Below are 57,386 nucleotides of genomic sequence, written 5' to 3'. Positions count from 1 at the left end.
TGACGCGCTGCGTGAGGTGGCCCGCCGGCTGCCGCTGGATCGCCTGCTGATCGAGACCGACAGCCCCTTTCTGGCCCCGGTGCCTTATCGCGGGCGGGCCAACGAGCCACAGTGGGTGGTGGAGGTCGCCGAGTGTATCGCCGAGGTGCGCGGCATCAGTGTCGACGAGGTGGCGATGCAGACCCGGGCCAACTTCTATCGGCTGTTCCCGGGCTGCCATCAGGAAGATGCGCAGCACACCAACCCCTTTGTGTGAGGCGCGAGCGCGTTCGTCCAGGGTTTGTCCGAAAAGTCAGCGAGCGCAGGTAGTTTTCGTACAAAGCCTATCCACTCGTCACTCTCATCAGGAGCCGCCCCATGCGCCTGGATACGCTATTCCATCAGCTCGACGCCCGCGGCGTGCCGCCCCTCGACCAGTGGGACCCGGCGTTCTGCGGTGAGATGGATCTGCTGATCACCGCCGGTGGCGAGTGGATTCACGAGGGGGCGCCGATTCGCCGCCCTGAGCTGGTACGCCTGCTGAGCAGCGTGCTGCGGCGCGAGAGCGACGGCGACTACTATCTGGTCACCCCGGCCGAGAAGCTGCGTATTCGGGTCGAGGATCGCCCGCTGCTGGCGATCGATGCCGACGCGGATGCCGATGGCTGGTTTATCGCTCTGCAGTGGGGTGAGCGGCTGCGTCTGGGGATGGTACATCGCCTGCAGCTGGCGCCCGACCCCCAGGGCGAGTGGCGGCCGGCGCTGCCGGTGCGCCACGGCCTCGAGGCGCGGCTGCATCGCAATCTCTACTACCGGCTGATCGAGAGCGCCGAATGGCGCGGAGCCGAGCTAGGGCTCGACAGCGACGGGGTGTGGCAGCCCCTGGGCCGGCTGGCGGAGGACGAGGCATGAGCGAGGCCACGCACGCCGACGCCGCGCTCAACCGTGGCGCGGCGCTGACCGCCGAACAGCGGGCGGTGGTCGGCCACGTCAGCGGCCACGCCCGGGTGGCGGCGGTGGCCGGCGCCGGCAAGACCACCACCCTGGTGCAGCGGGTACTGCATCTACTCGCCAGCGGTGAGTCACCACGGCGCCTGCTGGTGCTGATGTTCAACCGCGCGGCGCGCGACGACTTCCGTGACAAACTGGCGCGGCAGGCGCCGGCGGGGGTGGCGCTGCCCGAGGTGAGAACCTTTCACTCGATTGGTCATCGCCTGACCCAGAGTCTGACCCGCTGGGGCTTTCTGCCGCCGCGGCAGCTATTGCAGGCCGACTGGCAGCATGAGCGGCTGCTGCGCCAGGCGGTGGCCCAGAGCCTCGCCCAGGCCGACGCCGAAACCCAGGAGGGGGCGCTGGAGGCCGAGCGGGTAGAGGCCTTCGCCCAGTTCTGCGATCTGGTCAAGGCCGAGATGGCCGAGCCCGCGGCGCTGTTCGAGCGCCTCGACTACACCCCGGGCGAACGTCACTTCATCGAGGCCTTCGCCATCGCCGAGTCGCTGCTCGAGGCGGCCGGCAGCATCACCTATGCCGATCTGCTCTACCGCCCGCTGCGCTGTCTCGAAGCCGAGCCCGAGGCGCGGCGGCGGGTTCAGGGCTATCTCAATCACGTCATCGTCGACGAGTACCAGGACATCAACGAGTCGCAGCTGCGACTGTTGAAGCTGCTGGCCGGGGAGCAGGCGCAGGTGATGGCGGTGGGCGACGCCAACCAGTGCATCTACGAGTGGCGTGGGGCCCGCGCCGACGCCATGCTGGCGCGCTTCGATGGTCTGTTCGGGGCCGCCAGCGACTATCCGCTCTCCTACACCTTCCGCCACGGCCACGCCCTGGCGCTGGCGGCCAACCATGCGATCCGCGGCAACGCCCAGGGCAGCGATCAGCTGTGTCTGGCCGCGCCGGGCAATCCGCAGACACGGCTCGGCAGCGGCGTGGGTGCTGCGGCGCTGCTCGACGAACTGGGCCGCTGGCAGGCGGCCGGCCGTCGCCACGACGAGGCCTGCGTGCTGGTGCGCAGCTGGTCGCTGTCGGTCTCGGTACAGCTGCAGCTGCTGCGCGCGGGCATTCCGTTCCGGCTGGCTCAGGAGTCGCGCTTCGTCTTCCGCCTGCCGCTGGTCCAGGCGCTGGCCGGCTATCTGCAGCTGGCGCGGGAGCCACACCGCCTCCAGGATCCGGGGCATCTGGGGCTGCTGTTCTCGCAGCCCACGACCTTCGTCGCCCAGGAGCGCGTGCGGCGGCTATGCGAGGCGCTCGCCGCGACCCAGCAGTGGCCGCGGCGGGAGGATCCGCTACTGGCAGGGCTCAAGCCCGGCCAGCGGCGCCACCTCAAACGCCGATGGCAGCTGCTGTGCGAGCTGCCGCGGCTGGGCAACTGGCCGCCGGCGAAGCTGCTGGCCCATGTGATCGAGGCGATCGACGCCGAGAAGGTGCTGCGGCGCTCGGCCTCGCGGCGGGAAAAGGCGGACGACGACGTGCGCCTGCTCGACGTGCTGATCGAACAGGCCGGCGAGCTGGCCAACGACCCCGATGCCTTCATCGAGCTGCTGCGCAATCCGGTGGAGAATCGCCCCGATGGCGTGCTGATCAGTACCGTGCATGGGGCCAAGGGGCTGGAGTGGCCGCTGGTCATGCTCTGGGGCCTCAACGAAGAGGATTTCCCCCATTTCAGCCGTGACAATCCGCTCTCGCCCCAACGCCTGGAGGAGGAGCGTCGGCTCTACTATGTCGCGATGACCCGGGCCCGTGAGCGGCTGCTGCTGCTGCACGATGGCGGCGAACATCGCCCCAGCCGGTTTCTCGCCGAGAGCGCAGTGGCGGAGTGCGAGCGCGTCGGTCAGGCGCTGGCCAGCCAGAGTGAGGCGAGTGTCAGTGTCAGCGAGCCGGCGCTGGTTGCGCGCTATCTCGAGCGTGTCGGCTGCCAGCTGACGCTGACGCCTGTGCCCGAGATGGCCACTGTCGCGCCGGCAGCGGGCTGGCAGGTCGGCGAGCGGCTCCACCACGCCAACTTCGGCGCCGGCGAGGTAGTCGTGGTCGAGGGTGACCCCGCCGATCCGGTGATCGAGGTGCGCTTCGAGGGCGCCGGGCGGCGCCGGCTGATCGCCTCGCGGGCCCCCTTGGCGCGGATCGCCTGAGTCGACTCGACAGCGAGTGCGGCACGGCGCAGCATGGGGTGACTCCCATGCCTGAGGCGTTGCGCCATGTCGGTACTGATCACTCCCGAAGCACTCGAAGCCCAGCTGCAGACCTCCCAGCCGCCACTGCTGCTCGATTGCCGTGCCTTTCGTCAGGACAGCGCCGAGGCTGCCGTGACCCTGCCAGATAGCCGCCGCTTCGATCTCGAACGCGACATGTCGGCAGCATCCGGCGCCGGCGGCCGCCATCCATTGCCGTCACAGGCGGACTTCACGGCGACGCTTTTGCGTCTCGGCGTGACGCCTGGGCGAGCCGTGGTGGTGTTCGACGATCAGGGTGGCCGGCTGGCAGCGGCGCGGGGCTGGTGGATGCTGGCGTGTTGGGCGGGGCACCCGGATGTGCGCGTGCTCGATGGCGGCATTCAGGCGTGGCAGGCGGCGGCGGGGGAGACGGTACCCCTGGCGCCGAACGAGGTATCGCGTGAGGCGGCGGCCGGTGCCACGGCCTGGCGGCCCGACTACCACGACACGGCCTGGATCGGGCTGGAACGGCTGGCGGCTGAGGGCGGTCAGTTGATCGACGCTCGGGCTGCCTCGCGCTTCCGCGGCGAGGAGGAGCCCCTCGACCCGGTGGCCGGTCATATCCCCGGCGCCCTGTGTCACCCCTGCGCCGACAATCTTGCCGCCGATGGCCGCTTCCAGTCACCGGCAGCGCTGGCCGCGACCCTGCCCCAGGGAGAGCGGCTGACCGCCTACTGCGGCTCCGGGGTGACCGCGTGCCACAACATCCTCGCCTATGCGGTGGCCGGCCTGGCGCTGCCGCGGCTCTATGTCGGCTCCTGGAGCGAGTGGATCGAGGATGGCGGACGGCCCGTGGCCACCGGCCCCGCCTAGGCAGGGCCGGCAACGCAGTGCGCTGGTCGGCGTTTCCGATCGAGCCTGGCGACTCCCGCTGCGGGCCTGGCCCGGCCCGCATCACATATTGGGGTAGTTGGGGCCGCCGCCGCCCTCCGGTGCCACCCAGGTGATGTTCTGTGCCGGGTCCTTGATGTCGCAGGTCTTGCAGTGGATGCAGTTCTGGAAGTTGATCTGGAACCGCGGGCCGTCGCTCTCCTCGACCACCTCGTAGACGCCGACCGGGCAGTAGCGCTGTGCCGGCTCGGCGTATTCGGGCAGATTCTTGTCGATGGGAATGCTGGGGTCCGTCAGGCGCAGATGGCAGGGCTGATCCTCGTCGTGATTGGTGTTGGAGAGGAACACCGAGGAGGGCTTGTCGAAGGAGAGCTTGCCATCCGGCTTGGGGTAGTCGATGCGAGTGGCCTCGGTGGCGGGGGTGAGGCGGTAGTCCGGCGTGGTGTCGTGCAGCGTGGGCAGCTTGCCGCCCCCGAGCAGTTGATCGACGAAGTAGTAGGCACCGCCCCCGAGGGTACCGTAGCGATGGACCGCCGGGCCGAAACTCCGGCTGGCCTGCAGCTCCTGCCACGCCCAGCTCGACTCCCACGCCTGGGTGAAGGCGGTGAGTTCGCGGCCGCCGGCATCATCCTCGGCGAGGGCCTCGAACACGCTCTCGGCGGCGACCAGACCGGACTTCATCGCCGTGTGGATGCCCTTGATCTTGGCGAAGTTAAGCGTGCCGGCGTCACAGCCGAGCAGCAGCGCCCCGGGCATGGTCATCTTGGGCAGGCAGTTGGCACCGCCCTTGGCGATCGCCCGCGCGCCGTAGGCGACCCGCTTGCCGCCCTCCAGGTAGCGCTTGAGCTGCGGGTGGTGCTTGAGACGCTGGAACTCGTCGAACGGCGACAGATAGGGGTTGCGATAGCTCAGGTCGACGATCAGCCCCACCATTACCTGGTTGTCGTCGCCATGGTAGAGGAACCAGCCGCCGTGGCCGTCGCCGCCGGCCGCCTTGTCGGTGAGCGGCCACCCGGAGCCGTGCACCACCAGGCCCGGCTCGTGCTGCTCGGCGGGCACGTCCCACAGCTCCTTGAAGCCGATGGCATAGTGCTGCGGGTCGCGGCCGGCGGCGAGATCGAAGCGCTCGATCAGGCGCTTGCCGATATGACCGCGTGCGCCTTCGCAGAACAGCGTGTACTTGGCGCGCAGTTCCATGCCCGGCATGTAGTTGGCGGTCTCGCTGCCGTCAGCGGCCACGCCCATGTCACCGGTGATGATGCCGCGCACGATGCCATCGTCGTCGACCAGCGCCTCCTGGGCGGCGAAACCGGGGAAGATCTCCACCCCCAGGGCCTCCGCCTGCTCACCCAGCCAGCGGCACAGGTTGCCGGCGCTGATGATGTAGTTCTGGGTATCATGACCCACGTTGTGCAGGCTCTTGGGCACCAGCGCGCCGGGCAGCTTCTGCGCCTTTTCCGCGTCCTTGAGCAGATAGAGATCGTCACGCGTGACCGCGGTCTTCAGCGGTGCGCCGCGTTCGGCCCAGTCGGGGAAGAGCTCGGCCAGGGCGCGCGGCTCGAGCACGGCACCGGAAAGGATGTGGGCGCCGACCTCGGAGCCTTTCTCGACCACGCACACGGAAAGTTCGCGCTCCGCTGCCTGGGCCTGCTGCATCAGTCGGCACGCCGCCGCCAGTCCGCTCGGACCCGCACCGACGATGACGACATCGAAATCCATGGATTCGCGTTCCAAACCGGTTCCTCCTTGCTAGCGCTACGGTATTGTCGGCCCGGCCTTTGCCCCGGCCGCGACCTGTTATAGGGGGGCTGCCCGCGCGCCTCGATGTTATGACGTCGCGCGCTTTGCTTATGCCAAGGCGCGGCTTCGGGCCGCGCTCGATAATGGGCTATCATCGCACTTTTCCGCCGTCGTTGTCCCTGATCCGGCCCCGCCGCCGCGGGATGGGACCACTGGCGGATTGACCCCGGCCACGTTTGACGCGAGTCTGTTGCGCGTCAATCGGTTCGGCGGAAGTATCGCGCGTTCGCGTGATGGTGAGGTTTTGTCTGTAGCCCTGTCAGTGCGCGCTTCCGCCCTCTTGCCGATCTTTTCTTCAGCCTGCGAGGACATCCATGAAAGTACTCGTCGCGGTCAAACGCGTCATCGACTACAACGTCAAGATCCGCGTCAAACCGGATCACTCCGATGTCGATCTGACCAACGTCAAGATGGCCATGAACCCGTTCTGCGAGATCGCCGTCGAAGAGGCGGTGCGACTCAAGGAGCAGGGCGTGGCGAGCGAGATCGTCGCGGTCACCGTCGGTCCCAAGGCCGCGCAGGAGCAGCTGCGCACGGCGCTGGCGCTGGGTGCCGATCGCGCCATTCACGTCGAGACCGAGGCGCGGGTCGAGTCGCTGGCCGTGGCCAAGCTGCTCAAGGCGGTGGTCGACGAGGAGCAGCCGGATCTGGTGATCCTGGGCAAGCAGGCGATCGACACCGACAACAACCAGACCGGCCAGATGCTGGCGGCACTCTCCGGCATGCCCCAGGCCACCTTCGCCTCTGCGGTCACTCTCGACAACGGCGAACTCCACGTCACCCGCGAGATCGACGGCGGCCTGCAGACGGTGGCGCTGACGCTGCCGGCAGTGGTCACCACCGATCTGCGTCTCAACGAGCCGCGCTACGCCAAGCTGCCCGACATCATGAAGGCCAAGAAGAAACCGCTCGAGAGCAAGACGCCGGAAGCGCTGGGCGTCAGCGTCGAGAGTGGGCTCAAGCTGCTCGGGGTCGAGACCCCGGCCGAGCGCAAGGGTGGTGTGAAGGTCGGCTCGGTGGATGAGCTGGTGGAGAAACTCAAGACCGAAGCGAAAGTGCTTTGAAGGGAGCGGCAGGCATGAGCATTCTGATTCTCGCCGAACAGCATGATGGCGAACTGGCGGCGGGCACGGCGCATGTGGTCGCCGCGGCACGGGCGATCGGTGGCGATATCGACGTGCTGGTGGCCGGCGAAGGGGTCGACGCCGTGGCCCAGGCCGCTGCCGGCCTCGACGGTGTGAGCCGGGTGCGGGTGGCCGACGACGCGGTCTATGCGCATCAGCTGGCAGAGCCGCTGGCGGCGCTGCTGGTGGCACTGGCGGATGACTACACCCATGTGCTGGCGGCCTCCAGTACCACCGGCAAGAACGTGCTGCCGCGTCTGGCGGCGCTGCGCGACGTGGCCCAGATCTCCGACATCCTCGAGGTCGTCAGCGACGACACCTTCAAGCGGCCGATCTATGCCGGCAACGCCATTGCTACGGTGCAGTCGAGCGATCCGCTCAAGGTGATCACGGTTCGTACCACCGCGTTCGACGCCGTGGCGGACGGCGGCAGTGCCGCCATCGAACCCGTCGCCGCCGACGTGAGCAATGCCAGCAGCCGGTTCATCGGTGAAGAGCTGGCCCAGAGCGATCGCCCTGAGCTGGGCAGCGCCAAGATCGTCATCTCCGGCGGCCGCGGCATGGGCAGCGGCGACAACTTCAAGCTGCTCGAAGGGATCGCCGACAAGTTGGGCGCTGCCATCGGTGCCTCCCGGGCGGCGGTCGACGCCGGTTTCGTGCCCAACGACATGCAGGTGGGGCAGACCGGCAAGATCGTCGCGCCGGAGCTCTACATCGCGGTGGGTATCAGCGGTGCGATCCAGCACCTGGCCGGGATGAAGGACTCCAAGGTGATCGTGGCGATCAACAAGGACGAAGATGCGCCGATCTTCCAGGTCGCCGACTATGGTCTGGTCGGCGATCTGTTCGAGATCCTGCCGGCGCTGGAGCAGAAGCTGTAACCCGCGCCTCGTCTCGATCCGAGCCGGCGCCCCAGGGCGCCGGCTTTTTCATGCGCGTGATGTGGTCAGCGTAGATGGCCGAAGTGCGCCGCTGCCGAGTGGCATGCGAGGTCGGACGCCAGGGAAGACCATCAGTGGGATGACTTGGCATCCTCCGGCAGCAGTTCTCTTGCCATCTCCATGGCTTGTTCACGTGAAGCCGCGAGCAGTAGCGGGTAGCCCCAGAACTTGGGAAAAACGGCGGCAAACGGCTTGAAGCCAAGGCGTTTTGCCGAGCTGGGTTCGATCAGAATCATGGCCAGTACCAGCCTGCGTAATTCGGCCTTGTGCTGTTTCATCCAGAGCGCAGTGCGTTTCTTCTCTTCCGGGGAGTGTTCGTGCTCTTCCGTCGGTGCGCTATCGCTCAATAGTACGAAGGGTTTGCCGCGCTGCAGATTGGCCTCGAATTCGGCGAAGTCCTCCTGGTGATCATGTCCGGGCTCCTGCGTAAAACGCATCCAGACCAGGGGGAAGTCAGAACTATCCATCGACATGGCTGGCTCCTTGGCTTTTGAGGCCGCGCCAGGTATTCGCAATGGCGAACACGCCTGGCAAGGTAATGAAGAAAACGGCTGAGAAGGCGATGTACCAACCGTCGCGCAATCCGTCGGCGATCCCGCCGAAGGTATTCAGTACGACCATCGCGGTGCCTAGGATCAGCGCCGCCCACTGCGCCCTGCGGGTTCCGATCAGCGCGAGCAGCACCGTGACGATCCAAGACCCATAGAACGCGCAAAACACCCACAGGACGTCTGGCTCGAAGGTGATCGCCGGAGTCGCTCCCTCTGCTCTTACCCAGTCGTTGACGTAGAAGAACAGCTGAAAGGTGACAAAGAGCACGGCACCTACGGCAGTGGTCAGCCAGAACAGGGCCATCTTGTTCGGGTTGTTCGTGGCCAGCGCTTGTGGCCGGCTCAAAGGGGAGTGAAGGGACATGAGGTCTCTCTCGATAATCGATGGTTGGCTATCCGCGGATAGCCGCGGCTGAAACGTTCGCCAGTCGGTAGATCAGTAGCGGTAGTCCAGCGTCACCATCACATTGCGTGGCGCGCCATATCCCACGGTGTCGAAATCGCCTTTCTGTAGCGCGTACTTCTTGTCGAATACGTTATTGACGTTGACGGCCACGTCGGTGTGCTGGGTGATGGCGTAACGCCCCATCAGTGATACCAGTGCGTAGGAGCCCTGTTCCCCGCCCAATGAGCTGGTGCCGGTGTTGGCCGCCTGGTAGAAGCGGCTTTGCCACTTGACGCCGCCGCCGAGCGTCAACGGGTGCCACGCGCCGGGCAGCTGGTAGGTGGTGAAAAGCTGGGCCGTGGTCCGCGGGAGCTGCGAATTCAAACGCTCGCCATTGCCATCCTGTGCGGTGAAGTGGGCAATACCCGCGTAGAGGTTCCAGCCAGGCCTCAGTTCGCCCTGGAGATCCAGCTCGATCCCGCGGGATTTCGTCCCATCGGCGCCGGTATAGGCCTGGCTGCCGCCTGGCGTGTAGGTACCGGCGACCTGCTGTGCCGCGTTGTCCAGCTTGGTCTCGAACAGGGCCACCGACGCATTCAGGCGCCCCTCGAGGTAAGCACCTTTGAGGCCGATTTCTGTGGTTTTCCCCTTGGACGGCGTGAGTACGTTGCCGTTGCTGTCCCGATAGTCGGTTTGCGGATTGAATAGGCGCGTGTAGCTCAGGTAGGTCGAATAGGTCTCGTCGATGTCGTAGACCAGGCCGGCATAGGGGGTGAATTCAGCGTTTTTTTCGTAGTGCAACGACATACCGTTGACGCTGTCGTCGATGTCGTAGTGGCTGAATCGACCGCCGATGATGAGTGTCAGGGGATCGGCCAGCGACAACCGGGCAGCGCTATAGACACCGCTCTGCTTGATGCGGGTGTGTTTCGGTATCGCAGCCATGGCATCGAAGTCAGGGCGGGGGAAGGCGGGGCTCAGGGTATAGACATTGACCGGTGCGGTGCCGGCATAGAAGGGCGCAATGTCCTTACCGCTGGACGTGCGGCGGGAACTCGTCGCTCCGATCACCAGTTCGTGCTGGCGGCCCAACAGGTCGAAGGGGCCGTTTGCCATGACGTCTAAGGTGTTTTGACGGCTGTGTCCTTCGGATGCCAGCGCAGCCGGATAGGCGCCGTTGGGAAAGGTGCCCAGTCCCGTGGTGCGATCGGGGCGGCCGATCAGGCCGAGCAGTTCGGCATCCTGTTCTGTACGGTACTGGTTGGCGATGGCACGGAGGTTCCAACCGTTGTCGAAGCGATGCTCGATCTCGGCAAACGCCGTCTTGTGGGTGTTGTCCCAGTGGCTCCACTCCTGCGCGTAGTTCTTGCCGCGAGAGTACGCTGCCTGCGTACCGTCGCTGAACCATAGCGGTAGACCGCCCCAGGTGGAGCCTTTCGGCGTGATGTCCTGGTAGGCATAACCCAGACTCAGCGTCGTCTCTTCGTTCAGGTCCGCCTCGATGATGCCGTAGAAGCCTTGCCTCTTCGGCTTGTAACCGTCGAGGTAGGCGTGCCCGTCCTGATATGTCCCCACCACGCGGGCGCGAACACGGCCGTCCTCGGTCAACGGCGTCGAGATGTCGGCCATGCCGCGATGGGTATCCCAGCTGCCCGCCCCGAGCGAGGCAGATGCCGAGAAGTCACGGGTCGGTCGTTTGCGCACCAGGTTGATGGCGGCGGAGGGGTTGCCGGTGCCGGTCAGCAGGCCGGAGCCGCCCCGCACGACCTCGACACGATCATAGAACGCGGTATCGATAGAGCCGATGCCGCTGCCGTTGACGATACCACCGACCTCGGTGGGGATACCGTCGTACTGCACGTTGTTGATCAGGAAGCCACGGGAATAGAAACTCGAGCGTTCGCTGTCGGACTGGTAAGACTCGATGCCCGTGGTGTTCTCCAGCACCTCCTGCACTGAATTCAACTGCTGATCATCCATGCGCTGGCGCGTGATCACCGTCACCGCCTGGGGCGTTTGCCGCAGGGAGAGCGGCAGGTGCGTCGCCGCCGCTGTCTCGCCGGTGGTGTAGGCGCCGGTGCCCTCGGTGGTCGCCATATCCCTGCGGCCCTGGATGGTGATGTCCGGCAAGCTCATCTCCGCTCGAGACGTTTTTCCCGACTTGGGTGGGGGCTGCCCTGATTCGGCAGCGAGGGCGCCCTGCGCGCTGATGAGGGCTGCGGCAGCCACCGCCGAGCCCAGCGCGGTGCGGGGCATGCGCCAGGTGGCGCTCTTGTACGGCCCTGCCTGATGAGGATGAGCGGCGGGCTCTGGGTGCCTATCGGTTGGCCAGCGGGAGGGGGCAGCAGGTGTGAACGAAGGCATCAATAAGTCTCATTTGCATTTGGGTGCCGTATTTAACAATGGAGTCAGAGCGGAGTCATGGCGAAACCCGGCCAGATTGTTATTCAGTCAGGCCAAATGTAATGAGCGTTAACAGAATGGCCGTCATGAAAAATAGTCTGGCTGATTTTCGTCATTCCGTATCGGGGGGCGTGGCGTCAGGGAGCACGATGCCGGGCGTGGAGGCCCTTGCCGCGCCGCTCAGGCGATCCGAGAGGTAGCGTGCCGGCGGCTTGCCCACCGCCTTGCGGAACATGGTGACGAAGCCGCTGGCGTTTTCATATCCCAGCTCCATCGCCACACGTTGCACGCTTTCCCCGCGGGTCAAACGTTGAAGCGCGAGAATGACATGCAGCTGCCGACGCCAGCGCCCGAAACTCATGCCAATGTCGTGCAGCAGAAGACGGCTCATGCTGCGTTCGCTCATGCCGATTCGCGTCGCCCAATCGGCCTTGGCGGTTTTGTTCGTGGGGTCGGCCAGCAGCATTCCCGTGAGGCGGCGCAATCGAGGGTCACGAGGCATGGGTAGATGCAGGTCTTCCACCGGTGCCGCCACCAGCTCATCGAGCAGGGCGGCAATCAGCCGCTCTTCCCGCCCCCCCGGTGGGTAAAGCGCGGGAAAACCGGCCGCCCTGAGTAGCAGCTCGCGCAGTAGTGGCGATACCGAAATCGTGCAGCAGGTCGTCGGCAGGTCCGGGGTCGCGCCAGGCTCGACGAACAGGCAGTAGCACTCCGTTTCACCTGCCCCGCGTGCCGAATGGGGCAGGTCTCCGGGTATCCAGATGGCGCACTGCGGCGGCACGATCCAGACGCCGTCTTCGACTTCGCAGTTGAGGATGCCGCGCGCCGAGTAAATGAGCTGTGCCTTGCGGTGCTGATGCCGCGAATTTTCCCAGTCCGCTGATACCGACTTGGCACTCAGGGCCACAACGGCCCGCGATAGGCTGTCGACATCCCACGCTACGCTGAGGTCGGTGATGGTCATGCTCGACATGATGGGTAGAGACCTGGATGGCAGAGGAGGCGTTGGCCTGACTGAAAAATATCATGAGCAACTTGTGCAATGACGTCCAGCCATGACGCAGTCAGGGGAGGATTGATCATCTCGGCCCTCCTTGAGCGCTGAGCCAGGCGTCTCCTGAGCGGCAGAGGCGCTCTTTATGCCGCTCCCCAAGTCTGGCGTACGCAGGTCCCATGGACTGGTGGAGCCGGTGTGCGACGGGCGGGCGGCGTGGTCTGGATTCTGATTGATAATTGTTCTTGTTTGTACTAGGTTGTCGTCTCACTTTTCGCTGCCTTTGTCCCGCCCCAGGGGATCTGGCGGTGGCCGTCATGGCTTCAGGTCCATTCCCACGGCTTCAGGCCCATTCGCAAGGAGATAGCGTGGTGTTTCATTCCCCGCGGAAACGAAGCCACCGCCGTGTCACGGCGCTCTGCTTCGTCGCCGCGAGTCTCGCCGGCTTGGCCGCTCAGGCCCAGGCTCAGGACTCGCTCAGTCAGGCCAGCATCGAGGCACAGCAGACCCAGGCCGCGCTGCAGCGGCGTATCGACAGTGCCGACGACGCCACCCGCGAGGCCCTCGAGCGGCTGCGTCGCGCCACGCTTCAGGCGGATCGCCTGGAGAGCTACAACGCCGAGCTGGCGCCGGTGGTCGCGGATCAGGCCCGGCGCATCAAGGCGCAGCAACAGGCGTTGGCGCAGATCTCGACCACGCGGGAAGCGCTGCCGGGCGAGATGCGCGAGATGGTCGAGCAGCTGCGCGGGATGATCGAGGCCGACATGCCGTTTCTGCGTCAGGAGCGCCTGGCGCGAGTCGATACCCTCGAGCAGATGCTCGCCAGCGATGAAACCTCACAGGCCGGGAAGCTGCAGAAGATCTTTTCGGTGTGGCGCACCGAGCTCGACTACGGTCGCCAGATGGACCAGTGGAGCGGCCCGCTGACGGGCGAGCGCGCGCCGGATGCGAAGGCCGGCAGCGACTATGCGCGCCAGGTCGACTACCTGCGGGTGGGGCGCACCGGTTTCTATTACGTCACTCCCGATGGCCACGCCGGTGGCGTATGGAAGGTTGCGAGCCAGCGCTGGGAGCCCCTCGATCGGGGCCAGATCGACGAGGTTCGCCGGGGGATTCGTATCGCCCGCGACCAGGCTGCGCCGGCGCTGCTGGCGTTGCCGGCCTCTATCAGTGTGGTGCCCGGGCAGTCGCCGACGACGGCCGATGACAAGACGGCGGCGGGCACTTCCCGGGCAGATGCGCCCCAGGCGGATGTCCCGGCGCCAGAACAGGAACAGGAGTCGGCGTCATGACCATGGATACGCTCATGGCACGGGGACGGGCGGCGCTGGCCGCGCTGGTTCTGGCGGTGTTGATGGTGCCCCAGGCTCAGGCCCAGGAGTCGACACCCGTCCAGACCCAGGAGGCTCCCAAGAGCCAGGACAAGGCGGAGGCGCCGAATACGCTGCAGCAGGTGCTGGCGCGCTTCCAGGCCGACAGTCGTGAGGCCGAGGCGCGGGACGATGCGCGCCTGGCCGCGCTGGTGGATGACCGCCAGAAGCTTGAAGCCGCGGTAGCGGACGCCGAAAAACGTCTGTCGGCGGCCCAGGCAAAGCGCGAAAAACTGGAACAGCGCCAGCGCGAGCAGCGCCAGACGCTGGCCGCGTTGAATCAGCAGCGTGGCGGCGATGCAGCCGATATCGAAGCGGTGTCGCAGGTGATCAAGCAGCAGGCCGGCGAGCTGCGTGATGCCCTCAGCGACAGCTGGCTGACGCTGGGTGGCGCGGCGCAGCTGCCGCCGCGGCTGGACGATCGCGGGTTGATCGATATCGATACCCTCGACCGGCTGCGCGGCGATCTCGCTGCGCTGATCGCGGAGAGTGCCCGCGGCGTGAGCTTCCAGGCACCGGTGGCGGCGGCCGACGGCGATGTCCAGGTGCGTCCGGTGGTGCGTCTGGGTGACAGCGTGGCCTTCAGCCAAGGCGATCTGCTGGCGCGTAATACCGATGCCAAGCTGCCGCTCGATGTCTTCCCGCATACCCCCGGATATGTCCGATCGGCGCTGCGCGACTTTCAGGCCGGGCAGGGCGAGCGCTTCTTCTTCGATCCCACCGATGGTGAGGTATTGCAGGCGATCGCGCAGCAGCCCAGCCTGTGGCAGCGGTTCCAGCAGGGGGGCTACGTCGGCTACGTGATCGTGGGGCTGGGGGCCATCGGCCTGCTGGTGGCGCTGGCGCAGTACGTCTACCTGCTCCAGGTGAGCGCGCGCATGCGGCGTCAGTTGCGCGACCCCGAGCGGCTGCGTGACGACAACCCCCTGGGGCGGGTGCTGGGGCGCTTCGGTGCGCTGGGCCCGAGCCAGGCTCCGGAGGCCCTGGAGGCGCGTCTCGATGAGGCGCTGCTGGCGGAGCAGCCGCGCCTGGAGCGGGGCCAGCCGATCGTCAAGCTGATCGCCGCGGTGGCACCGCTGCTGGGGCTACTGGGGACGGTCACCGGGATGATCATCACCTTCCAGTCGATCACCGTGTTCGGCACCGGCGATCCGCAGTTGATGGCCGGGGGGATCAGCCAGGCGCTGGTGACCACCGTGCTGGGTCTGATCACCGCGGTGCCGCTGCTGTTCGTCAATACCGCGCTGAGCAGCCGCAGTCGGCGGTTGGTCGGGCTGCTCGAGGGGCGAGCCAGTGCGGTCCTGGCCGAGCACCTGGAGGCCGCGGGCCAGGATCAGGAGAGCCATCGTGGCGTTCACGCTTGAACCGATCCGCTGGCTGATCGGCGCCGGCGGCGGAGTCCTGGTGGTGATCATGCTGGTTGCCATGGCGCTGTTCGCGCTGGCGCTGGAGCGTCTGATCTACTGGCGCGTCACCCACCGCCGTGCCCGCCGGGCGCTGATCGATGCCTGGATCCAGCGTTGCGACCACGTCAGTTGGAGCGCGCTCACCCTGCGTGAGGTGTGGACCCGTGAACTGCTGGCGCGCCTGCGCCAGCCGTTGCCGTGGCTCAAGCTGCTGGTGGCGGTGTGTCCGCTGCTGGGACTGCTGGGCACCGTGACCGGGATGATCCAGGTGTTCGACAGTCTTTCGCTCAGCGATAGCGGTCAGGCGCGGGCGATGGCCGACGGCGTTGCCCGCGCTACGCTGCCCACCCTGGTGGGCATGGCCGTGGCCGTGGTCGGGCTGCTGTTCGTGTCCCGACTGGAACAGATCATTCGGCGCGAGGATCAGCGACTGCACGATCGCATGGCCCGCGCGGTGGAGGATGCCCATGCGTAGACGGCGCCTGCGGGAAGCGAGCGACGATACCACCGGGATCGATCTGACCCCGATGCTGGATGTCGTCTTCATCATGCTGATCTTCTTTATCGTGACCACCAGCTTCATCAAGGAGAGCGGGGTGGAGATCGAGCGGCCGCAGTCGAGCGAGGCGACCGCACGCCCCGATACCCAGGTGCTGGTGGCGATCACCCAGGATGGCGCGGTCTGGGTCGACGGTGAGGCGGTCGATGCGCATCGGGTCGGCGCCAAGGTCGCCGCGCTGGTCTCCGGCAACGGTAGCGTGGTGGTTCAGGCCGATCGCCGCTCGACCACCGGACTGCTGCTCGAGGTGATGGATCGGATTCGCCAGGCCGGGGTCGACAACGTCGCCGTGGCGGCCAACCGGGATGCCGGCTGATGCGTAGGGTGGTAGGCGTGGTTGCCGGTGCTGCGCTGGCGCTGGTGCTGTTCTATTTGCTGGCACTGCTGGTGGCGCCGCCGGCACCGGACAACCAGGAGATCGTCAGCGCGGCGCCGATCGCCATGGTCGAGGCGCCGCAGCAGGCGCAGACGGCGCCGACGTCGAGTGCCGCGCCGCCACCGCCACCGCCGGCCGCACCACCGCCGCCACCGGCGGCTGCACCGGCTCCGGCGCCGACGCCCAGTCCGATCGCGGTACCCGAGCCTCAGGTGGCGCAGACGCAGACCCCGGCGCCGACCCTGGACGCCTCGCTACCCGAGCTGAGCGAGGCGCGGCCGACGCCCCAGCCAAAGCCTCAACCCAAGCCAGCACCGCAACCTCAGCCTCAGCCGCGGCCCGAGCCGAGCCCGTCGCCGGCGCCCAGTAAGGCTCAGGCGCCATCTTCGCAGCCAGCGTCGAGCAAGGGCACCCAGGCCTCACCGCGGGACGTGGGGCAGCTGCAGCCGACCAGTCGGGTCAATCCGACCTATCCGGCGCGGGCGCGGCGGCGCGGTATGGAGGGCTATGTCGAGGTCAGCTTCGTCATCCAGCCCGATGGCCGCGTGGACGGTGGCAGCCTGCGGGTGATCGACGCCGAGCCGGCCAATGTGTTCGACCGCGCGGTGGAGGAGGCGGTTGCACGCTGGCGCTTCCCGCCGGCGGACGACGTGCGCCGCGCCACCCAGCGTATCGAGTTCAAACTGCAAGGGTGACCATGGACGCGCCAGAGATTGCCACCACGTTGCACAGTACTACCCGAGCTTTCACTGCCGGCAAGCGCCGAGCCGGCTCGCGCCGTCTTGGCGCTACCTTGCTGCTGGCGCTGCTGGTGGCCACGCCGGCGCTGGCGGAGGGGCCGGCCCTGCGCGCCAGCATGATTGCGTCGCTCAAGACGCTGCAGCAGCAGCTGGCGGCGGGCGACAACGCCGCGGTGGCGTCGCGTGCCGAGGCCGCTGCGGCGCGTCTCGAGGGCGGCAATGCCGCCGATCGCTGGGCCCGGGCTCTGTTTCTGCAACTGGAAGCCAGCGCCCTGGCCCGCCAGGGCGAGAGTGCGGTCGCGGCGGCACGCCTGGCCACGGCCCGCGGCATCGCTGAGGTCCCGGCGGCGCGGCGGCTGGCCTGGCTGCGCCAGGAGGCGCAGCTGCGCCTTGCGGCCGGCCAGCGCGAGCGCGGCGCCGATCTGCTCACGCGCTGGGTCGAGGCCAGCGGTGGCGACGCCGAGTCGCGCTGGTTGCTGGTGCGCACGCGTGCCGCCCTGGGCGAGTGGCAGGCGGCGGCCAACTCGCTCGATCGCCTGCGCGCATCGGGTAGCGCCGCCTGGAACGACGCTCAGCGCCAGCTTGCCAGCACGGTCTATCAGCAGAGCGGACGCTTCGACGACGCCTTGGCGCTGCTCGGCGACGCCGCTGACTCGCCGGAGGTGTGGCGGCGCGCTGCGGGCCTTGCCCAGCGTGCCGGCGACCCCGGGCGGGCGGCGGCGATCTGGGAGAGCGGCTGGCGCCGTGGCGTGCTGACTCAGCCGCAGGATCTGGTGCAGCTGGCCGAGCTGCATATCGCAGGGGGGACGCCGGCCCGCGCGGGGGAGTATCTGGCGCGCTGGCTGGATGCTGGCCAGCTGCCGCGCTCGACCCGGAACCTGCGCCTGGAGGCGCAGGCGTGGACCGCCGCACGCGAACACGCCAAGGCGCTGGCGGCGTGGCGCGCGCTGGCTACCCAGACCGGCAGTACGGCGGACTGGCGCCAGTTGGCCGAGACCGCCTACGGCTGGGGCGAGTGGCAGGTGGTGCTCGACGCGCTGGGTCAGATCGTGCCCGCCGACGAAGTTTCCCAGAGCGAAGTGGCCCAGAGCGAAGTGGCCCAGAGCGACGTGGCCCAGAAAAGGGGCAGTGGTGTCTCGTCGGCGCAGGCTGCCCAGGGGCGCGACTGGCTGCTGATGGGCGTCGCCGCGGCCCAGCTGGAGCGGCCGCAACTGGCACGCCGGGCGCTCGAGCGTGCGGCGGCGGCGGGGGAGGCCCAGGCCCAGCAGTGGCTGGAGTCACTGGGCTGAAGAGCGGTGGTCTGCCCCGGCTGGCTGAATCGGGTGTCGGCGGCCGCTGACCCGCGACGACGCCCCGCAAGCCGGGGCGTCGTCGTATCTGTCGTTGCCAATCAGGTCGACATCCACTCAGTCGAGATCGAAGTCGCTCCACACCGGAGCGTGGTCCGAGGGCTTCTCCATGCCGCGCAGCGCGTAGTCGATACCGGCGGCGCGGGTGGCCTCGGCCAGCGGCTCGGTGACCAGGATGTAGTCGATACGCAGACCGCGCTTGGGCTCGCGATCGAACCCCTTGGAGCGGTAGTCGAACCAGCTGAACAGCTCGCTGCTGTCGGGATGGCACAGGCGGTAGCTATCTTTCAGCCCCCACCCCTTGAGCCGTTCTAGCCATTCGCGCTCTTCCGGCTGAAAGCTGGTCTTGCCCTCGCGCAGCCAGCGCTTGCGGTTCTCCTCGCCGATACCGATGTCGATATCCTGCGGTGAAATATTGAAGTCGCCCATGATGGCAAGGCGCTCGGCGGGGTCGTGGCGCGTATCGAGTAGCGTGCTGAGCCCGGCGTAGAAGGCGCGCTTGTGCGGGAACTTGGTCGGGTGGGTGACGTTCTCGCCCTGGGGGAAGTAGCCGTTCCACACCGTCAGCGGGCGGCCGTCCGGCATTGCCAGCGTGGCACCGATCAGCCGCCGCTGGGCATCCTCGGGGTCGTCGGGCAAGCCGTAGTGGACCTGTTCCGGGCGCGCCTTGGTCATCAACGCGACGCCGTAGTGCCCCTTCTGGCCGTGGATGTGGACGTGATAGCCGAGGGCCTCGACCGCCTCGCGCGGGAATTCGCTATCCTGGACCTTGGTCTCCTGCAGCCCGATCACGTCCGGGGCATGGGTCTCCACCAGCGCTTCGAGCTGGTGCAGGCGGGCACGGATGCCATTGATGTTGAACGAGACCAGGCGCATCAGTCGGTATCCTCCTGGCTGGCATCGGATGTGTGCAGCGGCAGCGGCGCCACGCTCTGGCGCTTCAGCTTGCGCTCGGCCTGCGCCTTGCGCTGCTGATCCTTCTTGGCCACGTAGCGGCGCGACGAGGTGACCTCGTCGGGGTTGTCATGGCGCCAGCGGCGGTAATCCTTGCGCTTGCCAGTGCGGATGCTGACCTTGTCGGCCAGGGAGCGGGTCTTCTTTCTGCGAGTCATTCACGCGGCCTTTGCTAGCGGCGCCCACGGCCTGAGTGCCGGGGGCATTGTCGTCTCATGGCTCCATTCTAACAGGCGCCAAGGCGACTGACAGGCCGGGCTCGCCGCCCGGCTGGCGACGTCACGCACCCAGGCTGGTACACTAGGGGCTTGCCCGCGCCGACGCCGGGCCTCGGTGTGCCGCCAGCGGCGGTGCCGAGTGGCGGTGTCGGATCGAGCGCCAGCACTGCTTCGGCGGCTCTCCATATCCGCGCGGGCTTCATCGTCAATCGAATTCGGACATTCGTCATAATTATGAGTGAGTCGGACAACACCCAGGCACCGGCACAGAACCGCAGACCCAAGCGGCGTCGACGCAAGCCTCGTAAATCGCAGTCGCGTAACGCCACCGGCTGGTCGCTGGATCAGTTCCAAGTCGCGCCCGTGGCCGGCCGCTGGCGGTTCCACGATTTCGATCTGCCGCTGGCGCTGATGCGTGCCATCCACGCCGAGGGGTTCGAGTACTGCACCCCGATCCAGGCCGAAGCGCTGATGTACACGCTGCTCGGCGGCGACGTGGTCGGCAAGGCGCAGACCGGTACCGGCAAGACGGCCGCCTTCCTGATCTCGATGCTCGCCTACTTCCTAGAGGAGGAGGCGCCGGATGGTCAGCGCGCGGGGACGCCGCGGGCCCTGATCGTCGCGCCCACCCGCGAGCTGGCGCTGCAGATCGAAAAAGATGCCAAGGCGCTGGCGCGTTTCACCTCGCTCAACGTGGCGAGTGTGGTCGGCGGCATGGATTACCAGAAGCAGCGCGAGCAGCTGGTCAAGAACCTGGACATCCTGGTGGCCACCCCGGGCCGGCTGCTGGACTTCCAGCAGAAGCGCGACATCGATCTCTCCCAGGTCGAGGTGCTGGTGCTCGACGAGGCGGACCGCATGCTGTCGATGGGTTTCATCCCCGACGTCAAGCGCATCATCCGCTATACGCCCAAGCGTGAAGAGCGCCAGACCTTCCTGTTCTCGGCGACCTTCACCCCGGATATCCTCAGTCTTTCCGAGCAGTGGACCCACAAGCCGGCCCACGTCGAGATCGAGGTGACCACCGAGAATGCCGCCAATATCGACCAGCGCGTCTATCTGGTCAGCGACAGCGACAAGCGCAGACTGCTGATCAACCTGCTCAAGCAGGAGTCGATGGAGCGCGTGATCGTGTTCGGCAACCGCCGCGATCTGGTACGTGAACTCGATGGAACGCTGCGCGAAGCGGGCATCAACGTGGCGATGCTCTCCGGTGACGTGCCGCAGAACCAGCGCATCAGCACGCTGGAGAAGTTCCGTGACGGCGAGATCCAGGTGCTGGTGGCGACCGACGTCGCCGGGCGTGGCATCCATATCGAAGATGTCAGCCACGTGGTCAACTACACCCTGCCCGAGGATCCAGAGGACTACGTGCACCGTATCGGCCGTACCGGTCGCGCCGGCGCCAAGGGGGTCTCGATCAGCTTCGTCGGCGAGGAGGACGCGTTCTCGCTGCCCGAGATCGAGGCCTATATCAAGGACAAGCTGCCCTGCGAGCAGCCGCCGGAGTCGATGCTCGTCTAAGCCATCCCGATTGACCGCTCACCCCTGTGAGCGGTCACCCTGCCTTCCCCACACAGGCCGGCCTGCCCGGAACCCGCATGCTCGACGAGACGCTCAAGCAGGAGATTCAGGACGCCTATCGACGCACGCTCGAGGGCCTGGAGCTCACGCCCCGTTACGGCCAGCGGCTGATGATCGCGGAGATCGCGCGCACCCTGGCCGGGATCGAGCACGACGATCAGGGTCGGCGCACCTCCCAGGAGCACGTCTGCGTGCTCGAGGCGGGTACCGGCACCGGCAAGACGCTGGCCTATCTGCTGGCGGCGCTGCCGGTGGCCAAGGCCCGCGGCAAGCGGCTGGTGGTGGCGACCGCCACGGTGGCGCTGCAGGAGCAGGTGCTCAATCAGGATCTGCCGCGGCTGCGCGAGCATAGCGGGCTCGATTTCGACTACGCTCTGGCCAAGGGGCGCGGGCGCTATCTGTGCGTGGCCAAGCTCGATCAGGCGCTGGAGGGCAGCGAGCCCAATCCCACGCTATCGCTGTTCGAGCAGACCATCGCCACCGATGCCGGCGGCGACTTTCCGCAGCTGGTCCAGGAGATGGCCGATACCTACGCCTCGGGCAAGTGGGAGGGCGATCGCGACAGCTGGCCGGTCGCGATCGACGACCGTGACTGGCGCCGCCTGACCGTCGACCATCGCCAGTGCACCAACCGCCGCTGCGGTCACTTCGGGGCCTGCGCTTACTTCCGCTCGCGGCGGCATCTGGAGCAGGCCGATATCGTGGTCGCCAACCACGATCTGGTGCTGGCGGATCTCGCCCTCGGCGGCGGTATGGTGCTGCCGCCGCCGAAGGAGTGCATCTACATCTTCGACGAGGGGCACCATCTTCCTGACAAGGCGCTGGATCACTTCCACCACCGCTTTGCCGTCAATGGCACCCTGCGCTGGCTGCGCACGCTGAAGAAGTCGCTCACCGAGCTGAATACCGCGCTCGCCGCCCAGCCGACCCTGGCGCGCCTGCTGGCAGCCTTTCCCGAACGGATCGCGGCGCTCGAGCCGAGTCTCGGCGAGGCCTACGCCATGGGGCATCAGATCGCCGGGCTCGAGCAGGGGGCGGGGGACGAGACCCGGCACCATCGCTTCGCCAACGGCCGCGCGCCGGCACCGCTGGTGGCGCTGGCGCAGCAGCTGGTGATTCCGTTTGCGGCACTGGCCCGCGACCTGGAGACGATGACCGAGATCCTGCGCGAGAGCCTCGACCCGGACAAGTCCACCGGGCTGTCACGGGAGCAGGCCGAACCCTGGCTGCCGCTGAGTGCGCTGCTCCACGGTCGCGCGCTGGACGCCCACGCGCTGTGGCAGGCGCTGGCCAGCGAGGACCCGCCGGATCAGAAGCCCCAGGCGCGCTGGCTCACCTTCGAGCGTTTCGGCAGCGAGCCCGAGCTGACCTTCTCGGCCAGCCCGGTCTCTGCCGCCGAGACCCTGGCGCGCCACCTGTGGGGGGCCTGCTACGGGGCGGTGGTGACCTCGGCCACACTGACCGCGCTCAACCGGTTCGAGCGGCTACAGGAGCGTGCCGGCCTGGCCAATCGCTATCGCTATCAGCGTCTGCCCAGCCCGTTCGACTACTCCCGCGCCACCCTCAGCGTGCCGCGGGAGGCGGTGGAGCCCGGCGACCCGGTGGCCCACGACCGCGCCATCGTGCAGTTCATCGAAGGGCGCGAGGACGATGAGGCGATCCTGGTGCTGTTTTCGTCGCGCAAGCAGCTCAAGAGCGTCGCCGAGGCGCTCGCCGAGCCTTGGGCGTCGCGTCTGCTGTCCCAGGACCGGCTGCCCAAGCGCGAGCTGCTCGAGCGTCATCGCAAGGCGGTGGACGCGGGGCAGGGCAGTCTGATCTTCGGGTTGGCGAGCTTCGCCGAGGGGATCGACCTGCCGGGGCGCTATCTCACCCATGTGGTGATCACCCGGCTTCCGTTCTCGGTGCCGGACGATCCGGTGGGGGCGACGCTGGCGGAGTGGATCGAGAGCCAGGGGGGGAACCCCTTCATGCGCATTTCGGTGCCGGACGCCTCGATCAAGCTGGTCCAGGCCTGCGGTCGATTGATTCGCAAGGAGAACGACAGCGGGCGTATCTCGCTGCTCGACCGCCGGGTGTTGACCCGGCGCTACGGCAAGGCGCTGCTGGACGCGCTGCCGCCGTTCCGGCGTGAGATCGAAGGCGTGGTCAAAGAGACGCCAGCCTGACCCGGCCTGTGCTGTCGCCGACATCGGCACGAGTACTCACCTTTCCGATGCCCTGACACGCCGANNCGGCGTGTCAGGGCCTGGCGGGTTCACTCTTGGGTGTCGAGACGTGCCTTGAGCGCTGGCGCGAGCTGTTCGGCCATCTGGGTCAGGCTGCGCTCGGTGGTGGGCCAGTCGATGCAGGCATCGGTGATCGACACGCCATACTCGAGCTGGCTGCGGTCAGCGGGAATCTTCTGTGCGCCCCAGCCGATGTTGGATTCGATCATCAGGCCGATGATCGAGCGATTGCCTTCGAGGATCTGGTGGGTCACGTTCTCCATCACCAGCGGCTGCAGCGCCGGGTCCTTGTTGGAGTTGGCGTGGGAGCAGTCGACCATCAGATTCGCCTTGAGGCCGGCCTTGGCCAGCTCCTGCTCCGCCAGGGTGACGCTGACGCTGTCATAGTTGGGCTTGCCGTTGCCGCCGCGCAGTACCACATGGCCGTAGGCGTTGCCGCGGGTACGGATGACCGCGACCTGGCCGGCTTGATCGATGCCCAGGAAGTTGTGCGGGCTGGCTACCGACTGCAGTGCGTTGACCGCCACGTCCAGGCTGCCATCGGTGCCGTTCTTGAAGCCGACCGGGCCGGAGAGCCCCGAGGCCATCTCGCGGTGGGTCTGGGATTCGGTGGTGCGGGCGCCGATCGCCGACCAGCTGATGCAGTCCTGCAGATACTGCGGCGAGATCGGGTCGAGCGCCTCTGTCGCCAGCGGCAGGCCGATCTCGGCCAGGTCCACCAGCAGGCGGCGGGCGATGTGCAGCCCCTCTTCGATCTCGAAGGAGTCGTTGAGATGGGGGTCGTTGATCAGGCCCTTCCAGCCCACCGTGGTGCGCGGCTTCTCGAAGTAGACGCGCATCACGATATAGAGGCTGTCGCTCACCGCGTCGGCGAGCTGGCGCAGGCGCCGGGCATAGTCGCGGGCGGCCTCGGGGTCGTGGATCGAGCAGGGGCCGATCACCACCAGCAGGCGCGGATCCTCGCGATCGAGGATGCGCTGGATGGTCTGGCGGCCTTCGATGACCGTGCGCTCGGCGGTCTCGCTGAGCGGGATGTGCTGCTTGAGCACTTCGGGAGATATCAGAACGTCCTGCGCCAGGACGTTGAGATTGTTGACCTGCTGTTCCGACATGCTGGGCCCGTTGAAATCTGCGGTTGTTCGCGCTGGGGAGACGGCGCCATCCAAGGGCGCGCGTCTGCGTGTAGAGCGCGTACTATGGCGGCTGCGGCGGGCAAAAATCAACTTTCCGCACGCCGCAGGCGGTCGCGTGGCGCTGGCCGATGACTTGATGGCGGGCGCCAAAACGGCAAGACTGGCAGGCTTTCACCGCGTGCCGCCTCCGGCTTTCTGTTAAAAACCGGGGTTCTGTTATAAGTTGCACGCCTGTCAATGAATCGCGAGTCCCACGGCTCCAGGTTGAATCATGAGCGTATTGTCACTGTCATACCCCGATCGTCACCCGCTGTTGTTCCGATGCGCCGCGCCCATGAACCGGTGGAGTGCCTGAATGGGTGCCAGAGAGACCGACCAGCAGTTGGTCGAGCGAGCCCAGAAGGGGGATACCCGGGCCTTCGATCTTCTGGTCAAGAAGTATCAACACAAGATTCTGGGGCTCATCGGCCGCTACGTGCAGGACCATGCCGAGGTCCAGGACGTCGCGCAGGAGGCTTTCATCAAGGCGTATCGGGCTCTCGGCAGCTTCCGTGCCGAAAGTGCCTTCTATACCTGGATGTACCGTATCGCCATCAATACCGCGAAGAACTACCTGGTCTCCCGCGGGCGGCGCCCGCCGGGGAGCGATCTCGACATCGCTGATGCCGAGGTGATCGATCAGAGCGGGCGGCTCTCCGACATCGAGTCCCCCGAGGCATCGATCGCCCGCGATCAGCTCGAGTCGGCGGTCTTCGCCGCGATCGACAATCTGCCCGACGATCTGCGCACGGCGATCACTCTGCGCGAGTTCGATGGCCTCTCCTACGAGGATATCGCCACCATCATGGAGTGCCCGGTGGGCACCGTGCGCTCGCGCATCTTTCGTGCGCGGGAGGCGGTCGACAAGCATATCCAGCCGCTGCTGGAGCGGGGGAATTCCGATGTCGCCAACGATGGCTGAGGCATGGGCAGCGGGCGACGCATTCGATCTTCAAATAAACATGAATCGAAAATGAACTGTCGCGGGCCTGTGGCGTCATAGTGTGTGAAAGAGACACTGATGTCGTTGTCCGGCGACGCTGCCGACAGCGATCACGGGCAAGGCACTGGCCGAGTGTGAGGGTGTGACTATGAAGCAGGTACGTGAGTCGTTTTCCGCGTTGATGGACGACGAGGGCGACGAGTTCGATCTCCGGCGCGTCTTCAAGCAGATGGAGGCGGCTTCCGGCGAGGCGGACACCTGGCGACGCTACCATCTGGCGCGCAGCATGATGCAGCGCGAGCGCGATGCGGTGGTGGATATCGATATCTCCGCCGACGTGATGGCGGCGATCGCCGAAGAGCCGGCTCCCGGCGTGGCCGAGGCGCCGGCGGCGTCCCGTCGCCACTCGTTCTCCTTCATGGGTGGCGCGGCGGTGGCCGCGGCGGTGTCGCTGATGGTGATCACCGGCGTGCAGGTCTACAACGGCTTCGGCGGTGATCCCACCGCGCCAGCCGAGATCGCGGCCAGCGGTGAGTCGCTCGCCCCGGCAGCGAGCGCACAGCCCGCTTTCGCGCTGCCCTCCGGCAGCGGCGAAGGGGGGGTGATCCCGGCGTCGATGCGCGCACCGGCCTCCAGTGGCATGCCGATCTTCTCGATGGCCGGTGCTGGCGCTGGTGGCGAGCATCACGGGCTGATGACCATCGGCGATGACGTCATGTTGCCGCTGTTCAGCGCCAGCGGCGATGCTGGCCTGGAGCAGGGCCAGGGCGCTTCGCTGCAGTCCTACCTGGCTCGACGCACGCTGGGCAACGGTGATCTGGGGCTGCTGCATGGCTCCGGCAACTACGCCAGCCAGTTGCACGCGATCGACGCCTCCGCCACGCGCTGAGCGCGAAGTTTGCCGCCAAAAGGGGCGCGGCCGTCTTGCGACGACCGCGCCCCTTTGTATTTCTTGGGCGCTCAGCCCGCGCATCGAGGGGGCTGTCGGCACTCCGCGCTGGTCTATCCAGAGACATTGGCATCGCCCGGCGCGCGACGGCCGCCGTCGGTCATTCACCGTGGCGATGCTGGGCGGCGCCCTCTGCTGGCGGTAAAGAATCTTTACATCTCGTTGAACTCTTCGGCTTTTTCCGCATCAATGAAAAGGGTGGCGGCGGCGGCATGCGGCCACTGGCGCCGTGTCCTGGGCGGGGTTCATTGTGACCGCGTTATCTCTCGCCGGGGCCGGCCATCGCAAACGTATGGCTCGTGACGAGTCTTCATGGTGTTAGGAGTGTTTAATGGAACGTATGACAAGATGGTTCGCTCCCTGGCTGGTGCTGATGATGGCGCTGCTCTCGGCGCAGGCGGCCCGCGCCAGCGACCTGCCGGACTTCACCGCACTGGTCAAGCAGGCGGCGCCGGGTGTGGTCAACATCTCCACGACCAGCACGGTCAGCGCCTCCGACGACCCCTTCGGGCAGCAGGATGTCCCCGATATCTTCCGCCGCTTCTTCGGCGATCAGATGCCACCGATGCCCGGTGCGCCGAGTGGCGAGGAGGAGCGCAAGTCGCTCGGTTCGGGTTTCATCATCCGCTCCGATGGCTACATTCTCACCAATGCCCATGTGGTCAAGAACGCCGACAAGATCATGGTGCGCCTGAACGATCGGCGTGAGCTGCCGGCCAAGCTGGTGGGTTCCGACCCGCGTACCGACGTGGCACTGCTCAAGGTCGACGCCAAGGATCTGCCGACGCTCAAGATCGGCAACTCCGATGATCTTCAGGTCGGCGAGTGGGTGGCGGCGATCGGCTCACCGTTCGGCTTCGACCACTCGGTCACCGCGGGCATCGTCAGCGCCATCAACCGTACCCTGCCCAGCGATACCTATGTGCCGTTCATTCAGACCGACGTCGCCATCAATCCGGGCAACTCCGGTGGTCCGCTGTTCAACCTGGATGGCCAGGTCGTGGGCATCAACTCCCAGATCTATACCCGCAGCGGCGGCTTCATGGGCCTCTCCTTCGCCATTCCGATCAGCGTGGCGATGAACGTCGCCGACCAGCTGCGTACCGAAGGTCACGTCAGCCGCGGCTGGCTGGGCGTGGTGATCCAGCCGGTGTCCAAGGACCTGGCCGAGTCGTTCGGGCTCGATGACACCAAGGGCGCGCTGGTCTCCGACGTCAGTGACGACAGCCCGGCCAAGAAAGCCGGACTCAAGGCCGGTGATGTGATCCTCAGCGTCAACGGGGATGCCGTCGATGACTCCACCACGCTGCCGCGGATCATCGGCAAGTTCGCCCCGGGCGCGGAGATCAAGCTCAAGGTCCTGCGTGACGGCGATACCCGCAACATCGACGTCACCGTGGGTGACTGGCCCGCGTCGCTGAGCGCCGACGGCTCGTCTGGCGGACAGTCGACCAACGACCAGACCAAACTGGGCATCGCCATCAGCGACCTGAGCGCCCAGGAGAAGCAGCAGCTCGACGTCGATAGTGGCGTGCTGGTGCGCCGGGTCGACCCGCGCGGCGCCGCTGCCGCTGCCGGCATCCAGCCGGGTGACGTCATCGTCAGCTTCGATCAGAAGCCGGTCGACAGTGCCGATGCGCTGATCAAGGCGGTCAAGAAGGTCGACGGTGACCGCGCGGTGCCGGTGCGCATCTCGCGCGACGGCAACTCGCTTTTCGTCGCCCTGCGGCTCAAGGCCCACGACAAGAAAGAGTGACGCCAGTCGCACGCGTGCCCGACGAGCCCCGCCCCCGGCGGGGCTCGTCGCGTCTGGCGCGGCCGCAGCGCACCCGGTCGCTGTCCTTGGCACAGCCATGAGAGCAGGGCCATGCCCCCAGGTTACTGCGGAAAATAGAACAGGCGTCGATTTCGGAGGCTCACACAAACGAAACTCTGGTGCGGGACTGGTACGAGCGCTACTGCGGGCCCCAGAAGGCTGGTGCGCGGGAGATCCTGCGTAGCTTCGAGCTGCACGTGTTTCCCACCCTCGGCACACTGCCTGCCGACCAGACAACGCTGCGGATGTGGATGGAGTTGCTCGAGGAACTCGCCCTGGCCAAGCCCATAATCGCAGAGCGGGTGCTTTCCAACATGAAGCAGGCCCCTATGCCAGCGGTTTGATATGGCGGTCCTGATAAGCCCCACGCAGTCCAACTAATTCCCGTCAGCATTGGCTCCGACGCTCGCTTATTCGCCCTAGCGAGCGAATGGGGTAGATCCGATGGCGCCCTTCTCAGCTATAAATGGGCCGGCCATCACTCAACCAGGTGGCGGTGTATCCAGGTTGGGACATCGACTGTTTCGAGTCCTTCGCGATAATTGAACGTCGTCTCCTTGGGCCATGCGACGCCAACGCCTGCCGCGAACACGGCGCGATACTTGAACAGGTTGTTGTCGGGATCGGCATGTAGCGCATCGCTAAGGTAGGAAATCAACCACGCTTGTCGCTTGAAAGGGCGGTCGAGCTGGCGCTCCAGCTCGTCCGCCAATTCCCCGTAGCTGATGGTGTCTCCTGCGACGAACACGGTTTCGTTCCGGAAGCGTGGCTCGTGAAACAGTATCGCTGTGGTCAAGCGTCCGATGTCTTCTGGTGTTGTCACGGTAACCTGGTTATCCCAGCTACCCAGGGCGTGAACCTCGCTCTGCTCAAGAGCCACGACGCCAAAAGCCGGTTCGAACAGAAAGCTGGTGAACATTCCCGTGGCGACAATGAGCCACTCTGTGCGGTTCTGCGCCCGGAGCAGGTCGCGCACATCAAGTTGTTCGTCGAATACGTCCTGGGCGCTACCTCGGCCAATCGTGTCGTAGTCAACGCCAAACTGCCACGGCACATAGCGCTTCACGCCGGCCTGGAGCACTGCCTGGGTAATCTTGGTCTGCGTGCCACGACCAGCCGAAAAGCCGATGCATGAAATGACCGTATCGTAGGGGGCGAGAAGGGCTGCCAGTTCATTCGTGCCGGTTGCGGCGACATCGCCAGGAACAGTCTCGACGCCCAATGCCCGCAACTGATCGATTTGCTGCTTCTTGACCGGATCGGTCGTCTCTATCGTGGATTGTCTCAACTGGACGTAGATACGCGCTGATTGATGCTTGCGAGCGTGGTTTGCCAGGTGGCGCAATACTTCGAAGCCCAGCTCCCCCGCGCCCAATACCAATATCGATTCCTTCCTGTCTGTGCGATTCATGCTATCTCCAACGTTGACGGCTTTGATCGAGGTAGCGGATGTTTGCACGTCAGGATTCCCCACATAAGTAGGTACATCAGTGATACCGAAAGACGAAGACGACCTGCTCACTCGCTCCCGGGCGCTCTGCGACGCGATGGAAGACGAGGACGACTGGCTGAAGAGAGAGGTGCTATCCCACGCCGGCAATCGCTGGGCTTTTGGGGTGATCCACGCGCTCAAGGAGGGAGGGCGGTTGAGACACGCCGAGCTTCGCCGACGGCTCGATGGCGTCACTCAGCGGATGCTAACGAGAACGCTGCGGCAGCTCGAGCGCGATGGCCTGATTCTTCGCCAGGATTATGAGGAAGTCCCGCCGCGAGTCGATTACGAGCTGACTCGGTTGGGGGAGGAATTTCTCTTGAAGATCATCCCTATGTGGCTCTGGATCTTCGAGCATGCGGAGGATTTCCGTCAGGCTCGAGAAGCTCACTCGACGGCAGCGAGTGAGTAGAGAGACGGCACGTCGCCTTGACCATTCAACGAGCCGAGTAGCCAACGGACACCCTGTGGCCACCGCCTGCCTCTCCATAGCCTTGCTTCCCCCCGGCGCGCTGTCGACTCCCCGCCCCGCCTGCGCGCTAAATGGGTCGGTTTTGTTGCGGTGATGCACATGGTGGCAGGCTGCGCCGTTGCTGAGGCTTTCCACGGTTTTACAACAAAATTTTTGATGCGGAATGGTGCGTTTTGCACCGTGGCGGGATGAGGCTGTGGCGATGGCCGTCTGCGATCTGCGTCGCGCGGCAATGAACCAAACCTCGCCGTACTAGACTGCTACATGGGCTCCGCTCGCATGGAGGGTATGGCTGGTTGATAGCCGTGTACTGGCGTTTGACGACATTGATGCGTCGTCGCGCTACAATGCCGGCCTTCCTTTTTTCCTACCAGCTCGCCGGCAAGAAAAATTCTATGTACAGGGCTGCGTACACACCCTAGGTTTCATTTGATGTCAAAAGACGAAAACTCGACTGATCTCAAGTACATACGGAATTTTTCGATCATCGCCCACATCGATCACGGCAAGTCCACGCTGGCCGACCGCATCATCCAGGTGTGCGGCGGATTGAGCGAGCGCGAATTGAAAGAGCAGGTGCTCGACTCGATGGATCTGGAGCGCGAGCGCGGCATCACCATCAAGGCGCAGTCGGTGACCCTCGACTACCACGCCGAGGATGGCCATACCTACCAGCTCAACTTCATCGATACCCCGGGCCACGTCGACTTCTCCTATGAAGTGTCGCGATCGCTCTACGCCTGCGAGGGCGCGCTCTTGGTGGTCGATGCCGCGCAGGGGGTCGAGGCGCAGTCGGTGGCCAACTGTTACACCGCGATCGAGCAGAATCTGGAGGTGCTCCCGGTCCTCAACAAGATGGACCTGCCCCAGGCCGATCCGGATAAAGTGGCCCACGAGATCGAAGAGATCATCGGTCTCGATGCCCACGACGCCGTGCAGGTGTCGGCCAAGAGCGGGCTCAACATCGACAAGCTGCTGGAGCGCCTGGTGCGCGACATCCCGCCGCCCCAGGGTGACCGCGAGGGCCAGCTGCAGGCGCTGATCATCGACTCCTGGTTCGACAACTATCAGGGCGTGGTATCGCTGGTGCGGCTGTTCGATGGCACCCTCAAGAAGGGTGACAAGATTCACATGAAGTCGACCGGCCGCGACTGGGAAGTGACCGACATCGGCTTCTTCACCCCCAAGCAGCACTCCACCGGGATCCTGCGTGCGGGCGAGGTGGGCTTCGTGATCGCCGGCATCAAGGATATCCACGGCGCGCCGGTGGGGGACACCATCACCCACGCCAAGACCAAGGACGTGCCGCGACTGCCTGGCTTCCAGAAGGTCAAGCCGCAGGTCTACGCCGGCATGTTCCCGGTCAGCTCCGATGACTACGAGGACTTCCGCGACGCCCTCGAGAAGCTCGCACTCAACGACGCCTCGCTCGACTACGTGCCCGAGAACTCGGATGCGTTGGGCTTCGGCTTCCGCGTCGGCTTCCTCGGCACGCTGCACATGGAGATCATCCAGGAGCGGCTGGAGCGCGAGTACGACCTCGATCTGCTGACCACGGCGCCGACGGTCATCTACGAGCTGCTGATGGACGATGGTGAGCTGATCTACATCTCCAACCCGTCGAAGCTGCCCGACCTGGGCAACGTCGACGAGATGCGCGAGCCGATCGTGCGCGCCAATATCCTGGTGCCGCAGGAGTTCGTCGGTAACGTCATCAGCGAGTGCGTCAACCGGCGCGGCGTACAGCTCGACATGCAGGTGCTGGGTAACCAGATGCAGCTGGTCTACGAGCTGCCGATGGCGGAAGTGGTGATGGACTTCTTCGATCGCCTCAAGTCGATCTCCAAGGGCTACGCCTCGCTGGACTACAGCTTCGAGCGCTTCGAGGCGGCCAAACTGGTGCGTCTGGATATCCTCATCAACGGTGACCGGGTCGATGCCCTGGCGTTGATCATCCATCGTGACCACGCCCATGCCCGTGGCCGCCTGCTGGTCGAGAAGATGAAGGAGCTGATTCCGCGCCAGATGTTCGATGTCGCGGTGCAGGCGGCGATCGGCGGTCACGTGGTGGCACGTTCCACGGTCAAGGCGCTACGCAAGAACGTCACCGCCAAGTGCTACGGTGGCGATGTCACCCGCAAGAAGAAACTGCTGGAGAAGCAGAAAGCCGGCAAGAAACGCATGAAGCAGGTGGGGCGTGTGGAGATCCCCCAGGATGCGTTCCTCGCCGTTCTCAAAGTGAATGAGTAGGAAACGGTCTCATGGATTTTTCGTTGTTACTGGTGGTGGCCGTCGCCATCACGGGGCTGGTGTGGTTACTCGATAGCCTGTTCTGGCGCCGCGCCCGTCGTCAGCGTCAACGCGCCGCCGCCGAGGAGAAGGGCAGCCGCGAGGCGGTGACGTACAAGGACCCGTGGCCGATCGACTACGCACGGTCGTTCTTCCCGGTCCTGCTGATCGTGCTGGTGCTGCGCAGTTTCGTCATCGAGCCGTTCCAGATCCCCTCGGGCTCGATGCGTCCGACCCTCAAGGTCGGCGACTTCATCCTGGTCAACAAGTTCGCCTACGGCCTGCGCCTGCCGGTGATCAATACCGAGATCGCCGATCTCGGCGAGCCCCAGCGCGGTGACGTGATGGTATTCCGTTTCCCGGAAGACCCCTCGGTCAACTTCATCAAGCGGGTGATCGGGCTGCCTGGCGATCACATTCGCTATGAGAACAAGCAGCTCTACGTCAACGGCGAGCCGGTACCCAAGACCCTGGTCAACGCCGACCCGCCGCAGGCGCCTGGCGAGGAGCTGCTGCGCGAGCACCTGGGGAAGGTCGAGCACGATATCTACAACAACCCGAGCATGCCCGGGCCGCAGATGCGCGAGATCGTGGTGCCCGATCATGAGTACTTCATGATGGGCGACAACCGTGACCACTCCAACGACAGCCGCTACTGGGGCTTCGTGCCGGAGGCCAATATCGTCGGCAAGGCGTTCGCGGTATGGATGCACTGGGACGGCGGTCTGCCTAGCTTCAGCACGGTGCGCCAGATACACTGAATCGCATAGCGCGAACCGACAGCGGTGGCCCGTCGAGGTCGCCGCCGGTGCGGTATCGCGACGGCGGATCGGCAACCGATCCGACCACGATGCACTCGCAAAGCGGGCGACGGGACTACCCGCGCCCGCTTTGCGTCGGACAATGAAAATGGGAATGACGTGAGTGATCCTCTGCAAGGCTTCCGGCGCCGTATCGGTCACGAGTTTCGTGACCCGTCGCTGCTGGAGCTGGCTCTGACGCACCGCAGTGTCGGCGGTTCCAACAACGAACGGCTCGAGTTTCTGGGCGACTCGATCGTCAACTTCGTGATCGGCGAGGCGCTGTTCAAGCGCTTTCCGGCGGCGCGCGAGGGCCAGCTGTCGCGCCTGCGCGCCGGCCTGGTCAAGGGCCAGACGCTGGCCGAGGTGGCGCGCGAGTTCGAACTCGGTGCCTGCCTGCGGCTCGGCTCCGGGGAGATGAAGAGCGGCGGCCACCGGCGCGACTCGATCCTTGCCGATGCGCTCGAGGCGGTGATCGGTGCGATCTATCTCGACGCCGGCATGGATGTGGCACGCAGCCGCGTGCTGGCGTGGTTCGGCACTCGGCTCGAGTCGATCGACCTGCACAACACCCAGAAAGACCCCAAGACCCGGCTGCAGGAGTTTCTGCAGTCGCGCCAGCAGGCGCTGCCCCGCTACGAGGTGACCTCGGTGGAGGGCGAGGCGCACGCCCAGACGTTCAGCGTCGAGTGTCATATCGCCATGCTCGGCGAATCGCCGACCCTCGGCGAAGGCACCAGCCGGCGTCTCGCCGAGCAGCAGGCAGCGGAGCTGGCGCTGGCCAAACTCGAACCTACCAAGAGCAAGCGCGGATGACTGAGACCTGCGGCTTCGTGGCCATCGTCGGGCGCCCCAACGTGGGCAAGTCGACCCTGATGAACCGTATTCTGGGACAGAAGGTCTCGATCACCTCACGGCGGCCGCAGACCACGCGGCACCAGATCATGGGGATCAAGACCGTCGACACGGCGCAGTTCATCTACGTCGATACGCCCGGCATGCATCTCCAGACCCGGGATCGCAACAAGGCGATCAACCGCTTCATGAACCAGGCGGCGACGCAGGCACTGCGCGACGTCGACTGTGTGGTATTCCTGGTCGACCGGACGCGCTGGACCGACGAGGATCAGGTGGTGCTCGACAAGCTGGTCCACGTCGAGGCGCCGGTGATTCTCGCGGTCAACAAGGTCGACTGGCTCGAAGACAAGGCTTCGCTGCTGCCGTGGCTGGAGTCGCTGTCGGCCCGCCGTGATTTCGCCGCGATCCTGCCGCTGTCGGCCAAGCACGGCACCAATGTGCCGGAGCTGGAGGCCGAGGTGGCCAAGCGCCTGCCGGAAGGGGTCCACTACTTCCCCGACGACCAGATCACCAACAAGAGCCAGCGCTTCCTGGCCGCCGAACTGGTGCGCGAGAAGGTCATGCGCCAGCTCGGTGACGAGCTGCCCTACCAGATGACGGTGGAGATCGAGGAGTTCCGCGACGAGGGCCGGGTGGTCCATATCAGTGCGCTGATCCTGGTCGAGCGCCAGGGTCAGAAGAAGATCCTGATCGGCGACAAGGGCGAGCGTATCAAGAAGATCGGCACCGAGGCGCGTCAGGAGATGGAGCGTGCCTTCGACGCCAAGGTCATGCTCAACCTGTGGGTCAAGGTCAAGCGCGGCTGGTCCGACGACGACCGTGCGCTGAAGAGTCTCGGCTACGATCTCGACTAGGGCAGGCGTATGCAACCCCAGCCGGCCTATCTGCTGCACAAGCGCGCTTATCGCGAGACCAGCGCGCTGGTCGACGTGCTCACCCTGGAACATGGCCACATCCGTGCCGTGGCCCAGGGCGTGCAGCGAGCCGGCAGCAAGTCACGCGCCAAGCTGCAGCCGTTCGCACCGCTGCACCTCACCTGGATCGGCGAGGGCGATCTCAAGCGCTTGCGCATGATGGAGACCACCCAGAGTGCGGTGCTGCTGGCGGGCGAGGGGCTGCTGTGCGGGCTCTACGCCAACGAGCTGCTGACCCGTTCGTTGCCCGTGGGGCTGCCGGTGGGTGAGGTCTTCGCCATCTATGCCTGGACCCTCGAGCGTCTGACCCGGCCCGCCGAGCGTGCCACCGCGCTGCGTCGTCTGGAGATCACCCTGCTCGAGACACTGGATGCCGAGCCGGTATTTGCCGACGTCGACGAGCGCCCGCTGGACCCCGCCACACGCTATACCTACAGCCCGTCGAGCCGGCGTTTCTCGCCGGTGACGGCGGATGCGCCGGGCTGGGACGGGCGCACGCTCAAGCTGCTTGCCCGTGGCGACTGGGATGCCCCGGGGCTGGCCGGCCTCAGCAAGGCGCTGACCCGGGCAGCGCTGGCACCACTGCTGGGGCCGCAGCCGTTGCGCTCGCGGGAGCTGATGCAGCGCTTGAGCCAGCGGCGGCGCGGTCTCTCCTGAGCGGCGGGCGGGCCTACTCGGCCTGCCCGCCAGGTCGCACCTGGGTGCCCCTTGATGCGCCGCAGCGCCAATCCGCCGGCCAAGCCCCCGATCTTGCCTGATCGCTTCCCCCGAGGGCGTCAATGAACGCTTTCAGGGGTAGGTGTCAGTGACAAGCTTTAGTGACAGTGTCTAGCGACAGGCTTCAGAAAAAGGAGTGACCGCATGCTTACCACCCGGATTCAACTGGGCGTCAATATCGATCATATCGCCACCCTGCGTCAGGCCCGTGGTACCCGCTACCCGGATCCGGTGCAGGCGGCACTGCTGGCCGAGGAGGCCGGTGCCGACGGCATCACGCTGCATCTGCGCGAGGATCGCCGGCATATCCAGGAGCGCGATGTCGAGCTGATCGCGGCGGTGCTCAACACCCGCATGAACCTCGAGATGGCGGTCACCGAAGAGATGATCGCGCTGGCCGAGCGCCTGCGCCCGGCGGATGTCTGCCTGGTGCCGGAGAAGCGCGAGGAGCTCACCACCGAGGGTGGGCTCGATGTGATCGCCGGGCGTGATGCGATCGCTGCTGCCTGCCGCCGGCTCGCCTCCGTGGGATGCCGGGTATCGCTGTTCATCGACCCGGAACCGGATCAGATCGCCGCCGCCCAGGCGGTGGGGGCGCCGGTGATCGAGCTGCACACCGGTGCCTATGCCGAAGCCCAGGGTGACGCCCGCGGCGTCGAGTATGCGCGTCTCGCCGCGGCGGCAGAGCTGGCCAGCGAGCTGGGGCTGGTGGTCAACGCTGGCCACGGTCTGCACTATCACAATGTCGAAGCGATCGCGGCGATTCCCGGTATCCACGAGCTCAACATCGGCCACAGCATCATCGCTCGTGCGCTGTTCGTGGGGCTCAAGGAGGCGGTGGTGGAGATGAAGCGGCTGATGGTCGCCGGTCAGGAGGCCGGACTGGTGGCCCAGCTCGAGTCCTATGATGAGGACCATGATCACGATCACTAACACGATCACGGCCACGCTCACTAGGGCTATCGCCCGGCGGCGCTGGTTGGCTCCGGCCAGGTGATCGCAGGATATCCGGCCGGTTCAGCGGGGTGGGGTGATGCCGGTGGCGTGCCGCTCGGTCCAGGCGGCGAGTTGGTCGCAGGCGTGGGTCAGTTGCATCCACTCGCGCCGGCAGTCGGCCAGCGGCGCCTGCTGCAGGCGCGTCTCCAGCGCGCGGCAGGCGGCGCTCAGCGCGGGCACGCCGCAGTAGCGGCAGCCGCCCCCGAGTTGGTGCACGGCGTCGCTGAGGGCTTCGGCGTCCGCGGCCTGCCACGCCTGCGCCAGCTTCAGGCGGTGGTGCGGCAGTTCGGCCAGCAGCAGGGTCAGCAGCTCATCGGCCAGCGCTTCACGGCCGCCGCTCAGGTGCAGGGCGAGGTCGGGGTCGACCACCGCCAGCTCCGGCTCCCCCGTGGGCTCGCTGACGCCGGGCAGATAGCGCATCAGCAGCGACCGTAGCTGGCGCTCGTCGATCGGCTTGGTCAGCAGCTGCTGGCAGCCGCCGGGCCCCTCCTCGGGTAGCTCGGCGCCAGGGCTGGCGCTCATGGCGACGATCGGCAGGTGGGTCCAGCGGCCGCCGAGGGCGCGTAGACGGGCGATGGTCGCGGCGCCGGAGGCGTCGGGCAGGCGCAGATCCATCAGTACCAGGTCGATGGCGTGGCCGGCGGCGAGCGTCAATGCCGCCTCGGCGCTGCCCGCCACCAGTGAGCTGGCACCCACGATCGGTATCAGCGCATCCAGATAGTGCTGGCTAAGCTCGTCGTCGTCGACCACCAGAATGCGCGGCTGGTCGCTGCTCGCCTGGCGCCCGGCGGCATCGAGCATGCCAGCCAGGGTGCGCCCCAGCAGATAGCGCGAGATCGGCAATCGCAGCACACTACTGCCGGACGGCAGGTGCCACGGCAGCGGCTGGGTCGGCTCGGCGTTGACTACCAGCAGGCACGGCGTGCGCATGGCATCGAAACGGCGCTGCCAGGCAGCGCTTGCGGCGGGCTCGAGATCCTGCTGATCGAGGCCGATGAGCATCAGCGCGGGCGGCTCGTCGCCGTTGGCCAGGGCGTCGGCATGGGTGATCGGCTGCGCGCGGGCCGACCAGCGCTTGAGTGCGTAGGCGAGTAGATGATCGAGGCGGGTATGGCGCTGATAGAGGCCGATCCGCGCCTGGCCGAGGTCGAACTCGGCGGGCCTGGAGAACGGTTCGCAGGCGCCCAGCGTGACGCTGGCGATCACGCTGTTGCCGCGCCGGCCATCGTTGCCGAGGCGCAGCTCGCCCCCCATCTCCCGCGTCAGTCGCCGACACACGGCCAGACCGCTGCCGCTCCCCGCGGTCTCCGCCGGGGCCGCCAGCGCACGGCGCAACTGTTCGCGGTCGCTCCCTTCGGCACACCCGGCATCCTTGACGCTGATCGTCAGCCGCACGCGCTCGCCGTCCCGGCCCGCCAGCGTGATGCGGGTGACCACATCGCCCGCAGCGCCGTACTTGACCGCGTTGCTGATCAGGTTGGTCAGCAGTTGACGCAGTGCCACCGGCTGGCCCACCAGACGGGGCGGCACCTCGTCATAGACCATGCCCAGCAGGGTGATGCCGCGGGCCTGCGCCAGCGGGGTCTGCAGGCAGTTCACCTCCCATAGCAGATCGGCGATATCGAAGGTGGTCTCCACCTGCCGACGGCGCTCGTCGCCGAGCACGTGATCGACAGTATCGAGCAAGCCGTTGGAGGCCAGATGGATATGCCGCAGCCACTCGCGCTGACGCGCATCGAGGGGGCTGTTCTCGAGCAGCCGGCAGAGCCCGAGCACCCCGGAGAGCGGGGCGCGCAGTTCGTGACTGACATAGGCCAGATCGCTGATCTCCTTGGCGGTATCGGGCCAAGCAGGGGATGAGGCAGCGTCGGGCCGAGTAGAGGGCGAGGCAGCGTCGGGCCGAGGGGTGGGCCCATTCGTCTCGGTGGGCAGTGCGGGAGCGGTGTCGCCAGGTCCGATTGTGCCAGGGTCAGTCTCGCCTGGGTCAGTTTCACCTGGAGCCGTCTCGCCAGGGTCAGTCTCGCCAAAATATGGATCGCCGGGTTTGCCATCGCGCCGATCCGCGGCGGGGTGAAGCGGCGTGGCGTGGCGCCGTCTGGCCACGCCTGCGCCCAGCAGCAGCAACAGGCACAGGCTCGAGAGTGACATCGTCAGGATGTGGTAGAGCGATCGCCCATCGGTGTCGACCGCGTCGGGGCTCAGTTGAATATCCAGCCACAGGCGCTGCGGCAGTTGCGCGGGCGTCAGCCAATCGATCGGCAGCAGCCAGCGCTGCGCGGACTCCGCATGCCAGCCGCCGGCACCGGCGTCCAGCGGGCGTGGCGGTGGGCCGGGGGTCTCGCCACTGCAGTCGGCCTCACTGCCGTCGTCATTGCGCAGGGTGACGTTGCGGATGTCGGGGTCGTTCGAGAGCTGCACCAGCAGTCGGTGGATGGTAGCGTGATCCTCGTCGCGCAGCGCTTCGGTGAGCGTCGGGACCAGCACGCGGCCCATCGTTCCCAGGTGTTCCGGCACCCGCTGGCCTCGCGCCTGCTCCAGCTGCCAGAGATGGCGGCCGCTCAAGAGCAGGACGCCGATCACCAGGATCAGCGCAAGACGTGTCAACCAGCGTGAGAGCATCGGCGGCAACAAACCCCTTGATGTCGATTAGGTTGCATCTATCGGCCGATACGGCGCGATCCGTAGCGCGCGCAGGCGGGGTGCGTGCCGTTGGGCGCCGATTCGGTCACTCGGCCGGGCGGTGCACGGTTGCCTATTGAACCATCACTACGCGGCGTTGCGAATTCGTTTTGCGTTTTCCGCCTCACCGCGGCAGGCTAGCGCTGCCCGCCGGGGCTGTCGCGTGACTACCCTGGACCCGGGGTGCCCGGCTGCCGGTGTGCGACGTTGAGGCGCATGTGGCGCGTCGTGTTCGATATACGCCGTGTTCGATATACTGGGGAGATGTTTTTCGCGTTCACCGCCAGGTGCGGTGACGGCGCGTCATGTCTACCGACTGCTAGGACATCTGCCATGGCATTTCCCACGCTCGCGCAAACCGTCGGCAATACGCCGCTGGTGAGGCTCGCCCGCATCAACGCCGGCCGCGACAACACGCTGCTGGCCAAGCTCGAGGGCAACAACCCGGCAGGCTCGGTGAAGGACCGGCCGGCGCTGTCGATGCTGCGCGAGGCCCAGGCCCGCGGTGATATCGCTCCCGGCGATACGCTGATCGAGGCCACCTCCGGCAACACCGGCATCGCGCTGGCCATGGCGGCGGCGGTGATGGGCTATCGCATGGTCCTGATCATGCCGGAGAACGCCTCCAGCGAGCGCAAGCAGGCGATGGCCGCCTATGGTGCCGAGCTGATCGGCGTGAGCAAGGAGCAGGGCATGGAGGGCGCACGCGATCTCGCCAACGCCATGATCGCCCGCGGCGAGGGCAAGTCCCTCGATCAGTTCGCCAATGGCGACAACCCGCTGTCGCACTATCGCTCCACCGGCCCCGAGCTGTGGGAGCAGACCGCCGGGCGCATCACCCACTTCGTCAGCTCCATGGGCACCACCGGTACGATCATGGGCACCTCGCGCTATCTCAAGGAGCGCAATCCGTCGATCGAGATCGTCGGTCTGCAGCCGGCGGACGGCGCCAGCATTGCCGGTATTCGGCGCTGGCCCGAGGCCTACCGCCCGGGCATCTTCGAGCCCGCCCGGGTCGATCGCACCCTCGACATCGAGCAGCACGAGGCGGAACACCATATGCGCCGGCTGGCACGCGAAGAGGGCATTCTCGCCGGGGTCTCCTCCGGTGGTGCTCTGGCCGGGGCCCTGCGTATTGCCGAGGAGGTCGACAATGCGGTGATCGTATTCATCGTGTGTGACCGCGGCGATCGCTATCTTTCCACCGGCCTCTACGCCCCGGACGCCTGAGATGGCGATGCTGGGAAAACGCCGTACGCCGGCGCGCAGACGGGAGAGCACCACCGCCCCCAGCGGGGACGCTGCGGCGCCGGGGCTCTACATCGAACGCCTGGCCCATGATGGGCGCGGCGTGGCGCGCGCGGCCAACGGCAAGACGGTGTTCGTCAGTGGTGCGCTGCCCGGCGAACGGGTCGAGGTGGCGGTGCACCGCGAGCGGCGGCGCTTCGACGAGGCCCACGTGCGCCAGCGTCTGGTGAGCGCGCCCGAGCGGGTCACGCCGCCCTGTGCCTATTTCGACCGCTGTGGCGGCTGCGACCTGCAGCACATGGATATCGCCGCCCAGCGCGAGCACAAGCGCCGGGTGGTGAGCGAGCTGCTCGCCCGCCAGGGCATCGAGGCCCCCGGCGAGGTGGGACTGATCGCCGGTGCCGATGTCGGCTACCGGCGGCGCGCCCGGCTCGGGGTCAAGCGTGACGGCGAAGGGGGTGTGCATCTCGGTTTTCGCGCCCGCGGCAGTGATCAGCTGGTCGATATTGTCGGCTGCATGGTGCTGACACCGGTGCTGGCTGCGCTGTTGGCGCCGCTGCGCGAGCTGCTGGCGACGCTGGACGTGCCGCGTCACGTGGGGCACCTGGAGCTGCTGCTGGACGATCACGCCATGCCGGTGGTGGTGGTGCGGCAGCTACGTGAAGTGAGCGAGGACAGCGAGCGCTGGCGGCGCTTCGGCGAGCACCACGGCGTCGCGGTGGCCCAGCTCCAGGGCCGTGAGCAGCCCCAGCTGCACTGGTTGGGCGCGGCGCCCACGCTGGCGGTACGCGTTCAGGGCGCCGCCCATGGGGTGACGCTGGCGCTGGCCCCGGGGGATTTCGTTCAGGTCAACGCCGAGATCAACCAGCGGCTGATCGATACCGCCCGCGCCTGGCTGGCACCGACGCCGCGCATGCGGCTGCTCGACCTGTTCGCCGGCATCGGCAACTTCTCGCTGGCGCTGGCCGGTGAGGTGTCTGCGGTGACCGCCGTCGAGGGCAGCCAGACGATGGTCGAGCGCCTGCGGGCCAACGCCGACGCCAATGCGCTACCCGCGGTGACGGCGGTGCAGGCGGATCTGAGCGCACCGGACGCGCGTCTCGAGGCATTGCTGGCGGAACACGATACGCTGATTCTCGATCCGCCGCGGGATGGCGCCGATGCCCTCTGCCGGCGGCTGGCGCAGAGTCAGGTGGCGCAGGTGCTCTATGTCTCCTGTGATCCGGCGTCGCTGGCGCGGGATGCGGCGCATCTGGTCGCCGGCGGCCTGGTGCTGCGGCGGCTGGCGGTCGCCGACATGTTTCCGCATACGGCGCACCTGGAGTCGCTGGCGCTGTTCACGCGGCGCGACACGGCGGGCGACGCTGGCGGCACCGATCACGACTGACGCGAATCACGACGAACGCAAGCATCACGAACGCGATTATCACGAACAACGAAAGCCCGGCGCCGTGTGGCTTGCCGCTCAGCGCAAGGCGGCGGCATCAACAGGCTCCAGGAGGCGAGGACAGGCATGGTCAAGGTGCGTGAGGATCAGCCGTCGGTCGGCCCCGGCGGTGTCGATCTCGAGGGGTGGCTCGAGCGGTTGAACGACGAGGTGGCGCTGCGCGATCCGCAGCGCATGCGTCAGGCGTGCGAGCTGGCGCGTGCCGCGGGGGAGAATCCGCAGGCGACAACGCTGGAGAGCGTGCCCGGACTGAGTCTGCTCACCGGGCTGGAGATGGCCGATATCCTCAGCCAGCTGCGGCTCGATCAGCCGACGCTGGAGGCAGCGGTGCTCTACCGCAGCGTGCGCCGTGGTCTGATCAGCGTCGAGGGCGTGGCCAAGCGCCTGGGGCGGGAGGTCGCGCAGCTGATCGAAGGGGTGCTCAGCATGGCCGCGATCAGCCAGTTGCAGGCGCCCAAGCAGGGGCTCTCCCAGCACAACCAGCAGGAGAACCTGCGCAAGATGCTGGTGACCATGGTCGACGATGTGCGCGTGGCGCTGATCAAGATCGCCGAGCGCACCTGCGCCTTGCGTCAGGTCAAGGACGCCTCGCGCGAGAAGCGCCTGCGTGTGGCGCGGGAGGTGTTCGACATCTACGCGCCGCTGGCACACCGGCTCGGCGTCGGCCAGGTGAAGTGGGAGCTCGAGGATCTCGCCTTTCGCTATCTTCACGAGAGCGAGTACAAGTCGATCGCCAAGCAGCTGGCGGAGAAGCGTCTCGACCGCGACCGCTACATCAAGGAGGTAGTCGCCACCCTCGAGGAGTTGCTCGAACGTCAGGGGATCAGCCAGTACCAGGTCGACGGCCGCGCAAAGCACATCTATTCGATCTGGCGCAAGATGCAGCGTAAGCACATCGACTTCTCCCAGGTGTACGATGTGCGCGCGGTGCGCATTCTGGTGCCCGAGATCGCCGACTGCTACACCACCCTGGGGGTGGTGCACTCACGCTGGCACCACGTGCCCAACGAGTTCGACGACTATATCGCCAACCCCAAGAAGAACGGCTACCAGTCGCTGCATACCGCGGTCTTCGGCCCCGAGAACAAGGTGCTGGAGATCCAGGTACGCACCTTTGCCATGCACGAAGAGGCCGAACTCGGCGTCTGTGCCCACTGGCGCTACAAGGGCACCGATCTCGACCCCAAGAGCCGCAGCTACGAAGAGAAGATCGCCTGGCTGCGCCAGGTCCTGGAGTGGCAGGAGGAGGTCGGTGAGGTCGGCGACTTCCGCGAAGGCCTCACCAGCGACGTGGCCCCGGATCGGATCTACGTCTTCACGCCCGATGGCCATGTCATCGACATGCCCCAGGTGGCGACGCCGATCGACTTCGCCTACCGCGTGCACACCGAGATCGGCCACCGTTGCCGTGGGGCCAAGGTCGACGGGCGCATCGTCCCGCTGACCTACCTGCTCAGGACCGGCCAGCAGGTGGAGATCCTCACCGCGACCAAGAGCGCACCGAGCCGTGACTGGCTCAATCCCAATCTGGGCTACGTACGCACCTCGCGGGCGCGGGCCAAGATCCAGGCGTGGTTCAAGCAGCAGGCGCGTGAGCAGAACCTGGAAGAGGGCAAGGCGATCTTCGACCGTGAGTTCCGGCGCCTGGATATCGAGGGCGTCGATCTCACCCGACTCGCCGAGGCGGTCAACTACACCAGCGCCGAGGACATGTACGCGGCGATCGGCGCCGGCGATCTGCGAATCGGCCAGGTGCTGCACCAGGCGCAGCAGAAGTTCGGCGAGAGCGACGACCAGGAGCAGCTCGACCGCCTGCTGACCAAGCCCAAGCGCCAGCCCTCGCGGGAGGCCGGTGATGGCATCACCGTGCTCGGGGTGGGTAACCTCAAGACGCTGATGGCCAACTGCTGCCACCCGGTTCCCGGCGATCAGATCATCGGCTACATCACCCAGGGGCGCGGGGTCACCATCCACCGCCAGGACTGTGCCAACGTGCTGCAGCTGCGCAGCGAAGAGCCACGGCGCATCGTCGACGTCGAGTGGGGTGACCGTGCGCGCACCCAGTATCCGGTGGACATCGAGATCGAAGCCTGGGATCGCTCGGGGCTGCTGCGCGATGTCACCCACGTGCTCTCCAGTGACCGGATCAATGTCACCTCGGTGAACACCGCCACCGACAAGCACGACAATATCGCACGCATGCGCATCACCCTCGAGGTGGATGGGCTCGAGGCGCTGGAGCGCATCTTCTCGCGCATCCAGCAGTTGCCCAACGTGATCGATGTCAAACGCCTGCGCCAGGGACAGATCCAGTGAGCCTGACCGAAGAGACCGCCGCGACCCACCGTTACACCCTCGACGATCTGCTCACGCTGATGGCCGTGCTGCGCGACCCCCGCGACGGCTGCCCGTGGGATCTCAAGCAGGACTGGGACTCGATCGTGCCGCATACCCTGGAGGAGGCCTACGAGGTGGCCGACGCGATCGAGCGCCGCGCCTTCGACGAGTTGCCCGGCGAGCTCGGTGACCTGCTGTTCCAGGTGGTCTACTACAGCCAGTTCGCGCGCGAGGCGGGGCGCTTCGAGTTCGCCGACATCGTCCACACGCTAACCGCCAAGATGCTGCGCCGCCATCCGCATGTGTTTCCCGACGGCACCCTGAACTCGCGGCGCAGCGATGGTGCTGTCGCCGAGTCCGAGGTCAAGGCGCGCTGGGAGGCGCTCAAGGCCGAGGAGCGTGAGGCGCGCAAGGCCCAGGGCACGGCGCGGGTCTCGGCGCTGGATGACATTCCCCCTGCGCTGCCGGCACTGAGCCGGGCGGCCAAGTTGAGCAAGCGCGCCGCCGGCCAGGGCTTCGACTGGCCCGACGAGCGTGGTGTCATCGACAAGATCCGGGAAGAGCTGGCGGAAGTCGAGTCGGCACTCGCCGACGGCGATCGCCAGCACGCCCAGGCCGAGGTGGGTGACCTGCTGTTCGCGGTGGTCAATCTGGCGCGGCGGCTGAAGTGTGACCCCGAGCAGATGCTGCGGCGTACCAACCACAAGTTCGAACGCCGCTTCCGCCATGTCGAGGAGGCGCTGGCACAAGACGGCGTCACCCCCGGGGAGGCCACGCTGACGCAGATGGAGCGCCACTGGCAGGCGGCCAAGGCTCAAGAACGCCCGCAGCCAGAGACAGCGGAGCGCCAGCAGGCAGAGACACCGGAGCGCGGTCCCTCGCAGTAACGCGCCGCGGTGGCTGCAGGCAGGCCTGCCGCGCTTGCCAGGGACGCCTCGCTTATGGCTATGTTTGGGTAATACTCTCTTCGTCATCCGGTCGTTGCCGCCACATCTGTCGTCGTCAGGCCGGAGTCGCCATCGCGCATCGCTGCCCGCAGAGGAACCTTCATGAGTTCAGAGCACGCCCCCATGACGTCGGACCACGATACCTCGCTGCACGAATCGCTCAGGGAAAATGTCAGGCTGCTGGGCGACAGCCTGGGTAGAACCATCGCCAACGACATGGGCAGCGACTTCGTCGATCGGATCGAGGCGATCCGCGCGCTGGCCAAGCAGGGGCGCCAGCGGGCCGAGGCGTCCGATCGCCACGCGCTGATCGACTATCTGCGCGCGCTGCCCGACGACGAGCTGCTGCCGGTGACCCGCGCCTTCAACCAGTTTTTGAATTTCTCCAACATCGCCGAGCAGCACTACCGGGCACGCTTTCGCCGGGTCGAGGACTATCGCCCCGGCACCCAGCCCGACCTGGGCGAGCTGATCGAGCGCATCGCTGCCGCCGGCAAGTCGCCCCGCGAGATCGTCGATGCGCTTGCCGGTATGCGGGTCGACCTGGTGCTGACCGCTCACCCCACGGAGGTCATTCGGCGCACCCTGATCCAGAAATACGATGCCATCGACGAGTGCCTGAGTCGGATCGAGACCAGCGGCGAGCATCCCGAGGTGCTGCAGCGCGCCCAGGGGCGACTCGAGGAGTTGATCGCCCAGTCCTGGCATACCGACGAGATCCGCCACGAGCGGCCGACACCGGTGGACGAGGCCAAGTGGGGTTTCGCGGTGATCGAGAACGCGCTGTGGCAGGCGGTACCGACCTTCCATCGTGACCTCGACGCGCTGCTGCTCGACGCCACCGGCGAGCGCCTGCCGCTGGACGCCTCGCCGATCCGCTTCGCCTCCTGGATGGGCGGCGACCGCGACGGCAACCCCAATGTCACCGCCGCGGTCACCCAGGAAGTGCTGCTGCTGGGCCGCTGGATGGCGGCGGATCTCTATCTGCGCGATCTCGACCAGCTGCGCGCCGAGCTATCGATGTGGCAGGCCAACGACGCTCTGCGCGCCGAGCTATCGATGTGGCAGGCCAACGACGCTCTGCGCGCCGAGGTGGGTGACGATCCCGAGCCCTACCGCGCGCTGCTCAAGCAGCTCACCATCCGGCTGGAGGCGACCCGTGCCTGGGCCCGCGCCCGGCTCGACGGCGAGCCGGTGGCGGACGCCCCGATCATCGAGACCCGCGCGCAGCTGCATGCGCCGCTGTTGACCTGCTATCGCTCGCTGTGTGACGTCGGTCTGGAGACCATCGCCAATGGTGTGCTGCTCGATACCCTGCGCCGGGTCGGGGTGTTCGGGGTGACCCTGGCCAAGCTCGACGTGCGCCAGGATGGCGCGCGCCACGCCCAGTGCCTCGACGAGTTGACACGCCACCTGGGGATCGGTGGCTATCTGGCGTGGCCGGAAGCGCAGCGCCAGCAGTTCCTGCTCGACGAGCTGGCGTCGCCAAGGCCGCTGGTGCCGCCGCGCTGGGCCTGCTCTGCCGAGGCGCGCGAGGTGCTCGACACCTTCCGTGTGATCGGGCGCGAGCAGCGCGAGGCGCTGGGTACCTACATCATCTCGATGGCGCAGCAGCCCTCCGACGTGCTGGCGGTGGCGCTGCTGATGAAGGAGGCCGGCGAGGGGCTGAACCTGCCCATTGCACCGCTGTTCGAGACCCTCGACGACCTCGATCGCGCCGGGGCGGTGATCGAGCGGCTGCTGGCGCTGCCGGGCTACCGTGCGGTGGCCGGTGACTATCAGGAGGTGATGATCGGCTACTCCGACTCGGCCAAGGACGCCGGCCAGCTGGCGGCGGCCTGGGCCCAGTACCGGGCCCAGGAGCGGCTGGTCGAGGTGTGCCGCGAGGGCGGCGTGGCGCTGACCCTGTTCCATGGCCGTGGCGGTACCGTGGGGCGTGGCGGCGGCCCGGCCCACGCCGCCATCCTGTCGCAGCCGCCGGGCTCGGTGAACGGCAGTCTCCGGGTCACCGAGCAGGGCGAGATGATCCGCTTCAAGTTCGGTCAGCCGGATATCGCGCTACGCTCGATGGAGATCTACACCTGTGCGGTGCTGGAGGCGACCCTGTTGCCGCCGCCGGCGCCGCAGCCGGCCTGGCGCGAGGAGATGGAGCGCCTGGCCGATATCGCTCACGCCGCCTATGTGGGCGTGGTGCGCGAGAACCCGGACTTCGTCGACTACTTCCGTGCGGTGACACCGGAGAGCGCCCTGGGTCGGTTGCCGTTGGGCTCGCGCCCGGCCAAGCGGCGCCAGGAGGGGGGCATCGAGACGCTGCGTGCGATTCCCTGGATCTTCGCCTGGACTCAGATTCGACTGATGCTGCCGGCCTGGCTGGGCAGCGGAGAAGCCTTCGCCACCCGGGTGGCCGAGGAGGGCGGGCTGGCCAGGTTGCGCGAGATGCGCCAGCAGTGGCCGTTCTTCCGCACCTATCTGGACATGCTCGAGATGCTGCTGGCCAAGTCCGACGGCCAGATCGCCGCCTACTACGAAGAGCGGCTGGTCGATGCCCCGGCGCTACGCGAACTGGGCAGCTCGCTGCGCCAGCGCCTGGTCGACCTGGAAGCGGTGCTGCTGCGGATTCTGGATCAGCGCACGCTGCTCGAGGACACGCCGCTGATCCGCCAGGCCATCGAGGTGCGTAACCCTTACATCGACCCGCTGCACGGGCTCCAGGCCGAGCTGTTGCAGCGTAACCGTGACGCCGACGGCGACATCAGCCCGGCGCTCTCGCGGGCGCTGATGGTCACCATGGCGGGCATCGCCGCCGGGCTGCGCAACACCGGCTGAGACGTGGCACTGGGCCGGGGCGAGGTGCTCGCCCCGGGACGTGTGGACAGGGGAGGTCGCCAATGGAGTTCAAGGACTACTATGCGGTGCTCGGCGTCGAACGTGACGCCACCCAGGAGGAGATCAAGCGCGCCTATCGCAAGCTGGCGCGCAAGTATCACCCCGATGTCAGCCGCGAGACCGACGCCGAGGCACAGTTCAAGGCGCTGGGCGAGGCTTACGAGGTACTCAAGGACCCGGAGAAGCGAGCCGCCTACGACCGTCTTGGGGGACGCGAGGGCGAACGCTTCGAGCCGCCGCCCGACTGGGATGCCGGCTTCGAGTTCAGCGGCGGGGGCTATACCCACGGCGAGAGTGCCGACTTCAGTGACTTCTTCGAGACGCTGTTCGGCCGCCGTGGCGGCAGGGGCGGATTTTCGGGGTTCGACGCTGGGGGTGGCTTCGAGCGCGGCGGTCGGGCCCACGGGCAGGCGCTGCACGGTGAGGATCATCACGCCAAGGTGCTGATCGAGCTGGAGGATGCCTATCAGGGCGCCACCCGCACCCTGTCGCTGCAGAGCGCCGAGCTCGACCCGCAAGGCTATCTGCGCCCGCGGGAGCGCACGCTCAAGGTGCGTATTCCCAAGGGCGTCAAGGCGGGCCAGCGTATCCGGCTCGCCGGACAGGGTGGTGCTGGCGTCAACGGTGCCGCCGCCGGCGATCTCTATCTGGAGGTGGAGTTTCGTCCCCACCCGCGCTACCGGGTCGACGGTCGCGACGTCGCCGTGACCCTGCCGGTGGCGCCCTGGGAGGCGGCGCTGGGCACCACGCTGGCGCTGACGACACCGGGCGGCGAGGTGACCCTCAAGGTGCCAGCCGGCGCCGTTGGCGGGCGCCGCCTGCGCCTCAAGGGGCGCGGTATCCCTGGCACGCCGCCCGGCGATCTCTACGTCGAGCTGATGCTGGTGACGCCCCCGGCCGACAACGAGGCGGTGGCGGCGGCCTACCGCCAGCTGGCCGAGGCCAGCGCTTTCGACCCCCGTGCCGAACTGGGAGGTAACGGATCATGACGCGACATATTCCAGCGGGCGAATCGGTGCTCGAGGGGGACAATCTCGACGAGCGTCCGCTGTTGACCCTGGGCGATCTCTGCCGCAGCTGCACCGTGCACGCCGAGTGGGTGATCGAGCTGGTCGACGAGGGCATTCTCACCCCCGCGGGGCGCTATCACGAACAGTGGCGCTTCTACGGCAGCAGTCTGACCCGGGTACGCACGGTCAGGCGCCTGCAGCGCGACCTGGGGGTCAACCTGGCCGGTGCTGCGCTCGCCCTGGAGCTGATGGAGGAGCTGGAGGCGCTGCGCCGGCGGGTCGATGGCGGGTCAGCCTGAGCCCACGAGTCACGCCCGCGGCTTGGCCTGCGGGCGTATTGCCAATCGCCGCCGCACACCTGGCGCTCAGGCCGGCGTAGCGTGATAGCAGGCGCGTAGCCGCGGTACCGCCAGGGCGTGGGTGTCGGCGAGCGCGAGCAGCGGCTGCAGAATGGCGTCGCGCTCGGTGCCCCGCCCGGCCAGCACATCCTGCAGCATCGACGAGCGGTTACCCGCGGTGGCCTCGATCACCGCGCTGACCCATCCCTGCCAGCCCGCGGCCGGGGGGGATACCTTCGCCGCCGCCATCAGCTGCGCGATCTCCGCGCACAGCGCTGCGACCTCGGCGCTCAGCGGCGGCTCGGCGAGGGTGCCGTTGAGTACCCGATGCCGCGCCGTCAGTGGATTGATCACGGCGTTGACCGCCAGCTTGTGCCACAGCTTCTCATCGATGTCGTCGCAGGCGCTGGCTGCCAGGCCGGCGCGGGTGAGAGTCGCGGCGACTGCTGCCGCCATGGTGCGGTGCTGCCCGGCCAGATCGCCGAGCCAGGTGTGGCCCGCCGCCGCGTGCACCACACCAATCGCCGGTGGCGGCTGGCGGTAAGCCGCCTCGGTGGTCGCCGCGCACAGCACCGGCCCCGGCCACTGGGCGCTCAGTCGAGGTTGGACGCTGAAGCCGTTCTGCAGCAGCAGCAGCGGGGTGCCCGGCGCCAGCTGCGCCTGCTGCAGCGCTTGCTCGGCATCGGGCGCCTTGGTGGCGACGATCACCAGCGCTGGCGGCGCCTCGGGCGATGCCAGCGCCAGGCTGCGCCAGCTGCCATCGGTCTCCTGCAGCCGCAACTGATTCAGCAGGCCGTGGCGCCCGCGCAGCGCGATCGGCCCGATGTCGTCTGCCGCGGCCAGGCGCGCCGCGAACAGCTGGCCCAGCGCACCCGCGCCGAGCACCAGCCAGGGCGCGGCGGTCATGAACTCGATCCCTTGGCGCGGCGCGTGCGTGGCTTGCCCTTGCTGGCCGTGCGTCGGCGTGACTGGCCGCCGCCGCGTTTGGCCGTCTGGCGCTTGCCGCGTGTCGCCTTGGGGGCATCCGGGGCGGCACCCTGGCGTGCGGCCTTGAGCGCCTGGTCGAGCTTGCCCGCGCTGGCCTGGCCGAGCAGTTGACGCAGATCCGCGAGCAGGGCGTCGACGAATGGCTGCGCCGCGGCGTTGCCCTCGGCGATGCTGGTCAGGCGCTGCTCCCACAGCGCGGTGCGTTCCGGCTGCGAGGCCGCCGGCGGCAGCGAGTCGATCAAGGCGTGGCCGGTCCGCGAGGCGCGCAATGCCTTGGCCTCACGCACCAGATAGCCACGGGTCAGCAGGGTTTCGATGATGCCGGCCCGGGTGGCCTCGGTGCCCAGGCCGTCGGTTTCGCGCAGGGTGCGCTTGACCGCCGGATCGTCGACGTAGCGCGCGATGTTCATCATTGCCTTGATCAGGCTGGCATCGTTGAACGGCTCCGGCGGGCGCGTCTCGCGGCTCTCGACCTCGGCGCCCAGCACGCGAGCCGCCTCGCCCTGGTGCAGCGTCGGAAGCGTGGGCACGTCGTCACGGGTGGTGAACAGCGGCTTCCAGCCCGGCTCGATGATCTCGCGCCCCTTGGCCTGGAAGCGTTCGTCGAGGATCTCGAACAGCGCCTGGGTCTCGAAGGTCTCCAGCGGTGGGTAGAACTGTGCCAGCACGTTGCGCGCGATGAGCCGGAACAGGTTGGCCTCGTCCCGGCTCAGGCGCGCGAGATCGGCCGGGCGTCCGCTCGGCGCCAGGGCGTGGTGAGCGCCGACCTTGGCATCGTCCCAGGCCTTGGAGCGCCGGCCGAAGTCGGCCCCCTGCACCCACTCTGTGAGTGTCGCGTCATGCTGGCAGGCGCTCGCCAGGGTGCGTGCGGCCTCGGCATGGTGGGCCGCCGGCAGGTAGCGACAGTCCGAACGCGGATAGGTGATCAGTTGATGCCGCTCGTAGAGCGCCTGGCACACGTCGAGCACCCGCTTGGCGGAGAGCCCGAAGCGGCGCGCGGCGTCCACCTGGAGCGCCGAGAGCGAGTAGGGCAGCGGTGCCGCTTGCCGCTTGCGGCGCTGCTCCAGCGTCGCCAGCCGGCCCTGACTGCCGGGCAGGCGCGCGACCAGCGCCTTGGCCGGTCGCGGGTCGAGCAGGCGCCCCTGGGCATCCAGCGGCTGGCTCTCGTCGGGTAGCCACCAGGCGCGCAGTTCGCCGGCGGCGACCGCCAGATCGACCCACAGCGGATAGAAGGGGTAGGGCTCGAAGGCGGCGATCTCGCGATCGCGGCGTACCACCAGTCCCAGCACCGGGGTCTGTACCCGACCCACCGAGAGCAGACCGTCGTAACCCGCCTGGCGGCCGATCAGCGTCCACGCCCGGGTCAGGTTGATGCCATAGAGCCAGTCCGCCCGCGAACGCGCCTCGGCGGCGGCGAACAGCGGCTGGTAGCGCTGGTTGTCCTCGAGCCGGGCGAGCGCCTTGGCCACCGCGGGACGGTTGAGATCCTGCACCAGTAGACGCTGCAGCGGACCGCGCCAGCCGAGATGGTCGAGCACCTCCTGCACCAGCAGTTGGCCCTCGCGGTCGGGGTCACCGGCGTGGACGACGCTGGTGGCGCGCTTGAGCAGCTTGCGCAGCACCGCGATCTGGCCGCGGGCCTGGGGGCGCGGCACCAGTTGCCAGCGGCTCGGCACGATCGGCAGATCGTCGAGGCGCCACTGCTGATAGCGGGGGTCGTAGGCCTCTGGCGGGGCCTGCTCCAGCAGATGGCCCAGACACCAGCTGACGCAGGTGTCGCCGGCCTCCAGATAGCCCTCGCGGCGCACCGCGGGGGTGGGCAGCGCGGCGGCGATGGCCCGCGCCAGGCTGGGCTTTTCGGCGACGATCAGACGCATGCGCGGTTCACTTCTCCAGATGTCGGCGGGCCCGCACCAGGGCGCGGTACCACTGGCGGTGCGGCGTGCCCACCGCCGGTGGCGCCATGCTCAGATAGCTGACGTTGGGCGTCTCGCTGCGCTCCAGGTTGACGTTGGTGAGCATCGTCAGGGTGGCTTCGCGGGCGCCATACTGGCGCTGCAGGAACGCCATCGCCGCCGGCTCCAGTGCCACCCGGTAGTGGCGCACCAGGGCCAGGGCCAGAGATTCTGCGGTGCGCGACAGGTCGGTCTCGATCTCGCGCACCATCGCCGAGCCCATGGCTGCCTTGGCCGCGGCCGAGAGATTGGGTTCGAGCTGGCCGAAATCCGCCGCGTTGGAGCTGTTGATGGCGCGCTGTACCGCGGGGCGAGAGAGCTGCACGTGGGGCTCCAGGGCCAGGAAGATCTCCACCGCCACGCGCTTGGCGGTATCGACGCCGACGCTCAACTGGGTATCGCGCTCGGCCTGATGCAGGCGGTCGCGGAAGGTGCCGATGTTGGCCTTCTCCATGTGGCGCCCGAGCAGCTTGCACACCTCCGCCTTGGCCTCGTCGTCGAGTGCGATCTTGCTCTCGCGGATGCGCAGACCGCGCCGACCAGGACCCAGGCGCAGGCGGGTAGTGCTGTCGGAGAGATTGGCGCTGAGCGCTTCCCAGCGTTCGGCCATGCGCAGGCGGTGGGCGTGGCTGCGGCCGACCGACTCATAGGCGCTGGAGACGCTCTTGTAGAGCTTGATCGCGTTGGTCAGCACCTCGGCGTTCTCGCGCAGTGTCTGGCGCTGCTCCTTGCGTCCGTTCTGGATCGCCCGCACCTGGGCGTCGATGCGCGCGCTGAGGTCGTCGATCGCCGTCACGCTGTGGGCGAGCAGGGCGTCGGCGCGCTGGCCGGAGACGCTCTCGGCCAGCGGCGTGACGGAGCGCTCGGTGAGATAGGTATTGAGCGCCTTGAGACGTGAAAGTCCGGTGGCCTGGGCGATGCGGTGGCGGGCGCGGGCCTCCTCGAGATTGTCGAAGGCGCGCGCCAGTTTCCAGCGGCCGCGGTACTCGAACGAGAGCACCGGAATTTCGCGGCCGCTGATCAGTTCGAAGGCGAGGATCACCATCTCCTCGACATCCTGCAGTGTCATCAACAGGTCGTTGTCACTCTCGATCGCCGCCATGACGCGCTCGATGAAGTTCTCGTCCCGTGCCACGCCGTAGCGCGGATCGGGCGCGCGGCCTTCGAAACGCTCGCGCAGCAGGGTGATGGCCTGGGGGGCAAGATCGAACAGCTCGCCGAACTGCGGCTCGATACGTTCACGGTAAGTGGTGAAGAGATCGCTGATACGGGCGTGCAGGCCGACCCGGCGATAGACCTCGATCTGGCCGATCAGGCGCGCGCTCTCGGGGTCGTCGAGCAGCTCCAGCGCGGCCAGCTCGACGCCGGCCGGTGACAGGTCCTGCTTGCGCAGCAGCATGGCGGCGGCCTCGCGGCGGCGCGCGTCGCCGTCGAGGCTCTCGACGATCAGGTTGCGGGTTGCCAGCAGCAGCTCCGGCAGCGTCTTGATCACCCGCTCGATGCGCTGCGAGGTGCGCTCGACGCGTCGCCCACGGGTCAGGTGGTGGAGCAGGTTGGCGAGTACGCCGAAGATGCCGGTGATCACCGTGAACGAGATGAAGAAGATGTAGTTCTCGATCGTCGGCGCCTTGCCGTAGCCGAGCAGGTAGCCGCCCCAGGCGCCGAGCAGGGTCACCGGCCCGGCGGTCCACAGGATCTGCAGCAGGCTCACGGTCCACGGCACTTTCTCCACCGCGGCGGTGATACGACGGATCTCGTCGCGCCCCTCGCGCTCCAGGCGCACCTGGGGGGTATCGCTGGCGGCGACTTGGGGGCGGCGGCGGAGAGTAGGGGGGATCAACGAGAGCAAGCTTGCTCCTTGCAAACGACAGCGGACAGAGCGGGCGGCGGCTAACTTAGCACCCCAGGTCGAGCGTCGCCAGCGCTGTTGCCGAGCGTGCTAGGATGGGGCCAATCGAACGGAGGAACGCCATGCTGACTGCTTGGGTCGAACAGCTGCTGGGGTATGCCAGTGGCGCCCTCGAGGCAATTCGCGACAACGAACACTACCCGGCACTGATGGCATGGGCGCGCACGCAAGGGGCCGAGCAGTGCGGCGGCAGTCTGGACATGGCCCAGGCGCTGGCGCCGATCATCTGGAACCAGACGCCGCTGGTGCGTCGCCAGTTCGACTGCGAGCCGCTGGCCGAGCCGCGCCCCGACGAACCCTGCTGGTGCGATTCGGGCCGTGCCTATCGCGACTGCTGCCTGCGGGTGGAGTTGCCCAGCGCCGTACCGACGCATCTGATGTGGATGCTGTCGCTGCGTGAGTGGCGCGGCGAGACATTGAAAGCCGCACTGGAGAGCCGCAAGGCGCCGGCGCAGGCGCTGCTCGAGGCGGGCATCGTCTCCGCCGAGAGCGGCAACAACGGCCGTGCCCAGCAGATTCTCGAGTCGCTGTTCGCCGGTGAGCGTGACTGGCAGGCGTTGGCCGAGCAGATCGAGCCGGCCTTCGAGATCCTGATCGATCTCTATCATGAGCGCGGTTTCCTGCGCAAGCGTGGCGCGCTGATCGAGCGGGTCATCGCCAGCGGCCCCGATTTCCTCCGTGCCGCGGCCTACGAGCGGCTCTGTCTGATGCACCTCGACAGCGGTGACCTGGCCAGCGCCCGGGAGGCCTTCCAGAGCGCCCAGCGGACGCTGCCGGACTCTCCCTCGCTGGCCTATATCGAAGCCATGGTGCTGCTGCACGAGGGCAACGTGGGCAAGGCGCGCCAGCGCGCGGCCTTCTGGTGGCGGCGGCTGGCGCGCCAGCACCACGCCGACCCCGATCAGCTCGACTTCATCGCCGAGCTCGCCGACGACCCCGAGTCGACCCTGGCCGAGCAGGTGATCAACTCCGAGGAGGCGTTGGCCGGGCCGCTGACCGCGCTGCAGGCGCTGCTGCACACCCAGCAGCGTCCACCGCGGCTGGTGCTGTCACGTTCGCCGGAGGGCGCGCTGCTCTACGAGCCCAGTCGGCGCGAGGCGTCACTCTACGCCGGCTGGATCGAAGCCTGTGAGATCGAGATCGATGAGGACGCCGCACTCGGGTTCCTCGGCGACCCCTGGGTCACCGCGCCGCAGTGGCTGCAGGGGCTGTGCGCCAACCCCGAGTGGCTCGATGCGCCCAAGGTGATGCAGGCGCTGACCCTGGCGCTGGCGAGCCGCTTCGGCAGCCTGCCGTGGATGGTCGACACCTTCTTCACCCCGCTGGCCGAGCGCTACGCTGCCTGGCTGACCCAGCTCGAGGATGCCGGCGGTACTTTTTCCTGGCACGACGCCGACAACGCCACCCTGTTGCGCACGGGCCTGGCGCTGGTGATCGGCATGGAGCGGGGTGCCGGCCCCCAGGCGCGGGCGCTGGCGCAGCGACTGTTGGCACTGGACGCCGAGGATAGCCTGGGCCTGCGTGAGCTGGTGATCGACCAATTGCTGCGTGAGGGGAACGACGACCAGGCGCTGGCGGTGAGTGAGGCTGGGCCGGAGGGCGCCGACATGCTCGGTGTGCAGATGGGGCGCGTGCTGGCGCTCTATCGTCTGGCGCGGCATGACGATGCGCGCGCGGTGCTCGGTGAGGTGTGCGCGGCCAACCCCTATATCGTGCGCGTGCTGTGCGAGGAGCGTCCGCGTCCGGCACGCTTGAGCGTCGACATGCCCGAGCCCGGCACCCGCGCCGAGGCGTGGCAGTACCGCCAACTGATGCGCGATCAGTGGGCCGCCTCGGACGGCGCGCTGGAGTGGCTCTCGCGCCAGCCCTGCGCGCGCGCCGGCGAGAGCCGCCGCAACCAGTGATCGCCGAGGGGTGTCGGCCGCCGGATCAAGGCGCCGGCGTGTCGCGCGCCCCGCCGAGTTCCGGCAGACGCCGGCCCAGCCACCACGCCAGGGCGATCGCCGGCACCCCGAGCAGCCCGCTCAGCACGAAGAAGGGCGCGAAGCCGAGGTTGGCTACGGCGACGCCCGAGAACCCGCCGATGAACTTGCCCGGCAGCGTCATCAGCGACGAGAACAGCGCGTACTGGGTCGCGGTGTAGGCGCGCGAGGTGAGGCTCGACAGGAAAGCGATGAACACCGTGCTGGCGAGGCCGTTGGCGAGGTTGTCACCGGTGATGGTGAGCACCAGCAGCGGCAGGCTCTGGCCGCCCAGGGCGAGTACCGCGAACGCCATGTTGGTCAGCGCCACGGCGATACCGCCGATCACCAGCATGCGCGCGAGACCGTAGCGCACCACCAGCAGTCCGCCGAGTACGCCCCCTCCGATGGTCATGGCGACGCCGAAGACCTTGGTCACGCTGGCGATCTCGCTTTTGGTGAAGCCCAGGCTGAGATAGAGCGGATTGGCCATCGCCGCCATCACGATGTCGCCGATGCGGTAGATCGCGACGAACAGCAGCAGGGCGAAGGCGAGGCGCGCATAGCGCTGGAAGAAGTCGGCCACTGGACAGACCACGGCGGCGATCAGCCACACCCCGGCGCGGCGCTGCCACTCGGGGCGCGATGCTCCGGCGTGCAGGAAGCGCTTCACCCGTGGGTGGAACAGCACCCGGCCCAGCCCCTGCTGGCGCGGCGGCTCGGGGCGCAGCAGCACCGTCAGCATGCCGATGCCGACCAGCGCCGCCATGCTCAGATAGGCTGTCGACCAGGAGGCGGCGTCGGCGATATACAGCGCGCCGGCGCCGGCGACCACGATGCCGATGCGATAGCCGATGATATAGGTCGATGCCATCGCGGCCTGGATCTCCGCCTCCCCCGATTCGATACGATAGGCGTCGATGACGATGTCCTGGGTCGCCGCGCCGAAGGCGGTGAGCAGGGCGAAGGCGGCGACCAGCGGTAGGTGCCCCAGCGGATCGACCCCGGAGAGCCCGACCAGGCCGGCGGCGATCAGCGCCTGCCCGAGCAGCATCCAGCTGCGCCGCTGGCCGAGCGCGCGACCCAGCAGTGGCAGGCGCACGCGGTCGACGATCGGCGCCCAGAACAGCTTGATCGAGTAGAGCATGCCGATCCAGCTGAAGAAGCCGATGGCGGCGACGTCGACGCCGCTGTCCTCGAGCCAGGCGGTGAGGGTGGAGAACACCAGAAGATAGGGCAGGCCCGCGGAAAACCCCAGAAACAGCA

The 57,386-nt window shown here is 67.2% G+C and carries 47 protein-coding genes (2 of these 47 only partly in view); 33 read left to right on the top strand and 14 right to left on the bottom strand.

Features of this window, described 5'->3' with window-relative positions; all coding sequences use genetic code 11:
• From DOM66_RS18670 to DOM66_RS18655, 4 genes are all read left to right on the top strand, one after another.
• Positions 1 to 256 carry the final stretch of a TatD family hydrolase gene (locus DOM66_RS18670; RefSeq protein WP_110691174.1) on the top strand. It extends 554 nt beyond the left edge of the window, so 256 of the gene's 810 nt are visible here — the last part of the coding sequence; its start codon lies beyond the left edge, outside the window; the stop codon is at positions 254 to 256.
• A 101-nt stretch (positions 257 to 357) separates the two neighbouring features.
• Complete coding sequence (locus DOM66_RS18665; protein WP_110691173.1) at positions 358 to 891, top strand: DUF1285 domain-containing protein; 534 nt, start codon at positions 358 to 360, stop codon at positions 889 to 891.
• Positions 888 to 3,107 (top strand): ATP-dependent helicase, encoded by a 2,220-nt coding sequence (locus tag DOM66_RS18660; protein WP_110691172.1) that lies wholly within the window; start codon positions 888 to 890, stop codon positions 3,105 to 3,107. Before DOM66_RS18665 ends, DOM66_RS18660 begins: the two co-directional genes overlap by 4 nt.
• A gap of 66 nt (positions 3,108 to 3,173) precedes the next feature.
• Positions 3,174 to 4,001 carry a sulfurtransferase gene (locus DOM66_RS18655; RefSeq protein WP_110691171.1) on the top strand — a complete coding sequence of 276 codons (828 nt, stop codon included), beginning with the start codon at positions 3,174 to 3,176 and terminating at the stop codon, positions 3,999 to 4,001.
• A gap of 81 nt (positions 4,002 to 4,082) precedes the next feature.
• Here the strand turns inward: DOM66_RS18655 and DOM66_RS18650 are convergent, their stop codons facing one another.
• The gene (locus DOM66_RS18650; protein WP_110676938.1) at positions 4,083 to 5,738 is read right to left on the bottom strand and encodes an electron transfer flavoprotein-ubiquinone oxidoreductase; all 1,656 of its coding nucleotides are present in this window, start codon (positions 5,736 to 5,738) and stop codon (positions 4,083 to 4,085) included.
• Positions 5,739 to 6,133: 395 nt separating this feature from the next.
• Between DOM66_RS18650 and DOM66_RS18645 the strand changes: the two genes are divergently transcribed.
• Both DOM66_RS18645 and DOM66_RS18640 read left to right on the top strand, forming a co-directional pair.
• A complete protein-coding gene (locus DOM66_RS18645; protein WP_110691170.1) occupies positions 6,134 to 6,883 on the top strand; it encodes an electron transfer flavoprotein subunit beta/FixA family protein in 750 nt (249 codons plus the stop codon).
• Positions 6,884 to 6,897: 14 nt separating this feature from the next.
• The gene (locus tag DOM66_RS18640; RefSeq protein WP_110691169.1) at positions 6,898 to 7,824 is read left to right on the top strand and encodes an electron transfer flavoprotein subunit alpha/FixB family protein; all 927 of its coding nucleotides are present in this window, start codon (positions 6,898 to 6,900) and stop codon (positions 7,822 to 7,824) included.
• A 131-nt stretch (positions 7,825 to 7,955) separates the two neighbouring features.
• On the opposite strand, the gene DOM66_RS18635 is transcribed toward DOM66_RS18640, so the two are convergent.
• From DOM66_RS18635 to DOM66_RS18620, 4 genes are all read right to left on the bottom strand, one after another.
• Positions 7,956 to 8,357, bottom strand: coding sequence for a hypothetical protein (locus tag DOM66_RS18635; RefSeq protein ID WP_110691168.1), 402 nt, complete (start codon positions 8,355 to 8,357; stop codon positions 7,956 to 7,958).
• Positions 8,344 to 8,799: a hypothetical protein gene (locus DOM66_RS18630; protein WP_110691167.1), complete on the bottom strand. Its 456-nt coding sequence runs from the start codon at positions 8,797 to 8,799 to the stop codon at positions 8,344 to 8,346. The genes DOM66_RS18635 and DOM66_RS18630 overlap by 14 nt, the downstream gene beginning before the upstream one ends.
• A gap of 72 nt (positions 8,800 to 8,871) precedes the next feature.
• The gene (locus DOM66_RS18625) at positions 8,872 to 10,950 is read right to left on the bottom strand and encodes a TonB-dependent siderophore receptor (RefSeq protein ID WP_223162080.1); all 2,079 of its coding nucleotides are present in this window, start codon (positions 10,948 to 10,950) and stop codon (positions 8,872 to 8,874) included.
• A gap of 385 nt (positions 10,951 to 11,335) precedes the next feature.
• The gene (locus DOM66_RS18620) at positions 11,336 to 12,196 is read right to left on the bottom strand and encodes an AraC family transcriptional regulator (protein WP_110691165.1); all 861 of its coding nucleotides are present in this window, start codon (positions 12,194 to 12,196) and stop codon (positions 11,336 to 11,338) included.
• 389 nt (positions 12,197 to 12,585) lie between these two features.
• Here DOM66_RS18620 and DOM66_RS18615 point away from each other — a divergent pair, with 389 nt between their 5' ends.
• From DOM66_RS18615 to DOM66_RS18590, 6 genes are read left to right on the top strand one after another with little or no spacing between them, the layout of a single operon-like run.
• Entirely contained in the window at positions 12,586 to 13,509 is a 924-nt protein-coding gene (locus DOM66_RS18615) for a DUF3450 domain-containing protein (RefSeq protein ID WP_245392492.1), read from the top strand.
• The gene (locus DOM66_RS18610) at positions 13,506 to 14,951 is read left to right on the top strand and encodes a MotA/TolQ/ExbB proton channel family protein (protein WP_245392491.1); all 1,446 of its coding nucleotides are present in this window, start codon (positions 13,506 to 13,508) and stop codon (positions 14,949 to 14,951) included. Before DOM66_RS18615 ends, DOM66_RS18610 begins: the two co-directional genes overlap by 4 nt.
• A gap of 49 nt (positions 14,952 to 15,000) precedes the next feature.
• On the top strand, positions 15,001 to 15,468 hold the full coding sequence (locus tag DOM66_RS18605) for a MotA/TolQ/ExbB proton channel family protein (protein ID WP_110691188.1): 468 nt from the start codon (positions 15,001 to 15,003) through the stop codon (positions 15,466 to 15,468).
• Entirely contained in the window at positions 15,461 to 15,868 is a 408-nt protein-coding gene (locus tag DOM66_RS18600) for an ExbD/TolR family protein (RefSeq protein WP_110676510.1), read from the top strand. Before DOM66_RS18605 ends, DOM66_RS18600 begins: the two co-directional genes overlap by 8 nt.
• Positions 15,868 to 16,623, top strand: a complete 756-nt coding sequence (locus DOM66_RS18595; RefSeq protein ID WP_110691164.1) for an energy transducer TonB — start codon at positions 15,868 to 15,870, stop codon at positions 16,621 to 16,623. Before DOM66_RS18600 ends, DOM66_RS18595 begins: the two co-directional genes overlap by 1 nt.
• A 2-nt stretch (positions 16,624 to 16,625) precedes the next feature.
• Positions 16,626 to 17,957, top strand: a complete 1,332-nt coding sequence (locus DOM66_RS18590; protein WP_245392490.1) for a tetratricopeptide repeat protein — start codon at positions 16,626 to 16,628, stop codon at positions 17,955 to 17,957.
• A gap of 117 nt (positions 17,958 to 18,074) precedes the next feature.
• Here DOM66_RS18590 and xthA read toward each other — a convergent pair whose 3' ends face one another.
• Both xthA and DOM66_RS18580 read right to left on the bottom strand, forming a co-directional pair.
• Positions 18,075 to 18,893, bottom strand: coding sequence for an exodeoxyribonuclease III (xthA, locus tag DOM66_RS18585; protein WP_110691162.1), 819 nt, complete (start codon positions 18,891 to 18,893; stop codon positions 18,075 to 18,077).
• On the bottom strand, positions 18,893 to 19,129 hold the full coding sequence (locus DOM66_RS18580) for a hypothetical protein (protein ID WP_110676503.1): 237 nt from the start codon (positions 19,127 to 19,129) through the stop codon (positions 18,893 to 18,895). The genes xthA and DOM66_RS18580 overlap by 1 nt, the downstream gene beginning before the upstream one ends.
• Before the next feature lie 294 nt (positions 19,130 to 19,423).
• Between DOM66_RS18580 and DOM66_RS18575 the strand changes: the two genes are divergently transcribed.
• Both DOM66_RS18575 and dinG read left to right on the top strand, forming a co-directional pair.
• A complete protein-coding gene (locus tag DOM66_RS18575; RefSeq protein ID WP_110676502.1) occupies positions 19,424 to 20,713 on the top strand; it encodes a DEAD/DEAH box helicase in 1,290 nt (429 codons plus the stop codon).
• A gap of 77 nt (positions 20,714 to 20,790) precedes the next feature.
• A complete protein-coding gene (gene dinG, locus DOM66_RS18570) occupies positions 20,791 to 22,938 on the top strand; it encodes an ATP-dependent DNA helicase DinG (RefSeq protein WP_110691161.1) in 2,148 nt (715 codons plus the stop codon).
• 89 nt (positions 22,939 to 23,027) lie between these two features.
• Here dinG and DOM66_RS18565 read toward each other — a convergent pair whose 3' ends face one another.
• Positions 23,028 to 24,110 carry a 3-deoxy-7-phosphoheptulonate synthase gene (locus DOM66_RS18565; protein ID WP_110691160.1) on the bottom strand — a complete coding sequence of 361 codons (1,083 nt, stop codon included), beginning with the start codon at positions 24,108 to 24,110 and terminating at the stop codon, positions 23,028 to 23,030.
• Between the two features lie 376 nt (positions 24,111 to 24,486).
• On the opposite strand from DOM66_RS18565, the gene rpoE reads away from it, so the two are divergent.
• The 4 genes from rpoE (at position 24,487) to DOM66_RS18545 (ending at position 28,222) form a co-directional block, all read left to right on the top strand.
• Entirely contained in the window at positions 24,487 to 25,092 is a 606-nt protein-coding gene (rpoE, locus tag DOM66_RS18560; RefSeq protein ID WP_035470046.1) for an RNA polymerase sigma factor RpoE, read from the top strand.
• 169 nt (positions 25,093 to 25,261) lie between these two features.
• Positions 25,262 to 26,002 (top strand): sigma-E factor negative regulatory protein, encoded by a 741-nt coding sequence (locus DOM66_RS18555; protein ID WP_110691159.1) that lies wholly within the window; start codon positions 25,262 to 25,264, stop codon positions 26,000 to 26,002.
• Between the two features lie 391 nt (positions 26,003 to 26,393).
• Positions 26,394 to 27,818 carry a DegQ family serine endoprotease gene (locus DOM66_RS18550; RefSeq protein WP_110691158.1) on the top strand — a complete coding sequence of 475 codons (1,425 nt, stop codon included), beginning with the start codon at positions 26,394 to 26,396 and terminating at the stop codon, positions 27,816 to 27,818.
• Between the two features lie 179 nt (positions 27,819 to 27,997).
• Positions 27,998 to 28,222, top strand: a complete 225-nt coding sequence (locus tag DOM66_RS18545) for a hypothetical protein (protein WP_110691157.1) — start codon at positions 27,998 to 28,000, stop codon at positions 28,220 to 28,222.
• A 134-nt stretch (positions 28,223 to 28,356) separates the two neighbouring features.
• Here the strand turns inward: DOM66_RS18545 and DOM66_RS18540 are convergent, their stop codons facing one another.
• On the bottom strand, positions 28,357 to 29,289 hold the full coding sequence (locus tag DOM66_RS18540) for an aromatic alcohol reductase (protein ID WP_110691156.1): 933 nt from the start codon (positions 29,287 to 29,289) through the stop codon (positions 28,357 to 28,359).
• A 136-nt stretch (positions 29,290 to 29,425) separates the two neighbouring features.
• On the opposite strand from DOM66_RS18540, the gene DOM66_RS18535 reads away from it, so the two are divergent.
• The 7 genes from DOM66_RS18535 (at position 29,426) to pdxJ (ending at position 36,353) form a co-directional block, all read left to right on the top strand.
• Positions 29,426 to 29,782: a winged helix-turn-helix transcriptional regulator gene (locus DOM66_RS18535; RefSeq protein WP_110676929.1), complete on the top strand. Its 357-nt coding sequence runs from the start codon at positions 29,426 to 29,428 to the stop codon at positions 29,780 to 29,782.
• Positions 29,783 to 30,274: 492 nt separating this feature from the next.
• On the top strand, positions 30,275 to 32,092 hold the full coding sequence (gene lepA / locus DOM66_RS18530; RefSeq protein WP_110676489.1) for a translation elongation factor 4: 1,818 nt from the start codon (positions 30,275 to 30,277) through the stop codon (positions 32,090 to 32,092).
• 11 nt (positions 32,093 to 32,103) lie between these two features.
• Positions 32,104 to 32,892 carry a signal peptidase I gene (gene lepB / locus DOM66_RS18525; protein WP_110691155.1) on the top strand — a complete coding sequence of 263 codons (789 nt, stop codon included), beginning with the start codon at positions 32,104 to 32,106 and terminating at the stop codon, positions 32,890 to 32,892.
• Positions 32,893 to 33,051: 159 nt separating this feature from the next.
• Entirely contained in the window at positions 33,052 to 33,747 is a 696-nt protein-coding gene (gene rnc, locus DOM66_RS18520) for a ribonuclease III (protein ID WP_110691154.1), read from the top strand.
• Complete coding sequence (gene era, locus DOM66_RS18515; RefSeq protein WP_110676483.1) at positions 33,744 to 34,643, top strand: GTPase Era; 900 nt, start codon at positions 33,744 to 33,746, stop codon at positions 34,641 to 34,643. The genes rnc and era overlap by 4 nt, the downstream gene beginning before the upstream one ends.
• 9 nt (positions 34,644 to 34,652) lie before the next feature.
• Positions 34,653 to 35,360 (top strand): DNA repair protein RecO, encoded by a 708-nt coding sequence (recO, locus tag DOM66_RS18510; RefSeq protein ID WP_110676481.1) that lies wholly within the window; start codon positions 34,653 to 34,655, stop codon positions 35,358 to 35,360.
• A gap of 204 nt (positions 35,361 to 35,564) precedes the next feature.
• On the top strand, positions 35,565 to 36,353 hold the full coding sequence (pdxJ, locus tag DOM66_RS18505) for a pyridoxine 5'-phosphate synthase (RefSeq protein ID WP_110691153.1): 789 nt from the start codon (positions 35,565 to 35,567) through the stop codon (positions 36,351 to 36,353).
• Positions 36,354 to 36,437: 84 nt separating this feature from the next.
• Here the strand turns inward: pdxJ and DOM66_RS18500 are convergent, their stop codons facing one another.
• Complete coding sequence (locus DOM66_RS18500) at positions 36,438 to 39,035, bottom strand: ATP-binding protein (RefSeq protein WP_110691152.1); 2,598 nt, start codon at positions 39,033 to 39,035, stop codon at positions 36,438 to 36,440.
• 393 nt (positions 39,036 to 39,428) lie between these two features.
• On the opposite strand from DOM66_RS18500, the gene cysM reads away from it, so the two are divergent.
• From cysM to DOM66_RS18465, 7 genes are all read left to right on the top strand, one after another.
• Entirely contained in the window at positions 39,429 to 40,325 is an 897-nt protein-coding gene (cysM, locus tag DOM66_RS18495) for a cysteine synthase CysM (protein WP_110676475.1), read from the top strand.
• 1 nt (position 40,326) lies between these two features.
• Complete coding sequence (locus tag DOM66_RS18490) at positions 40,327 to 41,730, top strand: TRAM domain-containing protein (RefSeq protein ID WP_110691151.1); 1,404 nt, start codon at positions 40,327 to 40,329, stop codon at positions 41,728 to 41,730.
• Between the two features lie 126 nt (positions 41,731 to 41,856).
• Positions 41,857 to 44,106 (top strand): GTP diphosphokinase, encoded by a 2,250-nt coding sequence (relA, locus tag DOM66_RS18485; protein ID WP_110691150.1) that lies wholly within the window; start codon positions 41,857 to 41,859, stop codon positions 44,104 to 44,106.
• Positions 44,103 to 45,014 carry a nucleoside triphosphate pyrophosphohydrolase gene (gene mazG, locus DOM66_RS18480; protein ID WP_280951270.1) on the top strand — a complete coding sequence of 304 codons (912 nt, stop codon included), beginning with the start codon at positions 44,103 to 44,105 and terminating at the stop codon, positions 45,012 to 45,014. Before relA ends, mazG begins: the two co-directional genes overlap by 4 nt.
• Positions 45,015 to 45,197: 183 nt before the next feature.
• Complete coding sequence (gene ppc, locus DOM66_RS18475; protein WP_110691149.1) at positions 45,198 to 47,900, top strand: phosphoenolpyruvate carboxylase; 2,703 nt, start codon at positions 45,198 to 45,200, stop codon at positions 47,898 to 47,900.
• 62 nt (positions 47,901 to 47,962) lie between these two features.
• Positions 47,963 to 48,949 (top strand): DnaJ C-terminal domain-containing protein, encoded by a 987-nt coding sequence (locus DOM66_RS18470; RefSeq protein WP_110691148.1) that lies wholly within the window; start codon positions 47,963 to 47,965, stop codon positions 48,947 to 48,949.
• Positions 48,946 to 49,269 (top strand): chaperone modulator CbpM, encoded by a 324-nt coding sequence (locus DOM66_RS18465; protein ID WP_110676465.1) that lies wholly within the window; start codon positions 48,946 to 48,948, stop codon positions 49,267 to 49,269. Before DOM66_RS18470 ends, DOM66_RS18465 begins: the two co-directional genes overlap by 4 nt.
• Before the next feature lie 66 nt (positions 49,270 to 49,335).
• On the opposite strand, the gene DOM66_RS18460 is transcribed toward DOM66_RS18465, so the two are convergent.
• The 3 genes from DOM66_RS18460 to DOM66_RS18450 are packed head-to-tail and all read right to left on the bottom strand — an operon-like array spanning position 49,336 to position 54,099.
• Positions 49,336 to 50,214, bottom strand: coding sequence for a ketopantoate reductase family protein (locus DOM66_RS18460; RefSeq protein WP_110691147.1), 879 nt, complete (start codon positions 50,212 to 50,214; stop codon positions 49,336 to 49,338).
• Positions 50,211 to 52,172, bottom strand: a complete 1,962-nt coding sequence (locus DOM66_RS18455) for a DNA topoisomerase III (RefSeq protein WP_110691146.1) — start codon at positions 52,170 to 52,172, stop codon at positions 50,211 to 50,213. The genes DOM66_RS18460 and DOM66_RS18455 overlap by 4 nt, the downstream gene beginning before the upstream one ends.
• A gap of 7 nt (positions 52,173 to 52,179) precedes the next feature.
• Complete coding sequence (locus DOM66_RS18450) at positions 52,180 to 54,099, bottom strand: hypothetical protein (RefSeq protein WP_245392489.1); 1,920 nt, start codon at positions 54,097 to 54,099, stop codon at positions 52,180 to 52,182.
• Positions 54,100 to 54,221: 122 nt separating this feature from the next.
• Here DOM66_RS18450 and DOM66_RS18445 point away from each other — a divergent pair, with 122 nt between their 5' ends.
• Positions 54,222 to 56,063, top strand: coding sequence for an SEC-C domain-containing protein (locus DOM66_RS18445; RefSeq protein WP_110691145.1), 1,842 nt, complete (start codon positions 54,222 to 54,224; stop codon positions 56,061 to 56,063).
• Positions 56,064 to 56,088: 25 nt separating this feature from the next.
• On the opposite strand, the gene DOM66_RS18440 is transcribed toward DOM66_RS18445, so the two are convergent.
• A protein-coding gene (locus DOM66_RS18440) for an AmpG family muropeptide MFS transporter (RefSeq protein ID WP_110676457.1) crosses the window boundary here: on the bottom strand, positions 56,089 to 57,386 show its 3' portion. It continues 67 nt past the right edge of the window; the window shows 1,298 of its 1,365 coding nt (coding positions 68-1,365); its start codon lies beyond the right edge, outside the window — the gene reads right to left on this strand; the stop codon is at positions 56,089 to 56,091.

Source organism: Salinicola endophyticus (genome assembly GCF_003206575.1).
Classification (GTDB): domain Bacteria; phylum Pseudomonadota; class Gammaproteobacteria; order Pseudomonadales; family Halomonadaceae; genus Salinicola; species Salinicola endophyticus.
Note: the sequence above shows the minus strand (reverse complement) of the source record. Positions and strands in the feature narration are given on the sequence as shown.

Excerpts from the sequence above, each read along its gene's own strand:
- DOM66_RS18590 (WP_245392490.1), top strand. The coding sequence starts at position 16,626 with ATGGACGCGCCAGAGATTGCCACCACGTTGCACAGTACTACCCGAGCT.
- DOM66_RS18650 (WP_110676938.1), bottom strand. The coding sequence starts at position 5,738 with ATGGATTTCGATGTCGTCATCGTCGGTGCGGGTCCGAGCGGACTGGCG.
- DOM66_RS18630 (WP_110691167.1), bottom strand. The coding sequence starts at position 8,799 with ATGTCCCTTCACTCCCCTTTGAGCCGGCCACAAGCGCTGGCCACGAAC.
- DOM66_RS18605 (WP_110691188.1), top strand. The coding sequence starts at position 15,001 with ATGCTGGTTGCCATGGCGCTGTTCGCGCTGGCGCTGGAGCGTCTGATC.
- DOM66_RS18465 (WP_110676465.1), top strand. The coding sequence starts at position 48,946 with ATGACGCGACATATTCCAGCGGGCGAATCGGTGCTCGAGGGGGACAAT.
- DOM66_RS18635 (WP_110691168.1), bottom strand. The coding sequence starts at position 8,357 with ATGTCGATGGATAGTTCTGACTTCCCCCTGGTCTGGATGCGTTTTACG.
- DOM66_RS18535 (WP_110676929.1), top strand. The coding sequence starts at position 29,426 with ATGGAAGACGAGGACGACTGGCTGAAGAGAGAGGTGCTATCCCACGCC.
- DOM66_RS18600 (WP_110676510.1), top strand. The coding sequence starts at position 15,461 with ATGCGTAGACGGCGCCTGCGGGAAGCGAGCGACGATACCACCGGGATC.
- DOM66_RS18540 (WP_110691156.1), bottom strand. The coding sequence starts at position 29,289 with ATGAATCGCACAGACAGGAAGGAATCGATATTGGTATTGGGCGCGGGG.
- DOM66_RS18460 (WP_110691147.1), bottom strand. The coding sequence starts at position 50,214 with ATGACCGCCGCGCCCTGGCTGGTGCTCGGCGCGGGTGCGCTGGGCCAG.
- DOM66_RS18455 (WP_110691146.1), bottom strand. The coding sequence starts at position 52,172 with ATGCGTCTGATCGTCGCCGAAAAGCCCAGCCTGGCGCGGGCCATCGCC.
- DOM66_RS18445 (WP_110691145.1), top strand. The coding sequence starts at position 54,222 with ATGCTGACTGCTTGGGTCGAACAGCTGCTGGGGTATGCCAGTGGCGCC.
- DOM66_RS18555 (WP_110691159.1), top strand. The coding sequence starts at position 25,262 with ATGAAGCAGGTACGTGAGTCGTTTTCCGCGTTGATGGACGACGAGGGC.
- DOM66_RS18565 (WP_110691160.1), bottom strand. The coding sequence starts at position 24,110 with ATGTCGGAACAGCAGGTCAACAATCTCAACGTCCTGGCGCAGGACGTT.
- DOM66_RS18640 (WP_110691169.1), top strand. The coding sequence starts at position 6,898 with ATGAGCATTCTGATTCTCGCCGAACAGCATGATGGCGAACTGGCGGCG.
- DOM66_RS18620 (WP_110691165.1), bottom strand. The coding sequence starts at position 12,196 with ATGTCGAGCATGACCATCACCGACCTCAGCGTAGCGTGGGATGTCGAC.
- DOM66_RS18610 (WP_245392491.1), top strand. The coding sequence starts at position 13,506 with ATGACCATGGATACGCTCATGGCACGGGGACGGGCGGCGCTGGCCGCG.
- DOM66_RS18665 (WP_110691173.1), top strand. The coding sequence starts at position 358 with ATGCGCCTGGATACGCTATTCCATCAGCTCGACGCCCGCGGCGTGCCG.
- DOM66_RS18655 (WP_110691171.1), top strand. The coding sequence starts at position 3,174 with ATGTCGGTACTGATCACTCCCGAAGCACTCGAAGCCCAGCTGCAGACC.
- era (WP_110676483.1), top strand. The coding sequence starts at position 33,744 with ATGACTGAGACCTGCGGCTTCGTGGCCATCGTCGGGCGCCCCAACGTG.
- DOM66_RS18575 (WP_110676502.1), top strand. The coding sequence starts at position 19,424 with ATGAGTGAGTCGGACAACACCCAGGCACCGGCACAGAACCGCAGACCC.
- DOM66_RS18490 (WP_110691151.1), top strand. The coding sequence starts at position 40,327 with ATGGCGATGCTGGGAAAACGCCGTACGCCGGCGCGCAGACGGGAGAGC.
- lepB (WP_110691155.1), top strand. The coding sequence starts at position 32,104 with ATGGATTTTTCGTTGTTACTGGTGGTGGCCGTCGCCATCACGGGGCTG.
- DOM66_RS18470 (WP_110691148.1), top strand. The coding sequence starts at position 47,963 with ATGGAGTTCAAGGACTACTATGCGGTGCTCGGCGTCGAACGTGACGCC.
- DOM66_RS18660 (WP_110691172.1), top strand. The coding sequence starts at position 888 with ATGAGCGAGGCCACGCACGCCGACGCCGCGCTCAACCGTGGCGCGGCG.
- recO (WP_110676481.1), top strand. The coding sequence starts at position 34,653 with ATGCAACCCCAGCCGGCCTATCTGCTGCACAAGCGCGCTTATCGCGAG.
- pdxJ (WP_110691153.1), top strand. The coding sequence starts at position 35,565 with ATGCTTACCACCCGGATTCAACTGGGCGTCAATATCGATCATATCGCC.
- DOM66_RS18595 (WP_110691164.1), top strand. The coding sequence starts at position 15,868 with ATGCGTAGGGTGGTAGGCGTGGTTGCCGGTGCTGCGCTGGCGCTGGTG.
- relA (WP_110691150.1), top strand. The coding sequence starts at position 41,857 with ATGGTCAAGGTGCGTGAGGATCAGCCGTCGGTCGGCCCCGGCGGTGTC.
- DOM66_RS18500 (WP_110691152.1), bottom strand. The coding sequence starts at position 39,035 with ATGCTCTCACGCTGGTTGACACGTCTTGCGCTGATCCTGGTGATCGGC.
- DOM66_RS18550 (WP_110691158.1), top strand. The coding sequence starts at position 26,394 with ATGGAACGTATGACAAGATGGTTCGCTCCCTGGCTGGTGCTGATGATG.
- DOM66_RS18645 (WP_110691170.1), top strand. The coding sequence starts at position 6,134 with ATGAAAGTACTCGTCGCGGTCAAACGCGTCATCGACTACAACGTCAAG.
- rpoE (WP_035470046.1), top strand. The coding sequence starts at position 24,487 with ATGGGTGCCAGAGAGACCGACCAGCAGTTGGTCGAGCGAGCCCAGAAG.
- DOM66_RS18580 (WP_110676503.1), bottom strand. The coding sequence starts at position 19,129 with ATGACTCGCAGAAAGAAGACCCGCTCCCTGGCCGACAAGGTCAGCATC.
- ppc (WP_110691149.1), top strand. The coding sequence starts at position 45,198 with ATGACGTCGGACCACGATACCTCGCTGCACGAATCGCTCAGGGAAAAT.
- dinG (WP_110691161.1), top strand. The coding sequence starts at position 20,791 with ATGCTCGACGAGACGCTCAAGCAGGAGATTCAGGACGCCTATCGACGC.
- xthA (WP_110691162.1), bottom strand. The coding sequence starts at position 18,893 with ATGCGCCTGGTCTCGTTCAACATCAATGGCATCCGTGCCCGCCTGCAC.
- cysM (WP_110676475.1), top strand. The coding sequence starts at position 39,429 with ATGGCATTTCCCACGCTCGCGCAAACCGTCGGCAATACGCCGCTGGTG.
- lepA (WP_110676489.1), top strand. The coding sequence starts at position 30,275 with ATGTCAAAAGACGAAAACTCGACTGATCTCAAGTACATACGGAATTTT.